At 60.5% G+C, this 57,671-nt stretch carries 48 protein-coding genes (1 of these 48 running past the window's edge); 26 read left to right on the top strand and 22 right to left on the bottom strand.

Annotated features, from left to right (window positions below; all coding sequences use genetic code 11):
* Nucleotides 1-37: the 3' portion of a right-handed parallel beta-helix repeat-containing protein gene (locus BV106_RS34300; protein ID WP_038172674.1), read on the top strand. 2,591 nt of this gene lie to the left of the window's left edge; 37 of the gene's 2,628 nt are visible here — the last part of the coding sequence; its start codon lies beyond the left edge, outside the window; its stop codon occupies nt 35-37.
* On the top strand, nt 30-959 hold the full coding sequence (locus BV106_RS34295) for a Gfo/Idh/MocA family oxidoreductase (protein WP_051946933.1): 930 nt from the start codon (nt 30-32) through the stop codon (nt 957-959). The genes BV106_RS34300 and BV106_RS34295 overlap by 8 nt, the downstream gene beginning before the upstream one ends.
* A gap of 1 nt (nt 960) precedes the next feature.
* On the opposite strand, the gene BV106_RS34290 is transcribed toward BV106_RS34295, so the two are convergent.
* From BV106_RS34290 to BV106_RS34280, 3 genes are read right to left on the bottom strand one after another with little or no spacing between them, the layout of a single operon-like run.
* Nucleotides 961-1,935, bottom strand: coding sequence for an ABC transporter permease (locus BV106_RS34290; RefSeq protein WP_038172673.1), 975 nt, complete (start codon nt 1,933-1,935; stop codon nt 961-963).
* Nucleotides 1,932-2,852: an ABC transporter permease gene (locus BV106_RS34285; protein WP_038172672.1), complete on the bottom strand. Its 921-nt coding sequence runs from the start codon at nt 2,850-2,852 to the stop codon at nt 1,932-1,934. The genes BV106_RS34290 and BV106_RS34285 overlap by 4 nt, the downstream gene beginning before the upstream one ends.
* On the bottom strand, nt 2,849-4,531 hold the full coding sequence (locus BV106_RS34280) for a peptide ABC transporter substrate-binding protein (protein WP_051946932.1): 1,683 nt from the start codon (nt 4,529-4,531) through the stop codon (nt 2,849-2,851). Before BV106_RS34280 ends, BV106_RS34285 begins: the two co-directional genes overlap by 4 nt.
* Before the next feature lie 211 nt (nt 4,532-4,742).
* Here BV106_RS34280 and BV106_RS34275 point away from each other — a divergent pair, with 211 nt between their 5' ends.
* The 6 genes from BV106_RS34275 to BV106_RS34250 are packed head-to-tail and all read left to right on the top strand — an operon-like array spanning nt 4,743 to nt 12,167.
* Nucleotides 4,743-5,990 carry an ABC transporter permease gene (locus BV106_RS34275; RefSeq protein ID WP_038172670.1) on the top strand — a complete coding sequence of 416 codons (1,248 nt, stop codon included), beginning with the start codon at nt 4,743-4,745 and terminating at the stop codon, nt 5,988-5,990.
* On the top strand, nt 5,987-7,585 hold the full coding sequence (locus BV106_RS36735; protein ID WP_081892564.1) for an ABC transporter permease subunit: 1,599 nt from the start codon (nt 5,987-5,989) through the stop codon (nt 7,583-7,585). Before BV106_RS34275 ends, BV106_RS36735 begins: the two co-directional genes overlap by 4 nt.
* An 8-nt stretch (nt 7,586-7,593) precedes the next feature.
* The gene (locus tag BV106_RS34265) at nt 7,594-9,513 is read left to right on the top strand and encodes an extracellular solute-binding protein (protein ID WP_265596373.1); all 1,920 of its coding nucleotides are present in this window, start codon (nt 7,594-7,596) and stop codon (nt 9,511-9,513) included.
* On the top strand, nt 9,510-10,496 hold the full coding sequence (locus BV106_RS34260) for an ABC transporter ATP-binding protein (protein WP_038172666.1): 987 nt from the start codon (nt 9,510-9,512) through the stop codon (nt 10,494-10,496). Before BV106_RS34265 ends, BV106_RS34260 begins: the two co-directional genes overlap by 4 nt.
* On the top strand, nt 10,493-11,464 hold the full coding sequence (locus tag BV106_RS34255; RefSeq protein ID WP_038172664.1) for an oligopeptide/dipeptide ABC transporter ATP-binding protein: 972 nt from the start codon (nt 10,493-10,495) through the stop codon (nt 11,462-11,464). Before BV106_RS34260 ends, BV106_RS34255 begins: the two co-directional genes overlap by 4 nt.
* A gap of 40 nt (nt 11,465-11,504) precedes the next feature.
* Nucleotides 11,505-12,167, top strand: coding sequence for a sulfite oxidase-like oxidoreductase (locus BV106_RS34250; protein ID WP_038172662.1), 663 nt, complete (start codon nt 11,505-11,507; stop codon nt 12,165-12,167).
* Between the two features lie 69 nt (nt 12,168-12,236).
* Here the strand turns inward: BV106_RS34250 and BV106_RS34245 are convergent, their stop codons facing one another.
* The 4 genes from BV106_RS34245 to BV106_RS34230 form a co-directional block, all read right to left on the bottom strand.
* Nucleotides 12,237-13,385, bottom strand: coding sequence for an acyltransferase (locus tag BV106_RS34245; RefSeq protein WP_081892562.1), 1,149 nt, complete (start codon nt 13,383-13,385; stop codon nt 12,237-12,239).
* A complete protein-coding gene (locus BV106_RS34240) occupies nt 13,382-14,020 on the bottom strand; it encodes a response regulator transcription factor (RefSeq protein WP_038172658.1) in 639 nt (212 codons plus the stop codon). Before BV106_RS34240 ends, BV106_RS34245 begins: the two co-directional genes overlap by 4 nt.
* A gap of 80 nt (nt 14,021-14,100) precedes the next feature.
* The gene (locus tag BV106_RS34235; RefSeq protein ID WP_038172656.1) at nt 14,101-16,041 is read right to left on the bottom strand and encodes a histidine kinase; all 1,941 of its coding nucleotides are present in this window, start codon (nt 16,039-16,041) and stop codon (nt 14,101-14,103) included.
* 156 nt (nt 16,042-16,197) lie between these two features.
* Nucleotides 16,198-17,715 (bottom strand): arylsulfatase, encoded by a 1,518-nt coding sequence (locus BV106_RS34230; RefSeq protein ID WP_038172654.1) that lies wholly within the window; start codon nt 17,713-17,715, stop codon nt 16,198-16,200.
* Between the two features lie 143 nt (nt 17,716-17,858).
* Here BV106_RS34230 and BV106_RS34225 point away from each other — a divergent pair, with 143 nt between their 5' ends.
* On the top strand, nt 17,859-19,997 hold the full coding sequence (locus BV106_RS34225; RefSeq protein ID WP_265596372.1) for an acetylxylan esterase: 2,139 nt from the start codon (nt 17,859-17,861) through the stop codon (nt 19,995-19,997).
* Nucleotides 19,998-20,018: 21 nt separating this feature from the next.
* Here BV106_RS34225 and BV106_RS34220 read toward each other — a convergent pair whose 3' ends face one another.
* Entirely contained in the window at nt 20,019-20,507 is a 489-nt protein-coding gene (locus BV106_RS34220) for a group III truncated hemoglobin (RefSeq protein ID WP_265596371.1), read from the bottom strand.
* A gap of 557 nt (nt 20,508-21,064) precedes the next feature.
* On the opposite strand from BV106_RS34220, the gene vccD reads away from it, so the two are divergent.
* From vccD to BV106_RS34195, 5 genes are all read left to right on the top strand, one after another.
* On the top strand, nt 21,065-21,712 hold the full coding sequence (vccD, locus tag BV106_RS34215; RefSeq protein WP_081892576.1) for a Verru_Chthon cassette protein D: 648 nt from the start codon (nt 21,065-21,067) through the stop codon (nt 21,710-21,712).
* A gap of 12 nt (nt 21,713-21,724) precedes the next feature.
* Complete coding sequence (vccB, locus tag BV106_RS34210) at nt 21,725-22,273, top strand: Verru_Chthon cassette protein B (protein WP_038172648.1); 549 nt, start codon at nt 21,725-21,727, stop codon at nt 22,271-22,273.
* Nucleotides 22,274-22,278: 5 nt separating this feature from the next.
* Nucleotides 22,279-23,301: a Verru_Chthon cassette protein C gene (gene vccC, locus BV106_RS34205; RefSeq protein WP_081892575.1), complete on the top strand. Its 1,023-nt coding sequence runs from the start codon at nt 22,279-22,281 to the stop codon at nt 23,299-23,301.
* Between the two features lie 36 nt (nt 23,302-23,337).
* On the top strand, nt 23,338-27,198 hold the full coding sequence (vccA, locus tag BV106_RS34200; protein WP_081892560.1) for a Verru_Chthon cassette protein A: 3,861 nt from the start codon (nt 23,338-23,340) through the stop codon (nt 27,196-27,198).
* 213 nt (nt 27,199-27,411) lie between these two features.
* Nucleotides 27,412-28,584, top strand: a complete 1,173-nt coding sequence (locus tag BV106_RS34195; protein WP_038172641.1) for a cysteine desulfurase family protein — start codon at nt 27,412-27,414, stop codon at nt 28,582-28,584.
* A 12-nt stretch (nt 28,585-28,596) separates the two neighbouring features.
* Here BV106_RS34195 and BV106_RS34190 read toward each other — a convergent pair whose 3' ends face one another.
* Together BV106_RS34190 and BV106_RS36730 are read right to left on the bottom strand one after the other, a co-directional pair.
* A complete protein-coding gene (locus BV106_RS34190) occupies nt 28,597-29,322 on the bottom strand; it encodes an N-acetylmuramoyl-L-alanine amidase (RefSeq protein ID WP_265596370.1) in 726 nt (241 codons plus the stop codon).
* An 84-nt stretch (nt 29,323-29,406) separates the two neighbouring features.
* On the bottom strand, nt 29,407-30,033 hold the full coding sequence (locus BV106_RS36730) for a DUF2062 domain-containing protein (RefSeq protein ID WP_051946925.1): 627 nt from the start codon (nt 30,031-30,033) through the stop codon (nt 29,407-29,409).
* Nucleotides 30,034-30,132: 99 nt separating this feature from the next.
* Between BV106_RS36730 and BV106_RS34180 the strand changes: the two genes are divergently transcribed.
* Nucleotides 30,133-30,471, top strand: a complete 339-nt coding sequence (locus tag BV106_RS34180) for a P-II family nitrogen regulator (protein WP_038172637.1) — start codon at nt 30,133-30,135, stop codon at nt 30,469-30,471.
* Between the two features lie 92 nt (nt 30,472-30,563).
* On the opposite strand, the gene BV106_RS34175 is transcribed toward BV106_RS34180, so the two are convergent.
* Entirely contained in the window at nt 30,564-31,349 is a 786-nt protein-coding gene (locus tag BV106_RS34175) for an undecaprenyl-diphosphate phosphatase (RefSeq protein WP_038172799.1), read from the bottom strand.
* A 197-nt stretch (nt 31,350-31,546) separates the two neighbouring features.
* On the opposite strand from BV106_RS34175, the gene BV106_RS36725 reads away from it, so the two are divergent.
* Nucleotides 31,547-32,572: a peptidoglycan DD-metalloendopeptidase family protein gene (locus BV106_RS36725; protein WP_051946923.1), complete on the top strand. Its 1,026-nt coding sequence runs from the start codon at nt 31,547-31,549 to the stop codon at nt 32,570-32,572.
* A 30-nt stretch (nt 32,573-32,602) separates the two neighbouring features.
* On the opposite strand, the gene BV106_RS34165 is transcribed toward BV106_RS36725, so the two are convergent.
* Complete coding sequence (locus BV106_RS34165) at nt 32,603-34,606, bottom strand: ATP-dependent DNA helicase (RefSeq protein ID WP_051946921.1); 2,004 nt, start codon at nt 34,604-34,606, stop codon at nt 32,603-32,605.
* A 113-nt stretch (nt 34,607-34,719) separates the two neighbouring features.
* Here BV106_RS34165 and BV106_RS34160 point away from each other — a divergent pair, with 113 nt between their 5' ends.
* The 3 genes from BV106_RS34160 (at nt 34,720) to BV106_RS34150 (ending at nt 38,146) form a co-directional block, all read left to right on the top strand.
* A complete protein-coding gene (locus tag BV106_RS34160; protein ID WP_038172634.1) occupies nt 34,720-36,450 on the top strand; it encodes an LptF/LptG family permease in 1,731 nt (576 codons plus the stop codon).
* Nucleotides 36,451-36,458: 8 nt separating this feature from the next.
* Entirely contained in the window at nt 36,459-37,385 is a 927-nt protein-coding gene (locus BV106_RS34155; protein WP_038172632.1) for a hypothetical protein, read from the top strand.
* Nucleotides 37,386-37,453: 68 nt separating this feature from the next.
* Nucleotides 37,454-38,146, top strand: a complete 693-nt coding sequence (locus tag BV106_RS34150) for a hypothetical protein (protein ID WP_038172629.1) — start codon at nt 37,454-37,456, stop codon at nt 38,144-38,146.
* 21 nt (nt 38,147-38,167) lie between these two features.
* Here the strand turns inward: BV106_RS34150 and BV106_RS34145 are convergent, their stop codons facing one another.
* Nucleotides 38,168-38,839: a hypothetical protein gene (locus tag BV106_RS34145; RefSeq protein ID WP_265596368.1), complete on the bottom strand. Its 672-nt coding sequence runs from the start codon at nt 38,837-38,839 to the stop codon at nt 38,168-38,170.
* A gap of 165 nt (nt 38,840-39,004) precedes the next feature.
* Here BV106_RS34145 and BV106_RS34140 point away from each other — a divergent pair, with 165 nt between their 5' ends.
* The 3 genes from BV106_RS34140 to BV106_RS34130 all read left to right on the top strand — a co-directional run bounded on the left by BV106_RS34140 (nt 39,005) and on the right by BV106_RS34130 (nt 41,418).
* A complete protein-coding gene (locus tag BV106_RS34140) occupies nt 39,005-39,952 on the top strand; it encodes an adenylate/guanylate cyclase domain-containing protein (protein ID WP_038172625.1) in 948 nt (315 codons plus the stop codon).
* Between the two features lie 48 nt (nt 39,953-40,000).
* Nucleotides 40,001-40,378 (top strand): glycine zipper domain-containing protein, encoded by a 378-nt coding sequence (locus BV106_RS34135; protein ID WP_038172623.1) that lies wholly within the window; start codon nt 40,001-40,003, stop codon nt 40,376-40,378.
* A gap of 98 nt (nt 40,379-40,476) precedes the next feature.
* Nucleotides 40,477-41,418 (top strand): hypothetical protein, encoded by a 942-nt coding sequence (locus tag BV106_RS34130; protein ID WP_265596367.1) that lies wholly within the window; start codon nt 40,477-40,479, stop codon nt 41,416-41,418.
* Nucleotides 41,419-41,486: 68 nt separating this feature from the next.
* Here BV106_RS34130 and BV106_RS34125 read toward each other — a convergent pair whose 3' ends face one another.
* Entirely contained in the window at nt 41,487-42,809 is a 1,323-nt protein-coding gene (locus BV106_RS34125) for a glucose-1-phosphate adenylyltransferase (RefSeq protein ID WP_081892558.1), read from the bottom strand.
* A gap of 53 nt (nt 42,810-42,862) precedes the next feature.
* Between BV106_RS34125 and BV106_RS34120 the strand changes: the two genes are divergently transcribed.
* Nucleotides 42,863-43,903, top strand: a complete 1,041-nt coding sequence (locus BV106_RS34120) for a c-type cytochrome domain-containing protein (RefSeq protein ID WP_038172619.1) — start codon at nt 42,863-42,865, stop codon at nt 43,901-43,903.
* A 489-nt stretch (nt 43,904-44,392) separates the two neighbouring features.
* Entirely contained in the window at nt 44,393-46,039 is a 1,647-nt protein-coding gene (locus BV106_RS34110) for an NfeD family protein (protein WP_038172615.1), read from the top strand.
* Nucleotides 46,040-46,665: 626 nt separating this feature from the next.
* Here the strand turns inward: BV106_RS34110 and BV106_RS34105 are convergent.
* The 4 genes from BV106_RS34105 to BV106_RS34090 are packed head-to-tail and all read right to left on the bottom strand — an operon-like array spanning nt 46,666 to nt 50,752.
* A complete protein-coding gene (locus BV106_RS34105; protein WP_038172613.1) occupies nt 46,666-47,673 on the bottom strand; it encodes a carbohydrate kinase family protein in 1,008 nt (335 codons plus the stop codon).
* A complete protein-coding gene (locus BV106_RS34100) occupies nt 47,670-48,803 on the bottom strand; it encodes a Gfo/Idh/MocA family oxidoreductase (protein ID WP_038172611.1) in 1,134 nt (377 codons plus the stop codon). The genes BV106_RS34105 and BV106_RS34100 overlap by 4 nt, the downstream gene beginning before the upstream one ends.
* A gap of 20 nt (nt 48,804-48,823) precedes the next feature.
* Nucleotides 48,824-49,651: an aldolase gene (locus BV106_RS34095; protein ID WP_038172608.1), complete on the bottom strand. Its 828-nt coding sequence runs from the start codon at nt 49,649-49,651 to the stop codon at nt 48,824-48,826.
* Nucleotides 49,652-49,708: 57 nt separating this feature from the next.
* On the bottom strand, nt 49,709-50,752 hold the full coding sequence (locus tag BV106_RS34090) for a TIM barrel protein (RefSeq protein ID WP_038172606.1): 1,044 nt from the start codon (nt 50,750-50,752) through the stop codon (nt 49,709-49,711).
* A 195-nt stretch (nt 50,753-50,947) separates the two neighbouring features.
* Between BV106_RS34090 and BV106_RS34085 the strand changes: the two genes are divergently transcribed.
* Nucleotides 50,948-51,838 (top strand): AraC family transcriptional regulator, encoded by an 891-nt coding sequence (locus tag BV106_RS34085; protein ID WP_038172603.1) that lies wholly within the window; start codon nt 50,948-50,950, stop codon nt 51,836-51,838.
* A gap of 162 nt (nt 51,839-52,000) precedes the next feature.
* On the opposite strand, the gene BV106_RS34080 is transcribed toward BV106_RS34085, so the two are convergent.
* The 4 genes from BV106_RS34080 to BV106_RS34065 all read right to left on the bottom strand — a co-directional run bounded on the left by BV106_RS34080 (nt 52,001) and on the right by BV106_RS34065 (nt 56,557).
* Complete coding sequence (locus BV106_RS34080; RefSeq protein WP_265596366.1) at nt 52,001-53,497, bottom strand: DNRLRE domain-containing protein; 1,497 nt, start codon at nt 53,495-53,497, stop codon at nt 52,001-52,003.
* Nucleotides 53,498-53,508: 11 nt separating this feature from the next.
* Nucleotides 53,509-54,051, bottom strand: a complete 543-nt coding sequence (locus BV106_RS34075) for a sigma-70 family RNA polymerase sigma factor (protein WP_038172599.1) — start codon at nt 54,049-54,051, stop codon at nt 53,509-53,511.
* Between the two features lie 421 nt (nt 54,052-54,472).
* Nucleotides 54,473-55,522 carry a TIGR02597 family protein gene (locus BV106_RS34070; RefSeq protein WP_038172596.1) on the bottom strand — a complete coding sequence of 350 codons (1,050 nt, stop codon included), beginning with the start codon at nt 55,520-55,522 and terminating at the stop codon, nt 54,473-54,475.
* 54 nt (nt 55,523-55,576) lie between these two features.
* Nucleotides 55,577-56,557: a hypothetical protein gene (locus BV106_RS34065; protein ID WP_038172594.1), complete on the bottom strand. Its 981-nt coding sequence runs from the start codon at nt 56,555-56,557 to the stop codon at nt 55,577-55,579.
* Nucleotides 56,558-56,708: 151 nt separating this feature from the next.
* Here BV106_RS34065 and BV106_RS34060 point away from each other — a divergent pair, with 151 nt between their 5' ends.
* Nucleotides 56,709-57,119: a c-type cytochrome domain-containing protein gene (locus tag BV106_RS34060; protein WP_038172592.1), complete on the top strand. Its 411-nt coding sequence runs from the start codon at nt 56,709-56,711 to the stop codon at nt 57,117-57,119.
* Nucleotides 57,120-57,671: the final 552 nt, after the last annotated feature.

The following is a 57,671-nucleotide window of genomic DNA, read 5'->3' as shown; positions in this document are numbered from 1 at the left end:
CTTCAGCCTGGACGATCTCGACATCCGCAATGAGTGACCCCCGCGAACTTCGCATCGGCATCATCGGTTGCGATACGTCGCACGCGATCGAGTTCACGGCCCGCCTGAATGACGCCGGGCACTCTGGTCATGTGGCCGGAGCCCGGGTGGTAGCGGCGCATCCCACCGTGAGCCCGGATATGCCCTGGAGCCAGACCCGGGCGGCTGGGTTCGTGGAGGAACTACAGACCCGCCATGGTGTGGAGATGGTCGGGAGCATTGAAGCCCTGCTGGAACGATGTGACGCGGTCCTGCTGTGCAGCCTGGATGGCCGGGCCCACCCCGAACAGGTGGCACCCGTGTTGCGGGCGGGATTGCCGGTGTTTCTGGACAAGCCCGTGGCCGGCAGTTTGGCGGAGGCGGAGCGCATCTATGAGCTCGCCGCGGAAACGGGCACGCCGCTCTTCAGCAGTTCCGCCTTGCGTTGGTATCCTGGCATCCAAGCTCTGGTCGAGACCGATGCAGGAGTTGTCCAGGGGGCGGTCTCCTATGGGCCGGCCCCGATCGAGCCCACCCATCCGGATCTGTTCTTTTACGGCATCCATCCCACCGAGGCGTTGTTCACGGTGCTGGGCAACGGTTGTCAGAGTGTGCAACGCACCACAACGCCGCATCTGTCCGTGGTGACCGGGTTGTGGAAGGATGAAAAGGTGGGCACTCTTCATGCGCTCCATCGCTGGCCCGCAGAGTACAAAGTGATCAAGTTCGGCGACGCGGCGGTGGTGGAGCAACAGGATGTCGGGGACTACACGCCGTTGCTGAAACGGATCGTCGCTTTCTTTGGATCAGGCGTGGCTCCAGTATCGCCTGCCGAGACGCTGGAGATCTACGCCTTCATGGCCGCCGCGGACGAGAGCAAGCGCCGCGGTGGTGCCCGGGTGGAGCTCAATGAAGTGCGCGGCGAGCACTGGTGGACCTAGGCTAGCGGATGCTTCGGGGATCCAGAGCGTCGCGCAGGCCATCCCCCACGAAGTTCAGTGAGAGCAGAGTCAGGGAGAAGAAGACACCGGGGAAGAGCAACAGCCAAGGGGCAGTGTCCATGCGTTGGGCACCGTCATTGATGAGCACACCCCAAGATGAAGCGGGGGGCTGAATGCCGAGACCTAGGAAACTCAGTGTTGCCTCCAGCAGCATCACCCCGGGCACCGTCAGACTGGCATACACAATCACCGGCCCAATGACATTTGGCAGCAGGTGCCGCAGAAGGATGCGACTGGTGCCCGCGCCATAGCTCCGGGCAGCGGTGACGAACTCTTGATTCTTCAGCGAGAGCACCTGACCGCGCACGACACGGGCCATGGTCAGCCACTCCACCGCACCGATGGCGGCGAACAGAAGGAGGAAGCTGGCATTGAAGCCGAGGTCCGTCGCAGCTCCTTTGAGCGCAGGGATCACGGAAAGCTTGTCCATGACCCAGGCCTCCGCGCCGACTAAAAATGGGTGGGTTCCCAGAACCGCGGTGAGGATGATGACGAAGTTGAGGAAGGGGAAGGCATAGAGAATGTCCACCACCCGCATCATGGCGGAGTCCGTGCGCCCTCCCACCAGGCCTGATACCATGCCGTAGATCACGCCAATCGCCACGGCGACGCCGGTCGCCACAAAGCCCACCAGCAATGTCACCCGGCCCCCATACATGGTGCGGGTCATCACATCGCGGCCCAGGGGGTCAGTGCCCATCCAGTGACTGGCACTGGGAGCGGCCGTCTTGTTGTTCAGATTCTGGTCGGTCTGCTTGTAGGGGGAGAAGGCTGGACCGACGATGCAAAAAGCAAAGAGCAGGGCCAGGAAAATGAGGCCGGTCACCGACCGCGCATTGCTGAACAGTCGTCGTCTGGCCGTGCGCCAGGGGGATTCGATGGAAGCCTTGGGAGGCGCGAGAGGAGCCAGGGTCATGACTTCAGTCCGATTCGCGGGTTGAGCGCTGCCTGGATGATGTCCACCAGCATGTTAAAGACGAGGATGAGGACGGCAAAGAGAAGAGTGATGCCGACAGCCAGGGTGTCGTCCCGGTTGATCGCAGAACTGATAAAGTGCTGTCCGAGACCCGGGATCTGAAAGACGGTCTCCGTCACCATGGAACCTGTGAGCAGACCCGCTGCGGTGGGACCGAGGAAATTCAGCAACGGAAGGCAGGCCAGCTTCAAGGCATGACGGATGACTACCACGGGTTCACTCGCTCCCTTGGCGCGGGCCGTGCGGATGAAGTCTTGAGCAAGCGTTTCGCGAAGTCCACCGCGGGTGAGCCGCGCCACATAGCCGCTGTAGATAAGACCCAAGGTGAGCGAGGGTAGCACCCAGTCTGCTGAATCGTGCCAGCCTGCCACATTGAACCAGCGCAAATAGAGCCCGAAGATCATGGCGATCAGGGGGCCGAGGACAAAGCTGGGGATACAAATTCCCAACGTGGCCGTGGCCGTTGCCCAGTGGTCGTCAAAAGTGTTGGGACGCAGGGCGGCGATCGCGCCCAGTGGAATGCCGATGGCCAAGGCGATAAGCAGTGCAGGAACCGCCAGGGCGACAGATACGGGAAAGGCTTGTGAGATCACTTCTCCCACGCCGCGGCCGGGTGACTTGACGCAGTCGGGCGGGTTGAAGGTGGCGAAGGCCTTAATGTGCAGCCACATCTGGACAAGCCAGGGCTTGTCGTAGCCGTAGTAGGACTCCAGAGTCTTGCGCACTTCTTCCGGCACATTGCGCTCCCCGTTGAAGGGACTGGTGGGCGAAAGCTTTTGCAGGACAAAGGTGATAACGAAGACCGCCAGGATCACGACGATGCCTTGCAGAAAGCGGCTGATGAGAAACCGGGTCATGCGATGTCAGGGGGCAGGGGGGCCACGGTTGCGGGTTGATTGAGGACGGAATGGTCCAGATACCAGCCCTTGTAGGCGCGGTGCTGCAGGACGCTCGGTACCCGGCCCTTGAGTTCCGGTCGCGAGGCATACACATGCACATACCAGTAAAAGGGGATAATGGGCATCTCATCCAGCAGGATGGATTCCGCCTGACCGAGTAGATTGAGGCGTTTCGTCGCGTCGGCCTCGCGGTTGGATTGGTTGATCAGATCGTCATACTGGGCATTGCTCCAGCCCGTTTCATTGTTGCCGTCACCCGTCTTCCACATCGACAGGAAAGTGAGGGGATCCGGATAGTCTCCACCCCAGGCGGCCCGGCAGACGGAGTAGTTCATCTGACGCTGGGATTCCAGATAGACCCCCCAGTCCTGATTGAAGATCCCGACATGGATGCCCAGATTCTTGCGCCACATTTCCTGAACGGCTTCAGCGATGACCCGGTGCGCCTCGTGGGTGTTGATGAGGATGTCGAACTTCGGGAACCCCTTGCCTCCCGGGTAGCCCGCCTCTGCCATCAGACGCTGCGCCTCGGCTGGGTCGAAACGGATGACCTTGGGCGCCTGTGGGTAGTCGAGGCTTTCAGGGTACGGTGTGAGACCTTGGGAGGGCTTCTGTCCTGCCCGGAGGATGTTGTTGATGATGCCGTCGCGATCAATGGCTAGGCTGAGGGCTTTGCGGACCCGCACGTCCTTCAGCATCTCCCGCGTAGTGTTGATGCGGTAGAAGTACACGCTCAGGATCGGCTCACTCGTGAGCACATCCTTGTGGTTTTTGGCATACTCCTGCACGAGAGGATTGGGCAGGGTGAAGGTCGAGTGGATCTGGCCGTCCCGGAAGGCCCGCTCCTCGGTGGTATCGCTGGCGATGGGCACGAAAACGATCTTCTTTATGCGGACGACGCCAGCGTCCCAATAGTAAGGGTTCTTTTCCACCGTCAGGGAGTGCGTGAACCGCCACTCCTTGAGGGCAAAGGGGCCATTTCCTACTAGGTTGCCCGCCTTCGTCCAACGGCTGGCCCGGTCCGTGGGGCTGCCGAATTTCTCGATGACATGGCGGGGCACGGGAAACCAGGAGTAGTGCTTCATCATGCCCAGCAGGTAGGGCATGGGGCCGACCAGCGTGAGCTGTAGCGTGTGGTCATCCAGGGCCTTCACTCCCACCTGGGTGAAGTCTTTCAGTGTGCCCTTGTTGAATTCCTCCGCATTCTTGATGGGGAAGAGCATGGACGCATACTGCGCCCCGAGGGCTGGCGTCAGGATGCGCTGGTACGACCAGACAAAGTCGTGGGCGGTGAGCGGGGTGCCATCGCTCCACTTGCCGTCAGGTCGGAGGTGGAAGGTCCAGTTGATGGAGTCCGCAGTTTCCCAAGAGGCAGCCGCGCCGGGGGCGGGCTTGTCGGGATTGGCCACATCCGGAGCCACCAGGCCCTCGAACAGGGCGGCGAAGACCATGTGCTCTGGTTGCCCAGTGGCCACGTGGATGTCCAGGGTGCTCAGTTCCGTGGCATTTCCCAGCAGGAGTGTGTCCTCCTTCGTGGCTTCGTTCACCCTCAGCGGCCTGTTCGACCGGATGATGTGAAAACACACCAGCCCGCCAGCGAGCGCAGCAAGTACCAGGAGGCGGGTGGTCCACTTCATGGGCGCGCATTCTAAGGGGCTTGGTCACCCAGTAAAGCCTGGACGTGAAAATGCGGAATTTTAGGCGGTTTTATGAAAGAAAACACGTCCCACCCCCGCGAGGGTGAACATCCTGGGACGGACAGATTTCTCAACCTTGATCCGGCGGATGTTGAAGATGAAAAACTTGTGCGGCCGTGCGTTCTGTACGAAGCGTTTTGATTGACTGAACATGAGGGACTATTTCATCCGCCGCCTTCTCCTCATCATCCCGACTTTGCTCGGGGCGACGCTCGCCGTGTTCTTCATCACCCGGATTGTTCCCGGGGGGCCTTTGGAAGCTCGAATGCGACAGGCGATGGCGATGGCCTCCGAGCGCAGCATGAAGGATGCGGGTGGATCCCTCAGCGAGGAGCAAAAGGAGCAGCTCGCCGCCTACTATGGCTTCGACAAGCCGTTCTTTGCTGCCTACTTGATCTGGCTGGGAGCCGCTCCCCAGGAGGTGGAAAAGCAGTACATCAAATTCGAAGAAGGGCAGAATGAGACCAAGGTCACCTTGAAGTCGCTTCTGCCGCGAGCCCAATGGACGGCCACGAATGCTTTCAAGGTATCTGAGGCCACAGTGGACCGGAAGGGGGCGTTGACGGGACCGGATGTGGTGGGCTGGAAGACCAAGGCTGAGCCCGAGAAGCAACGGGTCACCGTTTTCCGGACCAAGTTCAATGGCTTGCTTCAAGGGAATCTGGGCGTCTCCACCCGGTACAACGACCGGGTCTGGGACATGATCAAGGAGCGCATGCCAGTTTCGATCTTCTATGGGTTGATCACCTTCATCCTCACCTACGCTGTCTGTATTCCGCTGGGGGTGATCAAGGCGATCAAGCACCGCACGGTTCTGGACAACGCCACCTCAGTGGTCATCTTCGTTGGATATGCCGTTCCTGGGTTTGTCCTTGGGAGTCTCCTCGTGGTTTATCTAGCCGCCCGCATGGGCTGGTTCCCGACGGGAGGATTTGTCGGGGAAAACTTCAATCAACTGAGCCTGCCAGGAAAAGTGTGGGACCTGGTGCATCATGCCGTGCTGCCCCTGATCTGCTACATGGTCGGCGGATTTGCCTTCATGACCATGTTGGTGAAAAACAACCTCATGGACAACCTCGCGGCAGATTACGTGAGGACTGCCATTGCCAAAGGGGCAACTTTCCGTGGTGCCGTTCTGGGGCATGCCCTGAGGAACTCCCTCATCCCTCTGGCCACCACACTTGGACAGGTCGTCACGGTGTTTGTCGGGGGCTCCATCCTGATCGAGCGCATCTTCGACATCAATGGGTTTGGCATGTTGAGCATCCAGGCCATCACCGACCGGGACTATCCGCTGGTGATGGGCGTGTTGGTGGTTTCCGCCTTTCTCACCCTGCTTGGGAACATCCTTTCTGACTTCTTCGTGGCGCTGGCGGATCCGCGCATTCGTTTCCGATGAGTTTATCTCCACGCAAACTAGGTAGCGCCCTGCTGGGCTGGGCTTTGGGGTCGGCAGCCTTTCAATGGGCGGGCCTTCGGGTGCCCTTTTTTAAGCTTCCGCAACTCGCGGGGGAGGAACTCACGGAGGTGATCTTCTCCGTGGCCAGACTCTGTGGAGCCAAAGGGGAGTGGACGGCCAATCCCGTAGGGTTTGCCAGCGTGGTCTCATGGATCGTGCTCGCGCTCGTGACGGTCGTCAGCCTCTATTTCCTGATCTGGCATGCGCCACAATGGCAGTTCAATCCTCTGACCCGGAAGAAGATGAGCCGGTTCCGCTCGATCCGGCGGGGATATGTGGCCTGGCTTATCCTGCTCGCGCTCATCTTCGTGGCCTGCCTGGACAACCTGCTGGTGGGCAAGCGGGCTCTGATGGTGCACTACGACGGGAAGTACTATTTCCCGTTTGTCTCTCCGCTGATCCCTGGAAGCACTTTTGGTCTGCCCTATGACAGCGAGACGGAATACCGGACGCTCAAGAAAAAGCTCGCTGATGAGAAAGACGGATCCAACTGGGTGCTGATGCCTCCCGTGCCCTACGGGGCTCATCTGGATGCACCTGAGGTGGTGGAGGAACTGGAGGATCGTGGCGGGATTGTCTATCGCCCCGGTGCCGCCCAACCCTTTGATGGTCGCGCCTACAGCGTGTTTCCGTCCAAGCCCAGTCAGCCACGCCAAGAGTGGACCTATCGCAAGGGGCTTCGACACGGTGACATGCGGGGCTGGAATCCCGCAGGGGAGCAGGTGGAAAAGGGCAAGTTCGAGGAAGGGAAGCAGGCTTCCTACAGCGACTTCACCGATGGCAAGGCGGCCGAGCTGGAGGCTGGTTCCGGATTGCAAACCCAAGTCTTCCCGCCGATGGCACCCTCGCTACTGCACAAGCACTACCTGGGTACCAACACCAGCGGTGGGGATGTGCTGGCCTCACTCTTCGGTGGTCTTCAGCAATCGATCTATGTGGTGATCTTCTACCTCGTGATCACGGTGACCCTGGGGGTGGTGTTCGGGGGGCTCATGGGCTTCTTTGGCGGATGGATCGACCTCTTCGGGCAGCGGATCATCGAGATCTGGTCCACCATGCCCTTCCTCTTCATCGTGCTGATTGTGAGTTCGGTGATCCAGCCGCAGACCTCCATCCTTGTGCTCATCATCTGCCTCTTCTCCTGGGTGAGCCCCACGCTCTACATGCGTACCGCCACCTATCGCGAAAGAGAGCGTGACTACGTGGCCGCCACCCGGTTGCTCGGGGCGGGTACGGGTCGGATTCTGTTCAAGCACATCCTGCCGAACACCATCGCCGTCTTTGTCACCCTGGTGCCTTTCATGGTGCCGGACATCATCATTTCACTGGCTGGCCTCGACTTCCTGGGATTTGGGCTTCCGCCGGATCAGCCCAGCTGGGGGCGCCTCCTCCAGGAAGGGACGGAGAATTTCAACTATCCATGGATCGTGAGCTCAGCCTTCTGCGCACTGGTCTTCGTGCTCGTGCTGGTCACGTTTGTCGGGGAGGCCGTGCGTGAGGCCTTCGATCCCAAAAAATTCACCACCTATCAATGATGCCTGCGATGAGGAAAGCCCTATGGTGGGGCGTGTTGGCTGCCTCCCTTGCCATGGGAGGAATCTCCGCCCATGCGGAGGACGACCGTTTCCCCCCGTATGACAACACGGAAGAGGTCAAGGCATTCTGGAAGTCCAAACCGGACTTCTTCCAGTGGAAGACACCGGCGGACCTTCCAACTGACCTGAAATGGGAGAATGGCGGCGATCTGCCGGAGATGGGTGATCCTGCTGCCAAAAAGGGCGGGACATTCCATGACTATATTGAGTCATTTCCTGCAACCTTCCGGGTCAACGGGCCGGATGCCAATGGAACGTTCCGTAGCGAGCACCATGACAACATTCTGGTCACGCTGGTGCAGCGCCACTTGAATGTCGATGGCTGGGTGCCGGGACTGGCCGACGAGTGGGCCATTTCCCCGGACAAGAAGACGATCTACTACCGGCTCTGTCCCACCGCGACCTACTCGGATGGCGTGCCCGTGGAGGTGGAGGACTTCTTCATGACGTTCTTCATCATGCTGAGCCCTCACATCCAGGACCCTTGGTACAACGACTTCTATGCCAAAGAGTTCAAGGCGATCACGAAGTATGATGATCACACCTTCTCGATCACCATCCCGAACTTGAAGCCTGATCCGCTCTGGTATGCGGATCTCCCGCCGTCCCCACGGCATTTTTACAAGGAGTTCACCGACGACTATCCCGCCCGGTATCAGTGGAGAAAGTCACCCACCACGGGAGCTTACGACATCCTGCCAGACGGCATCAAGAAAGGGCGCTCGGTCACCCTCACCCGGGTGAAGAACTGGTGGGCCAAGGACCGGAAGAACTTCCGCTACCGGTTCAATCCTGACTTCCTTGAGTACAAGGTGGTGGCCAACATGGACAAGGCGTTCGAGATGTTCCGTCAGGGTCAGCTCGACTTCTACATCATGGGCCTGCCGCGCTACTGGTATGACAAGGCGGAGATCCCGGAGATCTACAATGGCTACATTGAGCGCGGGCTCTTCTACAGCGTCTATCCCCGCATCTCCCGGGGTATTTACCTGAACCAGAGCAAGCCACCTCTCGACAATCTCGACGTGCGCCTGGGCATCAACCATGCGCTCAACTTCAAGAAGGTCATTGAGATCGACTTTCGCGGCGACCCCAGTCGCATGAAAAGCACTTTCGCAGGATTTGGGCGCTACACCAATCCGGCTCTCAAGCCTAGGGAGTTTGATGTCGCCCTCGCAGAGGAACATTTCGTCAAGGCCGGGTTCACCAAACGGGGTGCGGATGGGATCCGGGTGAACGACAAGGGGCAGCGCCTGAGCCTGACCCTGTCATTGCCCAATATCGGGCCCATGGTGCAGATCGCCATGCGATTGAAGCAAGAAGCCTTGAAGACGGGATTGGACCTCGGTGTGGAGGCGCTCGACACCACCCAGCTTTATAAAAAGATCGACCAGAAGAATCATGAGATGTGTCTGGTGGGATGGTCCGCGCAGCCCCCTTATCCACGTTTCTGGGAGTACTATCATTCCGACAACGCCTGGAAGTTGCAGCCAGATGGCACCAAGAAAGTGGTGCCGGACACCAACAATGTGACGATGACGGCCGATCCGGAAATGGACCCATTGATCGACCAGCAACGTGTGGCACCCACTGAAGAAGAGATGCAGCGGCTCTGCTGGATCCTGGAGGAGATGGTGGAGGCCAAGGCGGTCTCGATTCCCGGATGGGAGTCTCCCTGGTATCGCTACGGCCACTGGCGCTGGGTGCGCTGGCCGAAGGACGGCAACCTCAAGAACAGCCAGCTCCCGCTCGACACGTATGTGCACTGGCTTGATGAAGACGTGAAGGACGAGACCCTGGAGGCGAAACGCTCCGGAAAGTCCTTTGGAGAGACGCTGCGCGTGTTTGACCAGTACAAAGATCAATGAGTGCCGCTGAGAACATTCTTGAAGTGAAGGATCTGGTCACGGTGTTTGACACCGATGCTGGCCGGGTGACTGCCGTGGACGGGGTGCGGTTTGAGGTCAAACGAGGCAAGACGCTGGGTCTGGTGGGGGAGTCAGGTTGTGGCAAGAGTGTCACGGCGTTTTCCATCAACCGTCTGCTTCCTCAACCCCATGGGAAGATTGCGGGAGGTTCCATCTCGTTTGAAGGGCGCAATCTCGCGGGACTGAGCGTGGAGGAGCTTCGCCAGTTCCGAGGGCGGGAGATCAGCATGATTTTCCAGGAACCCATGACGGCTCTGAATCCTGTGCAGACGGTGGGCAAACAACTGGCCGAGGCCATTCTGCTTCACCAGAAATGCAGCTCGCGAGAGATCCTGCAACGGTCGGTTGAGCTGCTCACGAAAGTCCGCATCCCCTCGCCGGAAGTGCGACTGCAGGAGTATCCGCATCAGCTCTCCGGCGGCATGCGGCAACGCGTGATGATCGCCATGGCGCTGGTGCACAAGCCCAAGCTTTTGATTGCTGACGAGCCCACCACCGCGCTGGATGTCACGGTGCAGGCTCAGATTCTGGACCTGATCAACAGTCTCCAGACGGAGATGGGCATGAGCGTGTTGTTGATCACCCATGATCTGGGAGTGATTGCTGAGACCTGTGATGAGGTGGTGGTGATGTACGCGGGTCGTGTTGTGGAGCGTGCGCCCGTGGCCGAGATCTTTTCCTCCCCGCGACACGCCTACACTCAGGGCCTGCTGCAGAGCATTCCCAAGATTGAATCTGTGCCCAAGTCGCGGCTCAAGGCGATTCCCGGCAGTGTGCCCGCTATCGAGACCCTGCTCCCGGGTTGTCGCTTCGCTGAGCGCTCGGGTCGGCCCCACCTGCCGGAGCACTTGAACCAGCGTCCGCCCTTCATCGAAATCTCTCCCCAGCACTGGGTGGAACAATGCCCCGTTTGCGTCGCATGAGCTTGCTGAACGTTGAAAATCTGAAGATGCATTTCCCTGTGCGCGGGGGGATCCTGATGCGTGCTTTGAAGACCTGCAAAGCTGTGGATGGTGTCTCGATCTCCGTTTCCGAAGGCGAGACACTCGGCCTGGTGGGGGAGTCTGGCTGTGGAAAGACGACGCTCGGCAAGGCCATCGTACGGCTCTACCAGCCCACGGACGGCAAGCTCCAGTTTGAAGGGCAGGACATCACGCGTGTCAGCCAGCGGGCGCTTCGTCCCATCCGCCGCGACATCCAGATGATCTTCCAGGACCCTGCGGAGTCACTGAATCCGAGGCTGACGGTGCGTGACATCCTCGAGGAACCTTTCCTCATTCAAAAGCAGGGCACGACGGCGGAACGCCGCCAGTGGGTGGGGGAACTGCTCGACAAGGTTGGGCTTGCCTCGACCGCTGCGGACCGTTTCCCTTTCGAGTTCTCCGGCGGCCAGCGGCAGCGCATCGGCATTGCCCGCGCCATCGCGCTCAAACCCAAGCTGATTGTCTGTGATGAGCCGGTGTCCGCGCTCGACGTCAGCGTGCAGAGCCAGGTGCTGAACCTGATGCTGGACCTCCAGCGGGAGATGGGATTGAGCTATCTTTTCATTGCTCACGGGCTCTCCGTCGTGAAGCACATGAGCGACCGTGTGGCGGTGATGTATCTGGGCAAGATCGTGGAGCTGGCTCCTTCTGAAGAGCTCTACCACAATCCGCGTCACGCCTATACTAAAGCGCTCCTGGATGCCATCCCGGTGCCAGATCCCTCGAAGCGCCGCCCCCGTCGGCTGCTCTCGGGAGACGTGCCTTCCCCCATCGATCCACCCAAGGGCTGCGCCTTTGGCCACCGCATGAAGCATCCCAAGTGGGAGCAGAGTGTGGGCATGGACCTCAAGCTGGAGGAGATCTCCCCCGGTCACTGGGTGCAGAAGTGCCCCTGCTGTGTGGACTAGTCTTTGTTGATTCCTCAATCCCTCACCCCGACCTCCCTGCATGGCTGCTGACTTCACCCAACGCAAAGAGGCCTGGGCGCGGAAAATGCAGGAGCGGGGTGCGTATCGCCTGGAGGAGCGCTCCACCGATCGCTTGCCACCGGGCCAGCACTTGGCCTCCGGGTTCCCCGTGCTGGATCTCGGCATCCATCCCAAGGTCAAGTTGGACGACTGGCAGCTGGAGATTGCCGGAGAGGTGGAGGTGCCCCTGAAGCTGTCTTGGGCCGACTTGATCGCCCTGCAACAGGATCAGCGCACCAGTGACTTCCACTGTGTCACGACCTGGAGCAAGTATGACTGCGCCTGGAGCGGCGTGCCGCTGATGGATCTCCTCGACCGGCTCCGCCCCCACGAAGACGCCCAGTTCGTGTTCTACACCAGCTATGACGGCTACACCACCAACACCCTGGTGGAGGACTGGACCCATGCGGATGCCCTGCTGGCCACGCATTTCGAGGGGAAACCCATCACGCTGGAACACGGTGCCCCGGCACGGATTGTCATCCCGCATCTCTATGCGTGGAAGAGCGCCAAGTTCGTGCGCAAGATCGAATTTCTCAGTGCGGAGCAGCTTGGGTACTGGGAAAAACGCGGCTACAGCAACACCGCCGATCCCTGGTTGGATGATCGGTTCGCGGAAACGACGAAGTCGTATCTTCCTTGAGGGGAGGAGGCGTTGCGCGAGTGGATTTAGACAGAATTTACGGAATTTACGGAATTAGGGTAAGGGCTTTCAGCGGGCTGAAGATCTGGATGCCTCCAGCCACGACTTCCGCCAGGAGAGAATGCGACGCTCCAGGGGGGCACCGAGAAGCCAGCACGCGATCAGAGGTGTGGCAATGAAGACCGGGCCGGAGATCCAGACGGGGCTGCCTGCGAGTACGGCCCCGGGTTTGAAGAGGATGTCGGTGAGACCGATGACTGGCTGGTGGAGGAGGTACAGAGGGTAACTCCAGATGCCGAGGGTGTGGGCCAGCTTCCTCCAACGAACTTCACGCAGCCAGGTCGCGTCCTGCAGGCGGGCAATCAGTATTGCAAAGCCGATGCCGGCGATCAACTCCAGACCGTGCAGGAGGAAGACACGACGGGAGTACATCCAGAACCCCGTGTAGAGGGCCAGATAGACCAGTGCCCCGAGGGCCAACACCAGATTGAATCCTCTGCCGGGCTTCCATGCCTGGCTGATTTGAGCCCAACGATCATAGAGGCCCACGCCGACCAGCCAGATGAGAAACCGGACGGTCACGGTCCATGATTCATTCAAGGGGCCATGTGGCTTACCGTTAGCTGCCCACCAAAAGACGAGACCGCCAGTGACGAGCAAAGTGAGGGTGACCGCGCTCAACCAGGCTCGTGCCGAGTGAAAGCGGCAGGCCATCAAGATCAGGGGCCACACCAGATAGTAGAGGCACTCGTTGGTGAGGCTCCATGAGGGGGCAAAGTGCTCTGTGTAGCCGAGGAACCCCTGGAGCATGAAGAAATAGCCTGTGACTCTGCTCCAACTGAAAAGATCCGGCTTGGGGTTGAGCCATTCCGCGAGAAGACAGGCAGCGATGCCTACGAGAAAAAGCGGGTAGATGCGGCTGAACCGGGCCCGCAGATAGTCACTGAAGCTCCACGTGCCCGTCTCCAGACTGCGACGGATGCTCATCTGAATGCAGAGACCGGAGATCACGAAGAAGCCCATGACCCATACCAGGCCCATACCCACCGAGGCCTGGAGCACACGGATCACGAAGGCGTCACTCGTGGCCCACTCACTGCGCAGCATCGTCTGGCGGAAGGCGTGGGAAAGCAGTACTAGCACGGCCAGGAGCCCTCTGAGCAGATCCAGACCTGCCGAGGTGCTCTCATCCAACTTCGGTGCGGTCGCTTGGGTCAAACCAGCCCCTCCTTCAACGCTTTGGCCACGGCTCCCGTACGGGTGTTCACCTCCAGCTTGCGATAGATGCCGCGCAGGTAGGTATCCACCGTGTGCAGGCTCAGGCCCAGCCGGTCAGCGATCTCCTTGCGGATGAACCCCTGCACCATCAGTTCCAGCGTTTCCCGCTCGCGTGTGCTCAGGCCATAGTCCGCATGCCGCGGGGCGAACCTGGAGAAGAGTTCCAGCACTTGATGGGCGATGCACGGCGTCATGGGCACGCCACCCTTCAGCGATTGCTGGATGCCGGTGATAATTTCCTCGATCGAAGAGTTCTTCAGGAGATAACCCTGGGCTCCGTTGCAGATGGCCTGGGTGATCTTGGCGGCGTCTTCAAACACGGTGAGCATGAGCACCCGGCAGTCGGGGGCACGGTCGCGCATGGCTGGCAGGAGATCAATGCCGCTGCCATCCGGCAACCCGGCATCCAAGAGGACGATCTGAGGCGGCAGGCGGTCCTGCATGGCCTGCATCAGGGCCCTGCCCGTGCCGAACTGCTCTTCACAGTTCAGCTCACCGGTCGCGGTCAGGGCACGGGCCACCGCGCCGCGATACACGGCATTGTCTTCAACGATCCAGACGCGGGGCAGGGACATGGGCGAAGGCTGGGACGGGAAGGGGGGATTTGCAACTCACGAGTGTCCGGGAGGTCTGCGGTCCCGGTTCCGCCACCGGCTCACACTGGCCAGGGCACCCGGATCTGGACTTCGCAGCCACCTTCCTCCGGAGAGATCAGCCGCACCTCCCCGCGCAGGGAGCGCGCCCGCTGCCGCATGTTGTCCAGCCCGTTGCCTGAGCTGGGAGTTTCACCTGCTTTTGGCAGCCCTTTGCCATCGTCCTTGATGCGTACCACCATGAGGCGGCCCTCTCGGCTAAAGGAAATCACCACATGCTTCGCTCCGCTGTGCCGGGTGATGTTTTGCAGGGCCTCCTTGAAGATGAGGAAGAGCTCTCGCTTGAACTCCAGTTCCAGTCGTGGAGGCAGGGCAGTCTCCGGAGGTTGGAACTGCACGTTCAAGCCTGGAAGCATGCGTCCGGCTGTCAATCGCAGGCCGCTGATGAGATCCCCGGGCATGCCCGGCTGCACCATCCACACGAGGTCGCGCATAGAGGCCGCCGTCTCATCCGCCACCCGGCAGACCTCTTCCAGGATCTGGCGGCGCAGAGGCGGGGAGGCTGTGTGGCTAGCCTCCCTGCTGAGCAGGGAAATGCCGGCCAGATTGCTGCCCACCTCGTCATGCAGATCACGGGCAATGCGTTGCTGCAGGGCGCGCAATTCCTTGCGGCGACGCAGTGAATTGCGGACCAGGGAGGTGGTGAGCAGGGTCAGCGTGAGCAGCACCAGGCCGATGCCACCCCGCAGGATGCCGCGCTTCCATTTGGATTCCCGTTGGGTGCGCTGATCTTTCAGGGACTTCAGTTCATGCTCCAGACGGGAGGATTGCTGGAGTTCCTGCACCCACTCTTGCAGCGGCAGGATCGGGTTGTCACTGGCGTCGCCATCCACGAGGTTCTCATTCGCCCAGGGTTTGTCGGGGTACACGCTGGTGGTGGTGACCATCGCCTGCCGGGCCACGTTGGCACCTGCGGAATAGACCTGCACTTCAGACAGGGCGAACGCGTGATCCGTAAAACGCTCCCACTGCTGGGTGGCGGTGATGCGCACCATGCGGGCCTGAATTCCATCGGCCGGCAACGTCACGGCATTCATGCCGGGGTTGGGCACATCATGCCCAGTGAAGTCTGCGATCGTGCGGGGCGCGATGAACGAGGGATCGTCAGCGCACTCCACCCGGTAGCGCACTGGAAAGCCAAAACCGAGCCAGTGGGGGTAGCCCTCCCACCGCATGGGAAACAACCGCACATCATCCAGAGGCATCACCTGGCCAAGGTCCAGCGTGATGGAGACTGGGGTGGTGGCCTCGGGGTAGGCCACGCTGTGCCACCCCTTGCGTGGCTTCGAGCCTGAGCCCACTGGAGCCCCCAGCACGCTCTCGCCATCGGTGAGATTCTGCAGAGACCAGACGGGAGGCGCCTCCCGGGAGGTGGGGGCGGTGACCCGACGTCCCGCGGCGAGATTTTCGTCGCCATGCAACACCATCACTTCCGCGAGTGCCAGGGAGGGCCAGTTGACCCGACCGTCTGATCCCACTCGGCCAGTGGGTCCGGTGGCGGTCACTCGCAGGTGCCGTCCCTGGGCGCCCTTTGCGTGAACCAGCAGCGGAGTGCGACCGGGATTGGGCAGGTCTTCCGTGAGGTCGGCCAGCACTTGCTCATTGGCCATGTCGGACGTCTCGGCCACGGTGACTCGAAACCGCCTGGGGAATCCGTACCCTGAAATGCCGCCCAGTTCCCGGGGGAGCACCACGGGAACCAGCACCACGGTGTCAAACTCCCGGTTTGAGCCCAGATCCACCTGCACCCAGATATCTCCCGCCCTTCCACTCTGGAGAATGCGGCTGTGATAGCCGAGGCGTTCCCCTGTTTGCTCCTCAGGGAGGCGGGCCAGCGTGGCGTGGCGGGCCTGCAGGAGCGTGATGTCCTCATTCAGATGCTTGAGCGTGCCATCCAGACGTGAAAGCCAGGCCCAGCTGGAGACCTCTGTCTTGGCGGACAAAGAAGGGCTTTGACTCTGGGCACAGACCGGAATCCTCCATGCGAGGCACCCAAGTGTGCAGGCAATGATCAGGAATCGGGGGGAACTCATTACGTTGCAGAACGTGCCTTGAGTGAATCACGTTCTGCAACCCTGAGGAAGAAAGAATTCTTCCCATCAGCTCCGGCTGCGGCCGGATTTCTGTATTTCCTCCAGCTTGGCTGCCATGGCTGCGGCCTTGTCGGGATGTTCGCTCAGGACGTTCACCTTCTCTCCCAGATCGCTGGAGAGATCGAACAACTGCCCCTTCTCATCTTTGCCTGATTCGACTCCGGTGTTCTGCTGCCGCTTCGGGCCCTTGCCCGGGGGGATGTATTTCCACGTACCGTGACGCAGGGAGAGCTGGCTCGCGTGCTCCACCAGGTACTCCCGGCCGGTCTTGGATTCGCCCAGCAGCGCTGGAAGGGTGTTGAGACTGTCGGGAGCCACGTCCGCAGGCAAGGTCTGGCCGGTGAGCGCGGCAAAGCTGGCCATGAAATCGATCTGGCACATGAGGGCGTTGGAAGTGCCGGGCTTGATGCGATCGGGCCAGCGGACGATGAAAGGCACGCGGGTGCCACCTTCGAAGTTGCTGTATTTGCCACCGCGCACAGGGCCGGCAGGGCTGTGGGCGCCCAGCTTGGTCACGGCTTCATCCTGATAGCCGTCATCCACTACGGGACCATTGTCGCTGGAGAAAATGATCAGCGTGTTTTCCGTCAGCTTCAGTCGCTCCAGCGTGGCGAGGACCTCGCCCACACACCAGTCGAGCTGTACGATGGCATCACCGCGGGGGCCCATCTCGGTCTTGCCCACAAACCGGGGGTGAGGCACCCGGGGTACATGGATGTCATGGGTGGGGAAGAAGAGGAAGAAGGGCTTCTCTTTGTTCTGCTCCACGAACGCCGTGGCCTTGCGCGTGATCGTGTCGGCAATGTCCTCGTCCACCCAGCGGGCTGCTTTGCCGCCGGTCATGTAGCCGATGCGGCTGATGCCGTTGACGATGGTCATGTCATGCCCATGGCTGGGCTTCATCTTCAACAGGTCGGGGTTCTCCCGGCCCGTGGGCTCGTCGCCGATCTTCTCGCCATAACGCACGGAGATGGGATCGGCGGGATCCAGGCCCACCACCCGATGATTCTCCACGAACACGCACGGGGTGCGGTCACCGGTGGCCGGAATGAGGAACGAGTAGTCGAACCCGATCTCAAGCGGCCCCGGTTTGATCTCGGCGTTCCAGTCCACCTTTTGCTCCGCGGCGCCAAGGCCGAGGTGCCACTTGCCGACGACACCCGTGGTGTAGCCTGCCTGCTTCAGCAGAGCGGGCAGGGTGAGGCGCCCTGGCTCGAAGATCAGGGCGGCATCACCCGGCAGGATGGCGGTGCCTTTTTTCCTCCAGGCATACTGGCCCGTGATCGTGGCGTAGCGCGTGGGGGTGCAGGTGGCAGAGGGGGAGTGGCCGTCAGTGAAGCGGAGGCCCTGCGCCGCCAGGCGGTCCAGATTGGGTGTGTTAACCCGGGTGGCCCCATAGCAACTCAGGTCTCCATACCCGACATCGTCGGCCAGGATGTAGATGATGTTGGGTTTTTCCGCAGCGGGCAGCGCGGCGGACAAGCCCAGCAGGGCAGCAGTCAAGAGGAGGTGGCGAACCGTCATAGGTATAGAATGTCTGACTGGAACGAAGTGTCACCCCTTCTGTTTCGGCAAAATGCACTGCATGGAATGTCGCGTTCCGGTACATTTGAGGCGGATGTGGCCGTGATCGCAAGACCCCGCCGGCTGGCGGCGATTGGTCAGACATGCGTTCACCCTCCTTCCTCTCGTGGAACTTGCTGATGGTAGCTGCGGCATGTGGCGTCCTGCTGAGCCCATCGTTGTCAGGCGCGGCGGATGAAAAGAAGGGAGAGGGCCACCAGGCGGCCTACTTTGAGCGACAGGTCTCGTTGATTGAGGATGCTTCAGCTGTTGCCCAAGTCAGGAAAGACACCTGGAACGCCTTCCGCGACCAGAGCCGGGCGGAACTGGCGGAGATGCTGGGGCTGGATCTGACCGCAGCGCGCACCGATCTAAAAGTTACGAAGACGGGTGAGTTCGAGCACGAGGGCGTTGTGGTGGAGAACCTGCACTACCAGTCCCGGCCTGGGCTGTACGTCACGGCGAACCTCTACCGGCCCAAGGTGGTGGAAAAACCTCTGCCCACCGTGCTTTACGTCTGCGGTCACTCCAGCATGACAAAGGATGGCGTGAGCTATGGCAACAAGTCCGGCTATGAGCACCACGGGGTCTGGTATGCGAAGCATGGGTTCGTCTGCCTCATTATCGATACCGTGCAATTGGGTGAAATCCCTGGCGAGCACCATGGCACTTATCGGTTGGGGAAATGGTGGTGGATGGCCCGAGGGTACACGCCGGCCGGGGTGGAGGCCTGGGCGGGCATCCGTGCGCTGGATTATCTGGAGACTCGCCCCGAGGTGGACAAGACCCGCTTTGGCGTGGCGGGGAGGAGCGGTGGCGGTGCTTATTCCTGGTTTGTGGCCGCCCTGGATGAGCGGATCAAGTGTGCGGTGCCCACGGCTGGCATCACCACCTTGCGAAACCACGTGGTGGACGGTTGTGTCGCCGGGCACTGCGACTGCATGTTTTTCGTGAACACTTTCCGGTGGGACTATGACCGTCTTGCCGCACTCGTCGCTCCGCGGGCCCTGCTGGTCACGAACACGGACAAGGACGGCATCTTCCCCATCGATGGCGTATTCAACATCTACCAGTCCACCCGCCGGGTTTACAAGGCCCTGGGGGCCGAGGGGAACATCGGTCTGCACATCGCAGAGGGGCCGCACAAAGACATGCAGCCGCTCAATACGGGTGAGTTTCACTGGATGATGCGTCATCTCCAGGGAGCGGGCCTGATGGACACCACAGATACCCCGGCCGTGAAAGGCATCCCCATGGAGAAGCTCCGCGTCTTCCAGGAACTGCCTGCCGATCAGATCAACACCCGCGTGGATGAGGTGTTCGTTCCTCTGGCAGGTGCGGTGGAAACGCCACAGGATCAGGCAGCCTGGGACAAAATGCGTGAGGGCTGGATGGAGGCCCTGCGGTCGAGGTGTTTTGGCGGCTGGAGCAGTCTGGGAGAGCCTGCGACAAAGCTCTCCGATCCTGTTGTCACCACGAACCGCGATGTCACGCTGACCGCCTGGAAGCTCGCTCCTTCATCTGATCGCGATCCAGAAGGGGGCGGGGATTTGTTTCTGCTCCACGGGGCCGCGTTCAAGCCCGAGGATCTGGAGCTGATGGTGCTGCACGCGCTGGATGACGAGGGCTGGCAGGAGGTGGGCAACACCTTTGGCGCAGCCTTCCCCGCCGTCGTGGGACAAAAGGTAGCAGCGAAGCCCGATGACAAAGCGTTTGCTGAGGAACGCGACATGCTCACCCATAGGAAGTGGGGCATGATCTACTTTTGCCCGCGCGGCGTGGGCCCGCGGGCATTGTCTCCTGACGTGAAGACACGCACTCATCAGCTTCGTCGCTACTACCTGCTGGGGCAGACCCTGGAAGGGCAGCAGGTCTGGGATGTCCGCTGCGCTATTCGGGGATTGCGGAGCGTGGACGCGCTCAAACAAGCGTCACTGTGGATCCAGGCCAGCCGCCATCAGGCCGGGAATGCGGTCTATGCCAGCCTCTTCGAAGATGGTATCACCCGTCTGGATCTGCATGAGGTTCCCACATCCCATCGGGACGGCCCGGTGTACCTGAATGTGTTGAAGTATCTGGACCTGCCCCAAGCGGCGGCCATGGCCGCCCAGCGCACCCGTGTGATCATCTACGCCGACGACAAGTCGCCATGGGAGTTCGCCCGGTCATTAAATGAGAAGTTCGCGTGGGATGCAGAGAAGAAAGCGGGCTTGCAGTTGCGGGATCTTCCTAAACCCCGGTGAACCGTTCTGGTGGAGGGTGGCTTATTGCCTCGATTCATTCGATTCAACATGTGATGGGGAGTTGTGCAGGTTCGCGCAGTGAGATGGGCCAGGCTTGGCAGCGTTGATGCGAGAGTGAATGACATTCGCCATGTCCTCGGCACAGCGTTTGATGTGCTCCGCATTTTCTCCAGCGAACAAGTCGTCCACTGTGCCCTGAAAGAGGGCCAACCACCGATCAAACTGCTCTCTGCCCATCGTCGTAAGCCCGGCCAGTTGCATGTGCGGCACCAGAGGGTTTCCGCGGAAGCCGCCTGTGCGAAACATCACCGTTTCCCAGAATGCGTACATCTTCGGCAAATGGGTTTCCCAGTCCACGTGCGCCACCCGGTCAAAAATGAAACCCAACAGGTCATCGTTGCGCACACGCTTGTAAAAAGCATTCACAAGCTTTTCGATTTCGGCGCGACCTGCCAGATCAGTTCTTGATGGTTCATTCATTGGATTAGGCTGCATCCCTTCCGCTGTCACACGGCGAGAGATCCTCCAATCAAGGGTACACAGCAATGCCTCGGCTGCCGCGCAACAATTGTTGAGAAATACACGCCGATTGTTGTTCGATCGAAGGCAGTACATTTTGAAAGTTCAACGTGTGCCCTCATTCGAAATCGGGAAGGGTAACCCTCTGCGCGCGAGACAAGTTTTCGCGGCGGGCGCCCGGATCTTCACCCCTGCTTGAGCGAACCAGGGCAGTTCTCATGCATCGACTACGGCGTATCTTTAGGTGGAATGAGGAATAACTTGCGATGATTGTTTCGACGTGAGTCACAATCAGGAGCATTTTGCATGGTGGATAAAGGATGCAACAATTGTGAATTGATAGGTTCACCTGGTTTTTAAGCAATTCACTTAATGCCATTTCGCAGGATGGAGGGCTTTCGCTAAGCAGGGAGTCCGATTATCTTTTCCCTTCGAAAGATAATATACAGTGTATTGACATTTTCTTGTGGTTTGATGAAATTTAGAGTGTTGGGTGCCAGTTGAAATGTGAGCGCAAAGCCGACTCTCAAACGATGGCTGAAGGATTCATGAAATCACAAACCTGGAACCACCGTGTCAACGCGTCCCGCCGGGCCTTCACGTTGATTGAGCTTTTGGTCGTGATCACCATCGCGGCCATTTTGCTGCTGTTTGCCGTGCCCGTGACCAACTCGGTGCTTACAGCGAACCAGATCACCACCGGCACCCAGATGGTGGTGGACGGACTCAGTCTGGCCCGCCAGACCGCCCTCACGCAGAATCGCGTGGTCGAGGTGCGGTTTTATGATTTCGCCAGCCTCGAAAGAGGGGATGCGACCACTACCGAGGTTTCAGCCTTTGAGGCTGTGATCTATGACGAGACCAACACCAAGTCCTCCCCCTTGGGGTCAGTGGAGCATCTTCCAGGAGGTGTGGTGGTCAGCAAGGACGAAAGTCTCTCCAGCCTCCTGAAAACAAGCCGGGAAAAGACCAACTGGACCACGGATGATCCCAAGCAAAGCCTGCCCCGAGGCATCGGCTCCAGCTACAAGACTTATGCCCTGCGCTTCCGTCCGGATGGGTCCACGGACCTGGGGGCGGGGAGCTGGTTTCTGACTCTGCATGGCAGCCGGGAAACAGGCAGCCCGCCTCCCAACCATGCCGCAGTGCAGATAGATCCTTACAACGGATCGTTGCGTCTCTACCGCCCCGGTTAACCCCCGTACATCATGAAAACCTCACGACCTCCCGCAGTCGCTACTGCCGGGCCGGGTGGCTTCTCCCTTGTTGAAGTCGCCATTGCTGCAGGCATCGCCTCCATCGGCATCATCATGCTCTTCGGTTTGCTCCCGTCGGGGCTCACGATGTTTCGTGACTCCATGACGGTCAGCGTCTCTTCACAGATAGCCCAGCGATTGATCCAGGAGGCGATGCAGACGGATTACGATGTTTTGGTGGGTGCCAGTGGCACCGGCACCACGCCGGTTGTGAAACCGTGGCGTTATTTCAATGATCAGGGGGTGGAGCAGCCCGTTCCACAGGATGCCATTTTTCATGTGCTCACCCGGGTGGTCCCCTCCAGCCAACTGCCCTCTGGAAACACCACCGGGGCCAATGCCTCCCTGGCCACCGTGACGGTGCAGGTGGTCACCAATCCCAACAATAGGAACATTGTTCTGCTGCCGGCCTCGGCCACGGATCCGCTTGCCCAGACGGTGGATCCGCAAGGCGGCCTGCCGTTCTACACCTACAACAGCCACGTGGCGCGGGCCCGATGATGATCATGAAAGCGCGTGCCTTCACCCTTATTGAACTGCTGGTTTCCATGACCATCGTCTCGATTCTTCTGATCGTGATGGTCACGATCACAGGACAGACCAGTGCCGTTTGGAGGGATACGACGGGGAAGTCCAATCAGTTCCGGGAGGCCCGCAATGCCTTCGAGGCGATCAGCCGCAATCTGGCCCAGGCCACGCTCAACACTTATTATGACTACTACGCGGCGGACGGCTCCTCCCGCAAGGCCTCGGACCCCGCCACCTTCGTGCCAGCCTCTTACGGCCGGCAGTCTGAGCTTCGGTTTCAGTCTGGCGAGGCCTCCACGCTGGTCGGAGGGGCGGTCGCCACTTTCCCGGGGCAGGCGCTTTTTTTCCAGGCCCCGCTGGGGTTCACGAAGGCTGCTGACAATGCAGGTCTGGAGAACCTGATCAACACGTGGGGATACTACCTCGAGTTCCGCGAGGATTCCGACCGGCCCGCCTACATGCCCGGGACGAAACGCCACCGCTTCCGGCTCATGGAGTTCATGGAGCCAACGGAGAGTCTTCAGGTGTACCAGCAGCCGAACCAGTGGCTCCAGACCGTTGCTGGCGGGGCCAACTCGCACGTCATCGCCAGCAACATCATCTGCCTGACATTTCTCCCCAAGCTTCCGTCCCAGGGCCCTGCCGGGGACTTGCGGGTGGATCCTGACGGCAACCGGCTTTCGCCTGCCTACGCCTATGATTCCACCACGGTGGGGCAGGCAGCGTCAGGTGCCGAGTTGAACAGCCGCCACCAGCTGCCTCCGGTGGTGGAGGTGATCATGGTCGCCATTGATGAGCCGTCTGCCGTTCGTCTGGAGCAAGGAGGCTCACCGCCTGATTTCGGGCTTGGCACCCTGTTCAAGGACGCGACGCCAGCCCGCCGCAAGAGCGATCTGCAAACCCTCGAGACCACACTGGCCAACATGAAGGTCAACTACCGGGTGTTTAGCACGGAAGTCAGCCTGCGAGGAGCCAGGTGGAGTCGTGAACAGGCCAACTAGGCCGCCAGTCTTGTCCCAACCATCCCTTCTAGTCCCATGCATTGGCCTCTTCCCTCTTCCCGAATCCTTTCCATCCTGCGGTACCGCAAAGGCATGGCGCTTGTGCTCGTGCTTAGTTTCCTCGTACTGCTCAGTGCCCTGATTCTGGCATTCTTCGGCAGTGTCACCACGGAGACCAAGGCGTCGCGTTTTGCTGACAGCGGGAGCAGGGGGAGGGAGCTGGCGGAGACCGCTACCAACATTGTGATGGCACAGATCCGGGAGGCTACCACGCGGGGCTCCAACATCGCCTGGGCCTCTCAACCGGGCATGATCCGGACCTATGGAGTTGCCAGTGGCACCAGCAGCGGGGCATCCAGCGCCCCTCTGGCCTACTACAAGCTCTATTCTGCGGAGCGCATGTCCTGGACTCCGGCCGACGGGGCGTTCTCTCCTGCCGCTGATGTGCCGGCGGATTGGCACACGCTGCCAGCTCTGTACACGGACCTCAACCTGCCGGTGAAGAGTCTGGCAGGTGCCCGGATCTACCCTATCATGGATCCGACCGCGGCCACGGTTGCCCCCGTGACACAAGGATTTGCCATCACGAGCGCTCCCGTGAAAGGCACCAATGCGGAAGACAATCCGGCTCCGATGCCCGTGAGGTGGCTTTATGTCCTGCAGGACGGCACACTCACCAGCCCCTCTGGCAGCGCTGCGTCGGAAGTGACGTGGGCTCCTGGAACCGCCAAGTCACCTTCCAAAACCAACCCGGTTGTGGGACGAGTGGCGTTCTGGACGGACGATGAATCCAGCAAGGTCAACATCAACACCGCCGCCGGTGACGAATGGGGCCTGGCGGCTACGGAACCGGGCTCCTACTGGGACGTGCCGCATCTTTTCACGGACTTCGAGAAGAACAAACTCGCACTGCGCCAGCCAGCGCAGCTGGAGTACCAGCGCTATCCAGGCCATCCCGCCACCACTTACCTCAGCGCGGTCATTCCCAGCCTCACGCGTGAACAGATTGGATTGATCGCGCCCCGGCTGCAGACCGGCGGGTCCAAGGGGGGCACGGTGTGGGCGCCGGGCAAGGTCCTGTTGGACACGGACCGGCTCTACGCCTCGGTGGATGAATTGATCTACAATCCAGACCGCACCACGCAGGCGGGTATGGACAAAGCGGTGGTGAAGCCGCTGCTGGAGCGCAGCCGGTTCTTCCTCACCGCCCACAGCCGGGCCCCGGAGGTGACCCTCTTCAATACCCCGAGGGTCTCGATCTGGCCCATTCACGACCTCACGAACACCGCGGCGGCCAAGTATCGCAGCCCTTTTGATGAGCTCATCGCCTTCTGCTCGCAATATCGGATTGCCGGTGTGACGAAGGAGTACTTCTTCAAGCGCAACGATCCCCTCTCTGTCACCTCGGATCTCGCCAATATTTCCAGGAACCAGGAGCTCTATACCTATCTTCAAAACCTGACCTCGCGGGAAATCCCCGGATTCGGCGGCAAGTTTGACCAGAAATACCCTCTGGATCGTGATCAGATCCTGACGGAGATCTTCGACTACATCCGTTCCACGAACCTCTTTGACGACAGCATTGAACCGCAATCGCTGCCTTGGAGTTATCCCACAAAAGGGAAGCAGTTCACGAAAGGACGCTCCGGGGAATCCAGCGGGGTCGCAGGTCATGGTCAGGCAGCTCCCATCTACCGTCCTGATCCCGCAAGTCCCGCGGATGTGACGAAGAGCACGATGGGCTTTGGACGCTTTGACACCATTTCCGAGGTGGGGCTGCATTTCATCTGCACCGCGGATGGCAGTGGTGACCCTGCGCAGTCGGATGCCACCAATGTGGCCAAAGTGGCGAGCAACAAGACGGCGAATCGCACGCTGGTGCAGCCTCTCGCGAACAGTGAGAAGCGGGTTGAGGCATTGTTGCTCCTCGAACTTTTCTCCGCAGCCCATGGCTGGACGGCCCTCTGCCGGGACATCCAGATTGAAGTCGTGGGGCTGAACCAGCTGTCGCTCAAAGGGGCGGCAGACGGGGCGGCCCAGCCGATGGGGTTTCCCGCCACGGCACGCATGCACATCACCCAGACCTCTGCGGGCACCATTCACGGTCGCGGCTGGGGCGGGCTGGGAGGCTTCCGCACGCACATGCGCGGCCGGGGTCTTCCCGCCCGGGGGAACATGGCCAAGGATGGAGCCTCGACGAACATGGACAACACCTATCCCTTCGTGAGCGCGCCGGTCACCATCAAACCGGGGGCGGCTGCCCGCATGTTCCTGGAGTCATCCGGGCCCATCACCATCAACATCTATGCCGGCGGCACCAGCACGGTGAATTCCACTCAGCTGGTTCAATCCCTGCACATGAACTTTACCGGGCACACTTCCGTCACGGAGTTCCCGGCTCCGCAGTTGGCCATTGACGGTGCCAGTTCCGGCCAGACGTGGATGCACACCAGCAACTCGGTGACTGAGGCTCGCAACTGGTGGACGTTCTCACGCGATGGAGCCATCACCGGAGCTCCGGCCCCCAACTACGGGCGCATCTACTACGTGGGTGAGGAGCCAGGGCGCAACACCAACCCGGCCGGAGGAGGGGAGGCGAGTGGCAACCCGATCCGCAAGTATGACACGGTGCGCACCCTGGTGCCTTTCCACGGTGACTATCGTCTGATCGCCGCCCAGCGTGATGTGCCGGAAGGCGTGTTCAAGCCGCACCAGTACTACAACGACACCTCCAAGCTGCTGGCCCATTCCATGACGGAGGTGTTGGGGGCAGACATGATCTATGGCGCCACCATGACCGGCAAGCTGGTGAAGACGGCGGCTTATGCCAGCAGCAGGCGTCCAGACGTGCCCTTCAGAGCTGATGCCGATGGCGGACCGTGGAGCAGTGACTCGGGGGACTTTGACAATGGTCTGGGGCCGGTGCCGGATGGCGCCTACATCAACAAGCCGGACGAGGGCAGCGCCTATGATGGGGCCGCGGATGCCATCCCGTATTTCTCCTACACAGAGCGGCATGAGACGGCGGGGCCTACCTTCTTCTCGCCCAACCGTCAGGTGATGTCCCCGGTGATGTTCGGCTCATTGCCCAGCCAGGTGAAGGCCAACGTCCCATGGCGTACGCTGCTCTTCCGTCCCAACACAGGAGTGGCGACGCATGTGGGGGCGCAGTCCCCCAAGGATCATCTTTTGCTCGACCTGTTCTGGATGCCGGTGGTGGAGCCCTACGCGATCAGTGAGCCCTTCTCCACTGCGGGCAAGATCAACATGAACTACCAGATCATGCCCTTCACCTACATCGAGCGCAGCACCGGGCTGAGAGCCCTGCTGCGCAGTGAGCGGGTGGCTGCTGTCCCCCTGGCAAACGCCAACAACTACAAGACCGGCACCGCCACCAACTTCCGTTTGGAAATTGATGCCGCCCAGACGCTGGAGCAGTTCAAAACCCGCTTCGCGGCGAACGATATCTTCAAGTCTCCCACCGAACTCTGTGATCTCTATCTGGTGCCGCAGGGGGCCACTTTGGCAAACATGGCCACGTACTGGAACACGACCAACACGCTCACCGGTGACAATATGAAAGAGCGCCCGTATGCGACGCTCTACCCTCGCCTCACGACCAAGTCGAACACCTACACCGTGCACTATCGCGTGCAGGCTCTCCGGCAGGCGGTGCGCAGTCGCGGCGACAGCCCGGACGCCTGGGCCAAGTGGAATGAAACCAACGACTTGGTGGTATCAGAAACGCGCGGATCCACGGTGTTGGAACGGTACATTGATCCCGAAGATTCCCGTCTCCAGGACTATGCCACCAAGTCCGCCTCCGCTTCCGACTACGTTCCGCTGGATACGTTGTATCGATTCCGGGTGATCCACAGCAAGAGGTTCCTGCCGTAGTCCGAGAAGAGGGGAATCACTATTGTAGCACGTGGGCGGCGCATGGAGAAAACGGTGTGACCACTAACTGAGCGGGCTCCATGATTGCTCCATGCGCACGCGGCGGGTCCGTTGTCCTCACGTCCGGTTCATCGCTGATTTCCAATACGATGTGACCCAACCGCCTCCGTATTTCACTTGCCCACATATCCTGCTCTGGGAGAAGATGGGCCTATGATTTATCTCGACTCGAATGCGACCACCCAGACTGATCCACGGGTGGTTGAGGCCATGATGCCGTTCTTGACGAAGCATTTTGCCAACCCTTCCTCCGGTCATGCAGGGGGACGGCTCGTTCACAAGGCTGTGGAACAAGCCAGGGAGCAGGTCGCCGCGTTGATTGATTGTGAACCCAATGAGCTGATCTTTACCAGTGGCGGCACCGAGGCCAACAATGCCGCTCTGGCATCGGCCCTGACCTTGCAGCAGCCGCGCAAGACGCACCTGATCATCTTCAAGACGGAGCATGCCTCCGTGCTGGAGTCGGCCCGTCGTTGGACGGAGGAGGGGCGTTCCGCCAGCTTCCTGGATGTGAGCCGGGAAGGGGTGCCCATGATTCGGGAGCTGAAAAGCTGTACGCGCTCCGGTCAGACCGCGCTGGTGAGCATGATGTGGGCGAACAACGAGACCGGCGTCATCGGCCCGATCGAGGAGTCGGCTGAACTGGTGCATTCCAACGGTGCCATGTTCCACAGCGATGCGGTGCAGGCGGTGGGCAAGATCCCGGTATCGGTCAAGAAAGTGCCGGTGGATTATCTCAGCCTCAGTGGGCACAAATTCCATGCGCCCAAGGGCATTGGAGCGCTCTTTATCAGCAAGCGGGTGCGCTTCCGCCCGTGGATGCTGGGCGGTGGTCAGGAGTTTGGGAGACGCTCTGGAACAGAGAATGTGCCTCATATTGTCGGGCTGGGGAAGGCGGCCGAACTGATGCTGGAGCATCTGCGGGACAATGGCCCGGCCAAGGTGGCTGCCATGCGGGATGCCTTTGAGCAGCGCATCCTGTCTGCAGTGCCGGGCACAGAAGTCAACGGGAGCCGGGAATTTCGCGTGCCCGGCACGTCGAGTCTTTACTTTGCCGGCCTGGACACTGCCGGGCTTTTGATCCTCCTCGATGAGCGAGGGGTCGCGTGCTCAGAAGGCTCAGCCTGTCACTCGGAGACGCTACGCCCCTCCCACGTGCTCTGTGCCATGGGTTTCACCGAAGAGCGCCTTCGCGGTACGCTGCGGTTCTCCTTCTCCCGCATGAACACGGAAGAAGAGGCTCTTATCGCGGCGGAGAAGGTGATCGAGTGCGTGGCGAAACTGAAAACGCTCAATGTCGAGGGGCTCGTCAAAATGAGCGCCTAACCCCCTGAGGGGCTAGATTCTAGGCACAGGGCCGGGGACGAGGCGAGAGTAGTGCGCCTCCACCCGGCTCAGGAACCAGCGCCAGTTCCGTCCCGGCCGACCATTGTCGAGCAGGAAGTGCGGGCAGTTCTTGTTGGGCGGGGTCAGCCCCTGCCGTGGCCAGTGGTAGTGGGGAACGACGTTCCGCAGGGGAATCTGGTGCTCCATCATGAGGAAGGCGGTCAGCTTGGCGGTGTTGTCGATCGTGCGGGCCAGATCATTGCCGCGGTGTTCGCACATCTCGATGCCGATGCTGTAGTTATTGCCTGGTCCATCAAAGTCTGCGTGCTCGCCTTGCTCATTGGTCGGCAGGTGCTGGATGGCCACGTTGTCCTGTACGGTGAAGTGCCAGGTCAGGAAACCGATGCGATTGCCCCCTCTGCGTTTCGGCGCGCGCAGGGCTCCTCTTTTAAGCGCCAGCGCGTGGTTGTAGGCGTTGCCCGTGTAGTTCTGCGTGGAGTGGATGGTGATGAATTGCGGATTCATCCGCCGGAAAGTTTTCCGGCCTGCCGTGCCTTTGGTGATCATGTCCTGCTGGAGCCGAACTTCCTGCAGCATCCCCACGGGCATCACTTTTCGCTCAACCGGCACCGGTCCCAGCCTTCCCTCCCAGCCAGTCACGCGGGGGCTGGTGCTCTCACAGCCCAGGAGGACGGCAATCAGCACCGCCAGACAGAGAAGAGGGGGAAGTAATCTCATGGAGTGTAATATCCATAGATGTAACGCATCCTCACCGCGTGACAAGGGGGGCTTATCACCGGAATTCAATGTAGGGGTGAGGTTTCACGACCGGCGGCCGCTCTGGCCACTGTCGGAATTGTCTGGCCCGCTGTCGTTTTCATCATCATCGTCCTTCACGCGACGGTGAGTCAGGGTGAGCAGCAGATCCCAAAGAACGAAGGCCACCGCATAGGCGGCGAAGCCTAGAACGACTCCCGCAACGGAGCCTCCGATATATAGTGAGGCGGCCCACGGCTTGAGTTGGGCAAAGAAGTTCCAGAATCCCGTCGCCTCATCCAGGATGCGCTTGAGGTCCTTCCAATCCAACGGCGGGGGATTGCCCAGATGAAGGGTGTGGCACAACCAGTTGCCGAACTCGATTTCCCACCAGGCAATGGGGGGCATGGTGACCGGATTGCTGATCCAGCAGGCCACGATGGCGATGGGGATGTTCACCCGGAACAAAGCCGCCAGCAGCGCTGCCAGCGGCATCTGACCGGGAATGATCAGCATGTTTACAAAAAGCCCAATCGCGAGGCCACCGGCAAAACTGTGCCGGGTGGGTTTCCACACTGTCTTGTCCAAAAAATGCAACGCGAACCATTTATGCAGCCGGCTTTGCTTGAGCTTCCGAGGGTGACGGAACCTCTTGTAAAGGCGCAGGACAAATCGTCGGTAATGCAGGTGCATGAAAGGGGTGCAGTGACGGAAGATGTCCGTAAAATCAATGATTCTTTTGGCTTGATTGCGGGGGGTGGACCCGCTTAAACCTCAACAACACTCACCGCCATGAAGAAAATCGAAGCCATCATCAAACCGCACAAATTTGAGGAAGTCCAGGAAGCGCTCCGCGAGGCGGGAGTGTTCGGGATGACCGTGACGGAGGTCAAGGGCTTCGGCAGACAGCGTGGTCATACAGAGATTTATCGCGGCAGCGAGTACACGGTGGATTTTGTTCCCAAGACAAAGATTGAGATCCTCACCACGGACGAGCAGCTTCCCGCCATCATCAAGACCATCACTGAATCCGCCAAAACTGGCAAGGTGGGTGACGGCAAGATCTTCATCTACGACATTGAAGACGTGCTGCGCATCCGGACCAACGAGCATGGTGTGGACGCCATCTGATTTGGCCCATCCGGTGCTGAGCCAGCATCCAACTTTCTCAGACGGCAGGCCCTCCAATTGGAGGGCCTGTTTTTTTTGGGCGGGGCAGGCGGTTAGCGTGCCAGCCAGAGCAGCAGCGCCGCACCGAGGGCGACCCGGTAGATGGCGAAGCCGTTGAACGTGTGGCTCTGCACGAAGCGGATCAACCAGCGCACCACCACAAAGGCGGAAACTGCGGCAGCCACGAAACCGAGGGCCACGTGGAACCAGTTGAGGGTGGCAAACTCGCCATCCTTGAAGGCTTTCAGGAGCTCGTATCCACCAGCGGCCAGAAGCGTGGGAACGCCGAGCAGGAAGGAGAATTCCGTGGCCACAGGACGGGAAAGCCCCATCAGGAGTGCGATCATGATCGTCGCGCCCGAGCGGGAAGCTCCAGGGAACACCATGGCGATCAACTGGCCGACGGCGACGCCGATGACAATCGGCCAGGTCAGTGAATCCGAGAGCACCCGGCGCTTACAAATGGCTTCGACGCCAAAAATGACAAAACCGCCGATCAGTGTGGCCCAAGCTACCGGACGGGCGTCTTCGGGAAGCTCCAGCCCCATCTTTTTCATCGCCATGCCTGCCACGCAGGTGATCAGGAACGCCGTGCCCAGCTTCATGAGTAGGTCGCGGTTTTCAGCCTTGCCCAAGCCAAAGGCCATGCCGCTGAACTTTTTCCAAAAGAGGGGGACCAGTGCGAGGGCCGCGCCGCTCTGAATCACAATGTTGAACAGTTCTGACTGCCGGGGGAGCCATCTCTGGGCGATCAACAGGTGACCGGTGGATGAAACTGGGATGAACTCCGTGAGCCCTTCAATGAGGCCGAGAATAATGACGGTGAGCCAGTCGGGCATGGTGCGTTTGGGGGATGAGCCCGGCATGATGGGGGAGGAACACGGATGCGCAAGCTTCAATCACGGCCTGCCGGTGAACTTGGCTTCATATGCAACTTGATCGTGGCAATCCTCCCAACCCCGGTTACCGTGTCGTCCCCCGCCAGACCCCCTGTCTCTTTTTCAACGCATTGATCCTTAAAACTGTCGCAAGCCGAATGCTCCGTCGTCCGACCCTCCTGCCGCTCCATAACCCGCCCCGTGGACCCGTATTGGGTTGGATCGCTGCCGTGGCCATGATGACGGTTTTCCTGGGGGCTGGGCCCGTCGCAGCGTTCGACACGGCTCGTTGCCAGCTGGCGGACGGATTCGATTTTCCCTGTGGCAAGCCCGAGGGGACGGGATACTACAAGGCTCGCGGATTCTGGCCCAACGGGCACTTGGGCGAAGACTGGAACGGCTCTGGCGGTGGCGACAGTGACCTCGGAGATCCGATTTACGCGATCGGGCGGGGCATTGTGGTGCAGTCAGAAGACATCAAGGTCGGCTGGGGGAACGTGGTCATCATCCGGCACGTTTTCCGGGAAGTGACGGGCAAGATCGAGATGGTGGACTCTCTCTACGGGCACCTTTTGGAACGGAAGGTGAAAGTGGGGCAGATGATCGAGAAGGGTCAGCTGGTGGGTACCATGGGGGGAAACAACGGGATGTACCCTGTGCACCTCCACCTGGAGGTGCGGAAGAATCTCGCCATCGGGATGAACCGCTCCAAGTTTGCGAAGGACTATTCCAACTACCACAGCCCCACGGCTTTCATCAACGCGCATCGCCAGCTGGCCTCGGACTTCAAAAAGTACGATGTGCCGATCAATACCTTTGCGGCATACGGGGGTGAGCTGACGGAGGCACAGGAGCGCGTTTCCGGCGCCACCTCGTCGGCGGCCAACACCGCCTCTGGTTCGGCGCCGTCCCGCGGATTCACCCGCACGGGTCGTGGGCTGACGATTCCTGTCATCAATGGTCCGGGAAGCGGTTATCCCGCGGCGGGCAAACCTGGGGCGGGATCGACCACTGCCTCTACCCCGCCTGCCCCTCTTCCCGGAACTCCGGGCCCTTCCACCATCCCCGGCAGCACTATTCCGACGCCTCCATCAGATCCGACTGCAGGTAAGAGCGACTTCTGGTCCCGGCTCAAATCCAAAATCGCCAATGGTGGCGTGACTACCGGCCTGGAGGAGAAGTAAGCCCCGACCCAGGCTGGGGCGACCGTCTGGTCAGGAGATAATTTCCACCGGACAGGGGGGCAGTGCCTTGAGAAAGGCCCGGCCGTAGGGCTTGGTGAGCACCCGGTTGTCCAGAATGGCGCAGATGCCCTGATCCTTTTTCGTGCGGATCAGGCGACCCACACCTTGGCGGAGCTTGAGGATGGCTTCTGGCACAGAGTATTCCGTGAAGGGATTGCCGCCACTCTCTTCGATGTGCTCCAGGCGGGCAGCCGTGAGGGGGTGATCCGGCACGGCGAAGGGAAGCTTGGTGATGATGACATTGCTGAGTGCCTCTCCCGGCACATCGACCCCGGTCCAGAAGCTCTCGGTACCGAAGAGGATGCTATGGGTGTCCCGGCGGAATTCGGCGAGCAACTGGTGACGGGGCAGATTGCGGCCCTGAACCAGCAGGGTCCAGCCGCGATCCTCACAGAACTCTTCCATTTGCTCCGCGATGCGCGTCATCTGGGTGTAGCTGGTGAAAAGCACGAAGGCCCGGCCTTGGGACAGATCCAGAAAGTGCTCGATCCATTTGGGAAGGGCGGCCTCGTGTTCTTTGGTGCCCGGCGCAGGCATGGATTTCACCAGGTAGAGCCGCATCTGTTTCTCGAAATCAAATGGACTCGCGATGTTCACGGCCACGGTGGAGGTGGCCCCGACGCGTTGACGGAAGTAGCTGAGGTCTTCCGCCTCACCCACTCCCAGGGTGGCGCTGGTCAGGATACAAGCCTTGTCGCCCTGGAAGAAAAGCTTGGAGAGCTGCGGGCTCACATCGATGGGGGCGCTGTGCAGGCTCACGGCACGGTTGTCGCCGCCGCTGCGCTCCACCCAGTACACGTGATCGTCCTCGGTCTGGTCGAGAAAGGCCGTCATCCCGGCCTGTACGGAGGCCAGCCTGCGGGTCAGGTCTTGGAATTCCAGGCGGGAGGTTTCGTTCTTGGCCGCATCTCCCGCTATTTTTGTCCGCTCGATGACCCGGTGCAGCGGGAGGGCGATGGTGTTGTCCACCAACCCCGTCTCCCTGACCCGGAACTCGCGGCTCTGCTGGTTCATGAAGTGAGAGGAACCTTCCACGGCACGGAAGAACATTTCCATGGCGTCCAGCGCTTCCGTCACCGCGCGACAGCCCACGGCATCTCCCTGGTGGGGGAACTGGCCCTTCTTGGTGCGCGGATTGAAGAGCCGTTGCAGTTCAAAGCGGATGCTGCTCTCAGACAGGTGGAGGCCGAAGGCCCTGGCGGCCACGTTTTCGATCGTGTGAGCTTCATCCACGATCAGGAAGTCCTTGGGGTACAGGAAGTTGGCGTCCTCGGGTAGCACATCCTCCGTGGAGGAGAGCAGCATGAAGAAGAGCGAGTGGTTCATCACCAGCACATCCGCCTCCGCCATGCGTTTCCGGACTGCCTGGTAGAAGCAGCGGGTCTGGCCGCAGCGACGGGGAGTGCAGATGTAGGACTCGCTGCAGATCTGGGACCAGACCTTGGGCGAGGGGGTGAAATCCAGGTCGCTCAGGCTCCCATCCAGTGTCTTCTGACTCCATTCCCAGATCAGCTTCAGTTCGGCTTGCTCGCTGGTGGTGAAAAGATCCGGCGTGCCCTGGAAGGCCCGTTCCAGGCGCTGGGGGCACAGGTAGTTCCCGCGGCCTTTGAGGAGTTCTGACTTGAAGGGGGTGCCGATGATTTTCTGCACGATCGGCAGATCCTTGTGAATGAGCTGCTCCTGGAGGTTGATCGTGTGGGTGGTGATGATGGCTTTACGCTTCTTTTCCATCGCGAACGTTACGGAGGGCAGGAGGTAGGCGAGGGATTTGCCGACGCCAGTGGCGGCCTCGATGACCACCGGGCGGGTCGTCTCGAGCGCTTTCCCAACTATTTTCGCCATGCGCTGCTGCTGCTTCCGGTACTCGAAGTCAGGCGACTTAGCCAGGATGCCGTCGGGCGAGAATGCCTGTGCCATACGCTCCGCCAGTGTGGGTTGGGCGGCGCTTTCGGCATCGGAGGCAATGTGAATCATGGAGGTCGTTTTGATACGTCTGGGCGGGCCGCTGTGCAAGGTGCAGACGGTGTTCGGGCATTTGCCCCTCCTTGACGAGGGGCGGTTTGTGTTGAAACCTCCCACCCCCAAGCATGACAAAGCAACTCCGGAAAGTGCTCACTCCCGTTTTAGACGGCTGCAACGCCATCTGGCGCTGGTTGCGGCACTCCCCGAATGCCGGCTGGCTCGCCCTGTTACTGGCAGTGATCGTCATGTTCATCTGCCAGATGGCCGGGTATCACCGCAACTACATGCCGGTGACGCCCTCCAACATCAATGAGCTGCCCAAGGGATGGGAGGCGCCGCCAGATGGAGCGTACTTCACCCTCTACATCCTCTCCTACATGCGCCTGTTTGTGCTGGTGGGCGGGGTGGCCTACCATGCCTTCATCCTGCGTGCCTATCCGGATGCCCGGAAGATGGTGATCCCAACCTGGATTGCCTGCGCCTATCTGGCCCTCTGGGCTCTGGTCAGCCAGCTCTATGACCGCTGGGAGACGCTCAGTGCCAGTTTCTCAGGGGAAGTCTTTTCCGTCACGGCCTTTGGAGTGCAGCTGTTGCTGATTCTGGGGCTGCTGTGCACACCGCCGCTGGTGCTCACGTACTATTCCCGGAGCAAGATCCTTGAGCGCTATGTGATGCGTTCCTTCCTCCAGCCGGTGATGTTCTGTTTCATCGCCTTCTGCACCCTCTGGATCGTGATGGACCTGCTGGACAACATGCAGGACTTCCAGGAGAACAAGATCTCCCGGACGCAGATCCTGATGTTCTACGTGAAGCTGATCCCGTTCATCTTCGTGACGGTGGCACCCATCACGCTGCTTCTCTCCACTCTGTACACTCTGGGGCGCATGTCCCGCACGAACGAGTTGATCTCCATGCTGGGCACCGGCAAGAGCATGTTCGATGTGCTCAAGCCCTTCTACGTGATCGCTTGCTGCGCCTCTCTGTTGGGAATGGCGGCCAACTACCACTGGGCTCCCGTTTCAGCGGGCAACAAGGAGAAGCTCCTGGAGAACGTGAAGGAGCGCATCGGGAAGAACTTCCTGGTGATGGGCTTGATGTACCGAAACCAGGAAGACCGACGGACATGGTTCGTGGGGCAGGTGCCGGAAGACTTGCGCGGAGACCGCATGCGCCGCATTGAAATTCGTCAGGAAGATGACCAAGGCCGTCTGGTGAAGGGCTGGTTTGCCAAGAGCGCCTTCTGGTGGCCGGACCGCAAGGTCTGGTCGTTCTACTCCGGCGTGGAAGTCACCTATAAGAACGGTCAGGTCGTGGCGATGCAGAACTTCGACACGGGGACCGGTCACCCGCGTATCGACTTCGAAGGCTGGACGGAAACGCCGTGGATCCTGCTCAGCGGCACCTTGGTGCCTGACTATCTCGGGGTGCCGGATCTGATTTCCTACATCCGCGGAAACTCTGCCTACGGGCAGCGGAAGCTGGCTCCGTACCTCACGCACCTTTTCTACCGCTTCACATTCCCCTGGCAGTGCATGGTGGTGGTGCTGTTTGCGGCCCCTCTTTCCGTCGTGTTCTCCAGGCGCGGTCTCGTGGGTGGTTTGTCGATGGCCGTGATCTTCTTCTTTGCGCTGATGTTCATGGACAACCTTTTCCTGAACCTGGGCAAGAGCAACATCATCCCCTCATACGTCTCCGTTTGGCTGCCGCACCTGCTGCTGGGGAGCATCGGTGTTTACCTGTTCAAGCTTCGGTCCCAGAACAAGGAACTGCCAAAATTGTCCTTCAAGACCCTCCGTGAGAAGCTGGCCGTGATCTGGCAGGCCCTTCGCTCACGCATCTTCGTCAAGACCGCCTAACCTCTGGGATGCAAGCCAACTGGAACATTAAATCACGAGCTCACGAATGCTCCCGCACCAATCGCCCGTTTGAAGAAGGGGAGAGGTTTTACACAGCCATTTATTTCGATACAGTCTCCGGTGAATTCCAGCGGCGGGATGTGGCAGAGTCAGCCTGGGCGGAGGAGCTTGCCGAGCGCAAGCCTTTCTCCTACTGGAAGGCTGAGTACGTCAGACCGGAGAGCCTGCGGCCGAAGGTGGAGATCACCAGCCGCGAGAGCGCTGAAGATCTCCTGAGACGGTTCGTCGAAGAGGATGAAGAACACACCGAACACGCCCGGTACATCCTGGCGTTGATGCTGGAGCGGAAGAAGCAGCTGGTGCCCAAGGAGACGAAGGAGACCGAGCACGGGAAGACGATCATCTACGAGCACCGCAAGAGCGGGGAAGTTTTCATCATCAAGGATCCTGAGCTTCGCCTGGACGAACTGGCGATGGTTCAGGATGAAGTGGCGATGCTTCTGGGCTTCGGTGGCCCAGCGGCTGAGGCGGCTGCTGCCGTAGGCATGCGGATCACGCCTGATGGCAAGGTCGAAAACCTGGAGAAGGGCAAGAAGGGTGGCAAAGCAGGCAAGGGGGCGAACGTTCCAGACCAAGCTGTCGCTGATGCCGCCCCTACTGCCGATGAAGCCCCTGTGGCAGAAGAGCCGGCAGCGTCTGTGACGGCAGAAGAAACCTCCGCAACGGAAGTTTCCGAGCCAACGGAGGCTGAGCTCGATGAAGCCTCGTCGCATGAGGCCCACGAAGAGGTTGTTGAAGAAGAGGCAGAGACAGATGAGTCCCTGACCTCTGAAGGGGAGGCTTCTGACGAAGAGGCCTTCGCTAACGAGGAGACTGAGCTTCCTGAGGATGATCAGGCCGCAGACGAGCCTGAAGCTCCTGAGCGCTCCGCCTGATCCAAAAAACCGCTGAAGTTGCGCACGGGAAGACCGTGGGCTGGTGGTTAAAATTTTTATACCTTCACATGATTTCCAGAAATCCTTTTGCCCAGGCTGCAGTGCTTTTTCTGAGTGCCGCGCTTTTTTGTTCCTGTGAGATGGAGGCGAAGGGGCGGGCAGCGTTGGACCGCGCAGGCAGCCCTCCCGCAGAGGACGCTGTGCCAGGCTATCAGGAGGTGAAGGTGGAGATACGGGAGGATGGCCTGGCCTACCTGCCTGCTGCTGAACTCCCCTTCACCGGGGATGCCGTAGAGCTTCACTATGACCGGACCCCGCCGCGGTTGGCCCGCCGTACGCCTTACGTCAAAGGTCGACGCCACGGCATGACGGTGAGCTTCACCAGCGGTGGCAAACTCCGTGAGGAGCGCACTTTTGAGCAGGGGCGTCCCGCCTTTTTGGTGGTGTACCACGGCAACGGCAAAAAGAAGTACCAATACGCCCTCAATGAGAAAGAGGTGGGGGAGGGGCCCATCTTGCGCTGGTATGACAACGGCGTGCTATGGTCTGAAGGGCAGCTCGATTCCGAAGGCCGCTTCCACGGCGAGGAGAAAGACTATGATCGCGAGGGCCGCCTGATGGGACACTACGTGAAGGAACATGGCCGGCTCAAGGAGATCCGCTTTGAGACGCCCGAGATGATGGCGGAGAGGCTCCATCAGGAATCCGGGAAGCCTTCGGCCGAGGTCATCGAGGCAGAAGCTTCTGCGCAGGGGCCCTAGACATGGCGTGGTGGCAGTCTGTCACGCCTTTGACCGTGGGCGGCTCCACCAGAAGACGGCGGCCAGACCAACCACCAGGACGGATGCGAGCATGAGACGCCATAGGGAGCCTGTGGCGTTTGGAAGGGCCGTCGATGTGACCGAGGCCGACTCGGGTGGGCTTGATGTTGTGACTGGCACGGAGAAGGCCCGGCTGCTTTCCCCAGGATAAACAGACTGGGGAACGACCTTGGGATTGCCCAGCTCAGAATTGAGCAGGATCACCGGCACGGCGGCGTTGCGGGCAAGCGTGACCTTGAACTCTTTGGCATCCGTCGGGAGATTCACCCTGCAACGGGCCAGCAGGTGCACTTCTGCCGTGGTGGCAGAGATCTCCGTGTTCAGCATGCTGTCGATGGCTTGCACCTCCCACGGAGGCTGGGAAGACGAGGAATTAAAAACGAACTGAAGCGTCCCAGCGAGGTACTGGCGCGCGCGGTCCAAGTTCTTAGCGCGCTCCGTCTCATCCTGATCCCGCCACCAGGATCCTGGCACCGGGGGAAGCGTCGAGGGGACTTCGTGAAGAAAGAGACGAGGATCGAGATTCACCTTCAGCTCGCAGGCGCGATCTGGGTGAAAAATGGCTTCCACGACGAGCGTGGGGATGGGATGGGCCTGAATACGGACCGCTGTCAGAATCAATGCCAAAGCCATCAGGGCCCACTGCCTACGAACCATCTGTGAACCTCCGAGAAGTTGTTGGAAATGCCAACTTGAAATCTTACGCGAGAGGGTGTCTGGAAGGGGCTGCCATCAAACTGATGAAAAAAAAGGAAGAGTTGACTTTCATGGGTCCATTCGGTTGAAAGGAGGTGACAAATGGGAGCCTACCTCAGAACCTTAACCAGCGGTGATACCTTTCCTCTGGAAGACTTTAACCTCATCGGACGCAGTGAGGAGGCAACCATCCGTCTGAATGATGCGGGCGTCTCGCGACAGCATGCCACCATTCGCCGCGAGGGCGTGCACTACTGGCTTGTGGACCTGGGCAGTGCGAACGGGAGCTACGTCAACGACGTGGCACTGACGACGGCCCGTGTGCTGCGCGACGGGGACCGGTTGCAGATCGGCGGGGCGGTGTTTCTTTTCGACCAGAGCGAGAGCTCATCCAACACCGATACTACTATGCTCGGCACCAAGACCCAGGTGCTGCGCCGCAATCCCGTGCCGGTGAAGACGACTTCCGCCACCCTGCTGGTGGGGGATCTCAAGGGGTTCACCCAGTTGAGTTCCCAGCTCAGTGCGACTGAGCTCGCTGAGCTGCTGCGTGAGTGGTACGCGGACTGCAACACGATCATGAAGCGCTATGGCGCAATGATCGACAAGTTCATCGGCGACTGTGTGTTTGCCTACTGGCCGGGGATTGAGGCCGACATCCGCCAGAAGGCGGTGGATTCAGCGCGAGCGCTGCGTGAGGTGGAGGTTGCGGTGACCACCCCGGTTCGCAAGCATTTGCGGGAGACCCGTGGCGTCGTGCTCGACTGTCGCATTGGTTTGCATTTGGGTCCCGTGGCTCTCGGCGCGATGGGTAAAGGCATCAACACCGCCCTTGGTGACGCGGTGAATCTTGCTTTCCGCATCGAAAGCCTGACCCGGCAGACGCGCCAACCCATCTTGGTGAGCAAGGCGTTCCTGGAGGGTTGGACAGAAGGACAGGAATGGTTTGAGCCTTGTGGGGCTTATGAAGTGAAGGGCCATCCGAACAAGGTGGAAGTATTCAGCCTTCGCAAGGAGGAGGCCGCCGCGGAGGCGCAGGCCTCGCCCTAAAGTTTTTTTGAATGTTCTCACGTGGTGTTCGTCGAACGACGGACACCCATGAAGATGCCCGCCGTTTGTAGTGTCGGAGCCCTCGCGGCTGCGTTCACCCTGAGTTCCTGCGTATCCTACTACCCGGGGCCTAACGAGCGCGTGGGTGGGGTGGCAGGTGCAGTCACTGGCGCTGCGGCGGGCGGCATCATTGGCCACCAGAGCGGCCGTGGTTTGGAAGGGGCAGCCATCGGTGGCGTGTTGGGGGCTCTGGCGGGCTCCCTGATCGGGAACTCGCAGGACCAGTATGCCTACGGCGACTATGGATATGGGCCCCCGCCACCTCCTCCGCCTCGCTACTATTCCTATTCCTACGACTACTGCCCTCCGCCGGTTGTTTATCGGCGCCGCTACGCGCCGCGCTACTACGGCGGGCATTGCTGGTGAGTTGATTGGGAGGCCGCTGAAGAGGAGAGCGGGCTTCCAGGCAAACCTCCTGTAACTTCGGGTTGCGAGCGGCGTTGGTAGGCGGCATGGCTTTCTCCATGGCGTATCGGCACACCTTCGCTTCCTTCGGCGGACTTTTCGCGGTGATCTTCGGTTTGACCCATTGCGGGCCGAAGCAGGAGCCGACCTTGCCGGACAAAACGGCATCCTCACTACCCGCGGCAACCCCTCCAGCAGGTGCGCCCGCCACTGCACCAGCTCCGACTCCACCGGCGGCCAAACTCAAGTTTGCCTGGACGGAGGAGTTGATGAACAAGGAGATCAAGTTCCACAACCCTGAGTACGAGGGCGGCGGACAGTTTCGCATTGAGGACGGGGAACCTCTCGCTGTGGGTCTGGATGGAGCCAAGGTGAGCAATTTGAAGTTTCTGGAAGGGCGTGCGCGATTGACCGCAGTGTACCTCAGTGACACGCAGGTGAGTGAACTGACGCCTTTAAAGGGGCTGCCGATCACGGAGCTCTACATCGAGCGCACGAAGGTGCGGGACCTGTCTCCGCTACGCGGCATGCCGTTGACGAAGCTGTATCTCACCGGAACTCCGGTGCAGGATCTGGGGCCTCTGGAAGGGCTGCCCCTGACGGACTTCAATGCCAAAGACTGTCCCATCTCCGACATTTCCGCACTGCGGAAAAGCCCGCTTTCGATGGTGTGGCTCAATGGATGTCCGCTGACCAACATTGCTCCCTTGAAAGGGCTGCCTCTGAAGAGCCTGACCTTGCACCTCACCCGGGTGGTGGACCTTGGCCCGCTCAAAGGTTCCTCTTTGGAGCGCCTGCACATTGGTGAAACCCCGGTGGAGGATCTGACCCCCCTTCAGGGCCTGCATCTCACGAGGTTGGTCTTCACTCCAGACCGTATCAAGACAGGCCTGGAGGTGGCCAAGGCTCTGCCGCTCGGGGAGATCGGCACCAAGTTTGCCGAAGAAGGCAACGATCTGAAGCCGCCGGCTGAATTTTGGGCGGCAAGGCCTGGGCCTTGATACGTGCGAGGTCGCACAAAAAAGGGGAGCCGGTACAACCCGGCTCCCCTTGGTGATTTAGAGTTGGATCAAATCCACATCCCTGCGGGAATGATGGCATCCTTGGGAATGACCACGATGCCGTCGCGGATGTAATAGAGACCTTCCGGATGGTCGAAGTTTTCCGGCTTGTCCTTGGGAGTGATGACCACACCATCTCCGATGTGGACGTTTTTGTCGATGATTGCCCGCTCGATCTTGCAGCGACGGCCAATGCCGGTGGCAGGGCGGTTGATGGGGCAGTTCACAGCGCCGGCGTAGTAGTCGGCTCCCATGATGATGCAGTCTTTGATGGAGGTCTCGGCCTCCACGACCGTCCGGACCCCGAGGATGCTGTTTTCGATCCGGGCTTCGGACAGAATGCAGCCGTCTGAGAGCAACGCACGGTGAATGCTGCCGCCGTTGATCTTGGTTGCGGGCAGGAAACGGGCGTGGGTGAAGATCGGTGCCTGCGAATCAAAGAAGTCGTACTGGGGGACCACCGAGCAGAGGTCCAGATTGGCTTCGAAGAAACTGCGAATGGTTCCGATGTCTTCCCAATACCCTTGGAAGGGATAGCTGAGGACCTTGTAGTCCTTGATCGCCTGCGGGATGATGTGCTTGCCGAAATCGACGAAGTCGTTGTCCAGAGCCGCAATCAGGGCCGCGCGGTTGAAGACGTAAATCCCCATGCTGGCTTCGTAGTAAGGCTGGTCTTCGCTCAGCTTCAGCTGCTGCACGATTTCAGCTGGCATGGCCAGGGACTGCAGCACTTCAGGATCCTTCGGTTTTTCAACAAAGTTCCGAATCCGGCCATCCGGGTCCGTCTGCATGATGCCGAAGGACTTGGCCTGCCGCTCATCCACGGGGATGGTGGCGATGGTGATGTCGGCATTGTTCTCCAGGTGACGGGTCAGGACTTTGCGGAAGTCCATGCGATACAACTGGTCACCGCTGAGGATGAGGAAGTACTCGTACTTGCCCTGGGTGAAGTTGCGCAGGTTTTGGCGGACGGCGTCTGCAGTGCCCTGATACCAGGCTTCGCCTTCTGGAGTTTGTTGTGCTGCCAGAATCTCCACAAAACCGTGGCTGAAAAGGTCGAACTTATAAGCCCGGCTGATGTGGCGGTTGAGGGAGGCGCTGTTGTACTGCGTCAGCACGTACACCTGGCGTACGCCGCTGTTGATGCAGTTGCTGATGGGGATGTCCACCAGGCGGTACTTGCCAGCAAGAGGGACGGCAGGCTTGGCCCGGTCCTTGGTTAGCGGGAAGAGTCGTGTACCGGCCCCCCCACCCATAATGATCCCCAACGTGTGACGATTCAGAAGGGCTTCAGTTTCGAAGCGATTCACGGAGGAAGCAGCGGCAGCCATGGAGGAATTTTCCTGAAACAAGGCAATGGGGCAAGCGTTTCCTTCGCCGCCCTATGACAAAGCTTCCTATAACCCGTCGGTCCATCGTGCTGTGGGTCGCTGCCACGCTCCCGGTGACGCTCTCTGCGAAGGTCGAATTCAAGTCGGAGATCCTTCCGATTTTGGAGACGAAATGTCTAAAGTGTCACAGCGCGCCGCATGAAGAGGCCGGCAAGCTGGTGAAACCGAAGGCGGAACTCCGTCTGGATGCCGCCTGGGCCATCCTGAAAGGCGGCGAGAGCAAACGCCCCGCACTCGTTCCCAAAGATGTTGCCAAGAGCTACCTTTATGAAGTGCTGACCTTGCCCAAGGATGATGACATGTTCATGCCCCCCAAGGGTGATCCTGTGACGGCGGATGAGATGGCCAAGATCAAGACCTGGATTGAAGAAGGGGGCGACTTTGGGGGATGGGAAGGCAATGTGGCCGGCAAGCCCGTCGATCCTGCTGCAGCCAAGGTGGTGCAGAAAGAAAGGGAGCACGATGTTCTCTACAAGGCGCTCGCGGAAGGTCTGCAACCTGCCAGTACCGAGGCACTGAAGAAAGCCAAAGATGCCGGTGCCCAAGTGAGCCCGCTCATGGTGAACAGCCCGCTCCTGCGGGTGGACTTCCTCACCGGAGTGAGCCGTTGTGATGACGCCAGCATTCAGAACCTGCTGGTGCTGAAAGAAAATGTGGTGCACCTGGACCTCGCTCGCACGGCGGTCACGGATGCAGGATTGAAAGCGGTGGTGCAGTTCCCCCGTCTGACCCGCCTGGATCTGCGCAAGACCAAAGTGACCGACAAAGGCGTAGAGCAACTGAGCGCCCTTAAGCATCTCACCTACGTGAACCTCTACGGCACCGAGGTGACCGATGCGAGCCTGGCAACACTGGCAGGCATCAAGACCCTGCGGAACATCTACCTCTGGGAAACCAAAGCGACTGATGCTGGAGTGGCCAAACTCAAAGCGGCGCTGCCTCAGGCAGAGATTGTTCACAACGTCGTCATCGCCGCTCCTGAAGGGGCTGCACAAGAAGACAACCAGGGCAAACGCAAGAAGAACAACAAGTAGTCCTGCGGCGGCGCATCGACGTCAGGTTGGCGGAATGCTGGACTTGAGTGTGAAGGTGACGCATGTCTTCGTGACAGAAGCTCCACGCCAACGGTGTGATACAAGATAGCCCGGGGTCAGACCGCGAAGCGGTCGCCACCCCGGGTATTCATGGGATAGCGATGGAACTCCAAGGGAGTTCTACAGACGGTTCAGATCAGCTGAAGACGACCGTCTTGCTTGCGGTGGACATCAGGGATGCGGCCACGGTTTGTAGAACTCACTTCGGAGTTCTGATCCAACTGCCTACATACCCAGGGTGGCGGCTCGTGCCTCGCCTGACCCTGGGCTACTTTGTGTGACGCCCTTGGCGTCAGAGCACTCGCATGTGACAACGGGGGCACCCCTTAACCCCGACGCGTCTGCGCGGCGGCGGCGGTGTGACGTGATGAGGGGTTGTGTTTCGACGGAGTTGCAGGATCGTATCTCGTATCCGTCGAAGCTTCCTCTATGAAAACCCGCCGCCAACTCCCCATCTTCCCGGCAGCTTTTTTTGCGATCCTGGCCACGATTGGCACCCTTCTGGTCGCCGGGCAGGAGGTGCCGCCCGCTCCGGCACCGGTGCCAGCAGCACCAGCTTCGACTGAGGCGAAGAATGAAGCTCCGAAGGAGTCTGCCAAACCTGCGGAACCAGTCGATGGCAAGAAAACCGAAGCGGCTGACTCACCGCCCGCCGCCACGGAGGCTGCCAAGCCTTTGCCCAAGATGCAGGACTTTGTGTTGCCTCCCCGCATCAAGCCTCCAGCAACTAAAACAGGCGAGTACACGGGCAAGGTGGTGGTCATTCCTATTGGTGAAGAGGATCTGATCAGCCCGGCGCGGTTCGAGTACATGTCCCGCACCATGAAGCGGGCGACGGATGAAGGTGCCGAGGCGGTGGTGTTTGATCTGGACACTCCCGGAGGCCTGGCGTGGCACACCACCACCGTGGTCATGAAAGACCTTCAGGAATTGACGCCTCGCAGCGTGGCGTTTGTGAATCCCCGTGCGCTTTCTGCCGGGGCCATCATCGCGATGGCCACGGACGCTGTGTATATGAGCCCCGCGAGCAGCATCGGCGCAGCAACTCCGGTCTCAGGCGGCGGCGAGAAAATGGACGATGCGGAGCGTGCCAAGATGAACTCCGCCTTCATGGCCATGGCGCGCACCGCCGTGAAGAGCAAGGGGCACAATCCAGAGATCATCGAGGCCATGATCGACAAGGATGTGGGTTTGAAGGTTTCCGGTGTGGAGATCTGCCCGAAGGGACGCATCCTCACGCTGGACCAGCAGGAAGCCACCAAGACCTACGACGGGAAGCCGCTCCTGGCCAAGGCCATTGTGCGCAACCTGGATGAGTTGGTGAAGCAGGAAGGCTTCAAAGGCCCGATCATCAAGGCCGAGCCCAAAGGGTTTGAGCTGGTGGCCATCCTGATCACGAAGTACGCCGCCATCCTGCTCCTCGTGGGAATCGCCGGCGGCTATCTGGAAATGCAGCATCCTGGGTTTGGCATTCCAGGAATTATTTCCGCGACCGCATTTGGCTTGTTCTTCTTTGGGCACTATGTGGCGGGCAGCCTGGTGGGATACGAGACGGTCTTCATCTTCTTTATCGGTGTGCTCTTCCTGATCGTGGAGCTGTTCGTCTTTCCCGGGCACCTCATGTTTGGATTGGTGGGATTGGTCCTGGTGATTGGATCCATCATCTACACGATGTCCGGCTGGGATGTGAATGTGCCCGAGGGCGGCACCTTCCCGGTGCGGTTCGAGGACTATGTCGTGGCCCTGCGCAATCTGGGCCTGGCCTTCACCGGAGCGCTGGCCTTGATCATCATCTTCATGCGCTACTTCCCGTCCGCAGGTCCGTTCCAGAGGCTGATCCTGCAGGCGGCCGTGGGTGGCGAGCAGGATTCCATTGAAGGCCATGGCCAGAGCCGCGCCTCCACGGTGCCGGTGGGAGCCTCCGGCACCACCCGCAGCGCCATGCGTCCGTATGGGCATGTGGACTTTGGTGAAACCACGATCGAAGCGATGGTGGAAGGGGACTACATCGCCCCTGGAACGCCTGTGAAGGTGAAGTCCGTGACGGGCACCCGGATCATTGTCCAGAAGGCGTGAGGGGGATTTTCGAATTTGGATCTGTGATTTCTGAATGGTCGGGCATCCGGCCATTCGGGCTTCAAGAATGATCTGTTCGAAGTTGATCCCTGTAGGGGATGCGGAGCACAGCCCACCGTTGACGAGCTTCAAGCGAGTCTACGGTGGGTGTGATGAGAGAAGCTTTCAACGCTGAAAGCGTTGTGTAGATGCTGGGGCTCCCAAAGTGTTTGGCGGGTGCCAGGGGTGGGCAACGCGATGGGCCTACCACTCCGTGGTAGATGGCAAGCGGGAAATGACCGTGGGCAGTCCTCGCTGAGCTCGGCCGGCCCATGGCTATTCATGGCGAACCCTCCGGGTTCCTGGCATGGGTGTCAGGGGCAGCATGACGGTGGTGCATGCAATTGCAGATGTCGTTCCATTTTCGGCAATCGCTGCGTGCATTCCTGAACCCGGAGGGTTCGCCATGAGTAGCCACGGGTGAAACGAGCGTAGCGAGTGCAACCCATGGAAACGTCCGGGGGCTTTCTACCGCGGAGCGGTAGGCCTGAAGTTGCAAACAACCCCCGACATAAGACCACGGAGACGTGTGCTTGGACCTTCAGATGGCTCCCGACGGCCAAATGCCATTCCAATGCCACCCCGGTCTATTTCCTAAACCCGAACTCAGCGGCCAGGGCCAGGCACTCGGACACCGGGCGTAGCCCAGCGGAAGGTGTGGGATCGGCCAGCGATGCCGCTGCGGTGCAGACGGCCAGTTGCAGGCGCTCGGCCAGGGAAAGCTGCTCATGCAGCCCGTAGAGCAGACCGGCGGCAAAGGCATCGCCAGCACCGGTGGCTCCCTTGCTGTAGCCCGCAGGGATGAGCAGAGAGGGCTGGTGAAGCTTTTCCCCGGCGACGGTGACCGAGGCGCATCCATGCTCCGTATGAACGGTCACCGATTGACGCACGCCCAGGCCCAGAAGGTCCGAGGCAGCACTCAGCAGCGCCTCCGGCTGATCCGCTGGAATGCTCCGGTGCAGGACGCGGGCGGCCTCCACTTCATTGAGCATGAGGTGATGGGTGTAGGGCAGGGCGCTCAGGGCAATTTCCCTGAACTGAGGATGCTCCGTGCTGACCATGTCCACGCTGGTCTCGAGGCCGGCGGCCACGGCTTTCTCCAGCAGGTGGGAGGCGTGCGTGCGGCCATCCGGGGCAAAGGAATCCAGGGTGTCCAGCAGCATCAGGTAGCCTAGATGAAAGATTCGGGCAGAGCTGTTGCGGAAGTCCACATGCGCTACATTGAAGAGGGCATTGGCCCCGCGCTGGTGGAAGAACGTGCGCCGTCCCGTGCCAGCCACGGTCATGGCATCGGTGTAGGAAGTGGCGCGCTCCTTCGTAGCGTGGAGCTGGTCGGTGTTGATACCATGAACCCGGCAGTCCTCGCGGATCCAGCGTCCGTTGTCGTCCTCGCCCACCATGCCGGCGGCGGCCAGGGGGAAGGTGGCCCCCATGGCGGCAAGGTCCTTGAGCACGTTGTACGGACCACCGCCATTGGCCTGGGTCTGGCCCAGGATGCTGGCGAGCATGTCCTGATCCGGATAGGCGTCGATGATCTTCACGTGGTCCACAATGAAGTTCCCGCCCGCCAGCAGGCCGCTGCGTGAGGAACTCATGACAGACCGGGGATAGGGACGACGGTGCTGGTGCGCTGGGATTCCAGGGCGGCGGCAAAGATCTCGTGCGTGGCCACGGCTTCCTCCGGCGTAGCGCAGCCAAACCGGCCTTCAAGCAGGCCTTCCCGCTCCATGAGATAGGCGGCCCACATCTGCTGGATGACGTCGGGGAAGCCGGGCTCAAAGATGCCACCGGTGACGGCCTTGAAGGGCGTGCCGAAGCCGAGTTCGGTCTTCTTCCACCACTGCTCCTTGCCCCGCTCAAAGACCCAGAGGGTCTTGGGCTCGGCCGTGCTGAAGCGGACGCCGCCCTCGGTGCCCAGTATTTCAATGAACCAGGTGTTCGTCGCCCCTGGGGCGAGACGCTTCATCTCCAGGCGCAGCGGCACTTCGTTTTCGCCAATCGTGGTCCAGGTGTGAAGCAGGGCGTTGTCCCAAGTGTCGCAGACAGCAAGTCCTCCCTTGCCATCAGGGCGTTGGGGGTAGCCCTTTTGCAATTGGGCAAAGATGCGGGTGGGATTCCAGCCGAGGCGCAGCGGCAGGTGGCAGGCATGCATGCCCAGATCGTTGAGAGCGCCGCCTTCGCCGCAGAACTGGTTCATGCGCTTCCAGTTGGCTGCCTTGTTCGGATCCAGGTCGCTGCTGTGATGAAAGCCGGAAACGACTTCAAGCACACGGCCCAAGGTGCCGCTGCCCGCCAGACTGAGTGCCCGTTGGGCACCGGGGAAGAAGGGCATCTCGGAGCTGCAACGGACAAAGCGGCCGCTCGTGCGAACGCCTTCCAGAATGCGCTTGGCGGAAGCGAGATCGATGCCGAAGGGTTTCTCGGCAAAGAGGTCCTTCCCGGCGGCCAGCACATCGAGATAGATGGGTTCGTGGAGATGATGCGGCACGGCCACATAGACGACATCCACGTCAGGGCTCGCGAGCAGCTCCTTGTAGTCCCCTGTGCGCAGCGTGCAGGAGGGGATGATGTCAAACCAGGACAGCGTGGCCGGATTGAGGTCCGCCACGGCGGTGAGCACGGGGCGTACGCTCACGTCCGTGAGGGCACACCAGCGCGCGAAGGCGCTGGCCATTTCCCGGCCCATGAGGCCGCCGCCAATGATGCCAATTCTGATGTCTTTCATGCGGTGCAGCGGGCGGGGCGTTAGATCTTGGCCAGGGCTTCGTCAACACTGGCCCCATCATGCACCATGGCCATGAGGGCCTGGGTGATGCCTTTGGGATTCGGGTGCTGGATCACATTGCGACCATATACAATGCCGGATGCCCCTTGCTCAAGGAGGCCCTGCGTGCGCACGAGGATGTCGCGGTCACTCACGCGGCCGCCGCCACGCACCAGCACGGGGATGCCGCCCGCGGTCTCCACCACCTTGTGGTACACGCTCACATCGTCGGTGGGGTCCGCTTTGATGATGTCTGCTCCGAGTTCAACGGCCTGGCGCACCAGGTACATGATCTGCGTGAGGTCGCCGTCCACCATGTAGCCGCCGGCCACGGAGTTGGGCTGGAATACGAGCGGCTCCACCATCATGGGGATGCCGTAGTAGTCCGCCTGGGGCTTGAGGCGCAGGATGTTCTCCACGCACTCGGCATGCACTTCCGGGGCACCGGGGATCTGGAAGAGGTTCACGCAGACGCAGGCTGCATCATAACGCACGGCCTGGAGCATGGTTTCCTCAATCATCAGACTGAACCGGGTCTCGGGCAGCTCTTTGCCGTAGATGTTGGCCACATCTGTGCGCAGCACGAGGGAGGGCTTGTGGCGGCCGGGGATCTCCTGCAGGTGGCGGGCCTGCCCCAGCGTGAGCTGGATCGCATCCGGCGCTGCATCCACGAGGGTCTTCACCACCGTGCGCATGTCTTCAATGCCCTGAAGGAAGCCGGGCTGGTTGAAAAAGCCGTGATCCACGGCGACATCGAAACAGCGGTTGGACTTGGCGTTGAAGAGGCGATTGAGGCGGTATTGTTTCATGGAGCAGGTTGGGAAAACGGAAGGGGGCTTTGGACGGGACAGGCGGTGGCTCTGGTCTTACTTGATACCCATGAGGTGCTTCAAGATGTAAAGTTCCAGGGCCTCATAATCACGGCCGTCGCGGTATTGTTGGACGAGGCCGTTGTCGAGTGAGCGGACCTTGTCCACCAGGTGGAGGAAGATCTCGCGGCTGTTCTTAAGGTGGTCGGTCACCGGGCAGCCGCGCTGGGTGCGGATGGCCTTCACATCCAGGCCGATAAATTCGCCGCGCTGACCGTAGCCAGCCTCCTCCAGCACGCGCACTTGGTTGAACGCAGCGCGCAGGTTGGCCCCACCGAAGTTCTTGTCCTGGTCGTACTTGAGACCGTTCTGGTCGTTCAGGTGCACGCTGGCCAGCTTGTCGTGGGAGAGGGCGAAAGCCATCTCATCGCTGGGGTCCAGACCCGCCAGGAGGGCATGGGCGCTCTCGATCAGGCCCTTGACCCGCTTCGGATCGCTGGAGGCATAGGAAAGCGCAACGGCATGGCCGATGGTGGGGACATAAGCCTGGTCCGTGGGCTCATTCGGCTTGGGCTCGATCCAGATCTCGATTTCCTTGTCGTAGTCCAGCATGGCGTTCACCGTCTCCAGCAGGCGCTGGTAGGCCAGGCGGGCGTCCTTGGACTCGCGGATGTAGGAGCCCTCACGAGCGAGCCAGAGGACGACCGCCTTGCAATCAATGGCCCGGGCGATGTCGATGCACTTCTTCGTGCGGTCCCAGGCATAGGCGCGGTCGCTGGCGCTGTTGGACGTGTAGGCCCCATCGGTGGTTTGTTCCGCGAACCAAAGGCGGGGCGCGACAAACTCCGGGGTCAGCCCCTGGTTGGCCAGGATGGTCTTCACCTCAGCCGCCTTGGCAGAGATCTGGTCCGGGCTCAGGCTGTCCATTCCCGGGACCACGTCGTCATCGTGGAACTGCACCCCTTCAAAACCCAGCGGGCGGTAGAGGGCGTATTTTTCCTCGTGCGGGAAGGGGCTGCGGACATCAACGCCAAAGGGGTCCGAACCTTCGCTGATGTTCCAAGGGCCGAAGGAGAAGCGGTACTGGGTGGGATTGCTCATGCCGGGAGGATGGCCGGGTCTGGAGGCGGGCGCTACGCTCCCAGACTCAGGGGCTGCGACTATTGTCTCAATTTTCCTGCTGTACACCGTCATTCACGGATGGAAGTGACATGAAACGGTGGAATTGTGACGGGTGGGGGCTGTCTATGGGAGGCTCCGCCCCGCTCCGCCCAGTTTCTGCTTTCCTCACCCATTATGCAGGCCCTCCGAGAGAAAATCGACTTCCCGCCCGGCCAGTCCTTCCGGGTCATCCGCTGGTCGCGGAACCTCAGGGAGGTGGAGTGCGTGCTGGCCCCGGGCAAGGCGCAAAAGATCGCGGGCGAAGGCACGCACTGGCACTACCACACGGAGATGGAGCTGACCCTCTTCACCAGCGGGGCAGGGATGCGTTTTGTCGGGGATCACATCGGCGGTTTCGCCGGAGGGGATCTGGTGTTGCTGGGGGGAAAGCTGCCGCACTACTGGCACACGAAGGAGGCCTCGTCGGGCGTCTCGGTGCAGTGGCACTTCCCGGAGAGTCACCCGTTCTGGGCGTTTCCTGAAACCCTCAAGCTGGCCGGGCTGTTCAAGAAAGCTGGTCGCGGGCTCCGCTTCAGTGGGCGCAGCGCTGGAGCGGCGGCCGTACTGTTACAGGAACTCACGACCGCCGATGGCGTGGAACGGCTGGCGCTGTTGTTGAAGTTGCTGGCGCTCCTTTCACGAGCCCCGGAGCAGGACCGGACCTTTCTTTCTGTGCGTTCTTTTGCCCTGCCGATGGAGTCGCACTATCAACAGGCCATCCGCGATGCGGTCCGTCATCTGATTGCCAACTTCCGCCAGGAGGTGCGACTGGAAGAGGTGCTGGAGCTGACCAATCTGAGCCGGCCCACCTTTGCCCGGCAGTTCAAGAAGCACTCCGGCCGGACCTTCAGTGAGTTCCTGAACCGCCTGCGCCTTCAGGCCGCCTGCCGCGAGCTGGTAGAGAGTGATCGCAGCGTGCTGGAGATCTCCGGCGAATGCGGGTTCTCGCAGATCTCGTTCTTCAACCGGATCTTCAAGCGGGTGTACAAGTGCAGCCCCACGGAGTGGCGGAAGAGGAGGAAGTAGGGGAGGCCAGTGCGTCAGTGGGCAGTGCGTCAGTGCGACAAGGTGTTGGGGGTGAGTTGTTGGGAGGCGATGATTTCGGCTTGCGGGGGTGCTCGGTGCAGTCGCCAAGCGGCGACGTGGGGCAAGCGGGGCACTCGCTCTACAACTCAGGTGACTTGGGCGCTACTCCACATCCTTCACCTTCACCCGCAGGAGGGGCGGGGTGTTGCTGCCGCTTTCTTTGGTGGCAAAGGCGTGAGCCATGCCGTCGCGGGCGGACTCGTCCGTTTCACGGCAGATGATGAAGGTCACCAGTCCATTCGTATCGCTCTGCAGGAACTTCACGAGCGCCTCGCCCTTGATGGAGCGGGTTCCGCGGCTGACCCCCTGGGCGATCTGGAAGCGCCCGAGCAGGCTGGATTTTTTCAGATCCGGGAGATGGTGTTGATCTTCCGCGGTGGAGACATTGTGGGCGGGGGCTTCCTTCCACGTAAGCGAGTTCTCGTTCCAGTTGTCCTCCGACTCATCGGTGAGCCCGTACACGGCGAAGGTGCTGTCCGGCACCAGGCTGGCGAAGCCGAGGTCGCTGGGTTCGATACTCAACACCAACTCGGCATCTTCCTTGAGGTCATCCTTGAACTTGCCGAGGTCGAAGCACACGTAGCCTTTCCGATCCAGCTCCGGGGAGAAGCTGCTGCGCTTCACGCGGAAGTACGGGTCCTTGCCGAAATTCTTCGATTTAGGGTTGCCCTGGATGTAGGTGTCCTTGCCACGGCCGTAGGCGGTGGAAACGATCTGCCAGCCACCACCCGCATCCAAAATGATGTTGGGCTGCCAGCGACGAGACTCCAGCTCCACAGTGGAGGGGTTGGGAGTAGGCGTGAGCTGGCTGCGGCGGATGCCGGTGTCCACGCTCTGGCCGCCGCGCAATTGCTTCGCTTCGCCAGTGGCTTTGGGGTTCACTTCCACCAGGCCGTCCAGCACCTTTACCAGGTACTTGCCGTCCTCGCCGGCGCTGACGCCGAAACGGGTGCCGTAGTCCACCACCTTGGCATCGGGCGTGTCCACCACGAAGCCGATGGCACTGGGGGGCACATCGGCCATGAGGGTGCCTCTGACCAAGCGGCACGCCTTGGCGTCCACGATCTCCAGCGTGGCCGGGGCCTCCATGACGATTTCGGCACCGCTGTCGAACTTGAGCGTGGCCAGGCCCTCGGCGAGTTCGAGGGTGCCGGCGGCTACGCGAGATCCTTCGGCCGTGGGCAGGGTGCTGCCGGCCCATTTGCAATCGCGGGCCTTGATGACCGTAGCCACGGTCAGGCTGGGCGTCTCACCGGGGCGCGGGGTGAGCTGCCAGTTCCAGACGGCTCCCACGACGCCGAGCACGGCGATGCCTGCGGCCGCCGCGAGCGCGGAAGGCAGCCAGGGGGTACGGGAGACGATGCTCCGGACGGGGGAGGTCCTGGTGGCTGCTGGGGGGGATTCACCCGCGAGTTGCTTGAGCAGATGGGTGTCAAACTTCAGCTCCGCATGCTGTTGAAGGGCTGCGGCGAACAAGCGTCGTGCTTCCGCATCAGTGCGCAGTCGCACGTTGAGTTCCTCTTTCTCCACGGGCGTCAGACTGGCGTTCAGGCTTCTTTCGCAGAGCTCGAGAAGGTGCCAGCGTTCGGAGTCGGTCATCGGTTGATCATTCATGGGGCTACCCCCTCGTTGGCATGTGGTTGCATCTGCCGGGCCACACAGTCCAGCAGGGCCATACGCACCCGGCTCAGGGCACGGTACACGGCACCCGGGGTGCTTTGGATGCGACTGGCCACCTGATCCACCTCCAGATCCTCATAGTAGCGGAGCAGGATGAGCTGTCGGTGTTCCTTGGGCAGCTTGTGCAGGCAGGCCTGCAGGGCTTCACGACGGTGATCTCCACCATCGGTGGCCAGCTTCTCCACCTCGTGGCCGATGGCCTCCAGGACGTCATCTTCCAGCGGGAGGTGCTCTTTCTTCTTTTCCCGCCGGTAGGTCAGGATCTGGTGAAAGGCCACCTTCCGGGCCCATGCGAGGAAATTCGTGCCCAGTTCAAACTGGGAGAAACTCCGCCACATGACCATTTTGGTCTGCTGCAGAATGTCGTCCGCATCTGCCGCCAGAGGCACCAGACTGTACACATACACCCCCAGCGCACGATCGTGCTGGGTGAGCAGGGTGAGAAATTCGGTCGTGCGGTCGGCGGACTCCATGCGGATCCAGGGAGGTGAAAGGGGCGATGTCTGGGAAGACTATCACCTGAACTAGGTCGCGAGGAGGGGGAAGTTGGACAGAAAAGTTGAGACGCGTTGCTGGTTGAGACGCTGCCGCCTGGGCGGCTGCTGGTTGAGACGGCTTCGCCTGGTTGAGACGCTACGCTGGGATGGGGAGTAGCGGTAGCGCAGATTGGCATCGGAATGGGTTGGTCGGAGGAGTGGGAGAATGCGTGTTCCCAGACCAAGGCACGGAGTGGTGAGGCCTTGCAAAAGGAGGCGGGGGTTCCCAGCCCCGCACGGGCGAATGTCCATACAGCAGCTCCCAAGGAGCGGCGGTTTGTGCCTTAAGCACAACCGCCGAGCGTGGCCGGAGGATCACTGCGGGACCTCGACGATCAACGTCATTGCACTCCACCACTCAAAGCCCGCCGTACACTGCGGGATCGGGCACAATTTTCATCGTCGCCGTGGCGGGATCGCGGCGCTCGATCACGATGCCGGTGCCCAGGGGGATGGTGCCGCGATCGGTGTTGTCTCCGCCCACCAGTTTCCAGCCTGCCGTGAGGGGCGGGGCCTCTGGGGTGTAGTAGTACTTCTTGTAACCGGTGGTCGTGGTATTGGGGATCCAGACTAGATCGGCGGTGGTGCTGTCGCCCTGGCGCACCTGATCTTGCAGCGTGCTGTTGGCCAGGGTGACGCTCACTGGTTGGTTCACGCTCACAGAATTCTGCCCGGGCTGGACGACATAATGCGTGGGACGTGTCCGGAGTTCACCCGCAAAGGTGAGGTTCAGATTCGTCAGCCAGCGGCGGGTGATGGTGATGGCATCGACATGATACACCGGGGTGGCGGAGGCATCGGCGGTGCCTGTGGCGGCGTTGCGCCAGCCCGCCGGACTGGAGGTGCTGTAATAAATGGTCTGCGTGCCGCCCTGGCCATCGGGGATGACAATGGTATCCGCACTGCTGGCGCTATTGCCTGTGCGGAGCCCAGCCGAGTTGGTGGCTCCAAAGAGGCTGGCGATCGTGTGCAGCGGCCGGATGGCATAGGTGTCGCCTGCCGCGCTGTAGAGGGAGAGGTCATCCTCCGTGGTGACCGAGTTTGCCGCGAAGCCTGTCACGCTGGAGGCCATGCCCTGGTGGGCACCGCTGGTGATCTCCACCCAGTACTCCGTGCCTGCTGTGAGTGCGGTGGTGAAGTCCACGTCCGTGTCCGTCAGGGTGTTGGCGGCGGTACTTTCCAGATGGCCCGCGACGGCCGTGGGTCGCACAAAGCTGACGCCCAGAAGCCGGGAGGACAGCGCCCGGACCGTCACCTTGTGAAAGCCGGCCAGATTGGACTGGGCAGTGGTCACCTCCTGCGCCTGAGCCCGGGCTCCGGGGAAGATCGGGAGCAGGCAAGTTATGAGGGCCATGCCCATGACGGTGGGGACAACGGGGCGGGAGGACACAAGGCTCAGGGATTTCATGAGGGCGGTGGTTGGAGGTTGTGCGGGGTGGAAGACGGAAGGAAGCTGAATTTCCTAGAGCCCGCCGTAGAGGGCGGCGTTGGGAGGGATTTGCAGGTTGGTGGCGGCATCCCGTCGCTCAATGATGATGCCCGGCGTAAGTGCGACGGTGCCTCTATCGGCGTTGTTTCCGCTAACTAGGCGCCAGACACCGGCATTGCAGTAGTACTTCTTGTAGCCTGTGGCGCTGTTGGGGATCCATACCAGGTCTCCCGTGGTGCTGTCGCCCTGCTTCACCTGCGTTTGCAGAGTGCTGTTCCCCAGCGTGGAGCCCACCGGGTAGTTCACGTTCACATAGTTCAGCCCCGGCAGAATCCCGTAGTAGGTAGGGTTCTTGCGGAGTGACCCGGCGAAGACGAGTTTCAGGTTGGAATTGGCGTTGCGGGTGATGTTGAGCGCGTCCACGTGATAAACCGGGAGGTTCGACGCGTCGTCCGTGCCCGTGGTGCTGGTGCGCCACCCTGCAGGAGCGGTGTTGTTGTAGTACACCACGGCCAGGCCACCCTGCCCATCCGGCACCTCCACCCTGTCGGCGTTGGTCGCACTGGTTCCCGCGCGAAGGCCCGCGGAGTTGGTGGTGCCGAACAGGCTCGCGATGGTGTGGGCGGGGCGCACGGCATAGGTGTCCCCGGCACTGATGAAAGCGGACAGGTCATCCTCTGTGACCAACCCATGCTGCGTGAAGGAACTCACGATGCTGGCCAGGCCCTTGTTGCCCCCGCTGGTGATCTCCACCCAGTATGCCACACCGGGAGACAACGTGGCCGTGAAGTCGGCATCTGTGTCTTCCAGGGTGTTCGCACTGGTGGTCTCCAGATGACCCGCTGCCACTGAGGGGCGGACGAAGCTCGTTCCCACCACCTTTGAGGAGTTCGACCTGACCGTGATTTGGTAATGCCCTGCCAAATCGCTTGAGGCGGTTTCAGTCGTTTGCCCCCACGCTCCTGGGACGAAGGGGAGGACACTTGCGACGAGGAGGAGAGGGTGGAATTTCATGGAAATTCCCCGAGTATTAGCAGCCCTCAAAGAAACTGTCGAGACGGCTCAAATTATGTCGAATTGACATCAATTGCGTTACGGAGGATGATCAGTCTGAGCTTGTTGCGACACGAGTTTCAATCTCACAATCACACGCCTCTTTCCACCCATGTTGCGGCACTTTGTTCACCCACGGTTCCTGATATCTCGCGGTCGTGCCGCAGGGGTTGTGCATGCTTTCACCCTGCTGATCCTGGCATTGGGCCCGGGTCTTGTGCATGCCTCGAACCCTGAGGAAGATCCGGTGTATGTGAAAAAGGTCCGCCCGCTGCTGGATACCCACTGCGTGAAATGCCACGGACCGGAAAAGCAGAAGGCCAACCTCCGGCTGGACACGCTCAAAGCCATGATGGAAGGCGGCGACAGCGGGCCTGCTGTGGTGCCAGGGGATGTGGAAGGATCGAACCTGATCGCCGCCATCTGCTACGAAGACGCCGACCTCCAGATGCCACCTGACGGGAAGCTCGACGAGGAGCAGATCGAGATGCTGAAGAAGTGGGTGGGGGCGATGGGAGGGTAGGGTTCTTGGTTCTTGGTTCTTGGTTCTTGGTTCTTGGTTCTTGGTTCTTGGTTCTTGGTTCTTGGTTCTTGGTTCTTGGTTCTTGGTTCTTGGTTCTTGGTTCTTGGTTCTTGGTTCTTGGTTCTTGGTTCTTGGTTCTTGGTTCTTGGTTCTTGGTTCTTGGTTCTTGGTTCTTGGTTCCCTTGCGCGCGTTATCTCATGAACCCGAAGGGTTCGCCATGAGTAGCCATGGGCCGGCCGAGCGGAGCGAGGACTACCCATGGAAGACTGGCCTGGGAATTCTACCGCGGAGCGGTAGTCCTAGAGCGGCCAAACGACGGAGGGGATGCATCGCGGGATTGGCGTCTGGGGTGCGCAATACGATGGGCCTACCGCTCCGCGGTAGAAGGTGAACCGTTGCCAACCACGGGTAGCCCTCGCTCCACTCGGTCGACCCGTGGCTACGCATGGTGAACCCTCCGGGTTCCATCGGCTCTTGGTTCTCGTAGGTTCGAGGTAACCTTAACGGCTTGCAAATCGGTAAACTGTTGAAGCGCCGTCTCGCTATGCCGC

This window comes from Verrucomicrobium sp. BvORR106 (assembly GCF_000739655.1).
In the GTDB taxonomy this organism is placed as follows: Bacteria; Verrucomicrobiota; Verrucomicrobiia; order Verrucomicrobiales; family Verrucomicrobiaceae; genus Verrucomicrobium.
The sequence above is the reverse complement of the archived record's forward strand: the minus strand, read 5'-3'. Positions and strand labels throughout refer to the sequence as shown.

Excerpts from the sequence above, each read along its gene's own strand:
- BV106_RS34295 (WP_051946933.1), top strand. The coding sequence starts at position 30 with ATGAGTGACCCCCGCGAACTTCGCATCGGCATCATCGGTTGCGATACG.
- BV106_RS34290 (WP_038172673.1), bottom strand. The coding sequence starts at position 1,935 with ATGACCCTGGCTCCTCTCGCGCCTCCCAAGGCTTCCATCGAATCCCCC.
- BV106_RS34285 (WP_038172672.1), bottom strand. The coding sequence starts at position 2,852 with ATGACCCGGTTTCTCATCAGCCGCTTTCTGCAAGGCATCGTCGTGATC.
- BV106_RS34280 (WP_051946932.1), bottom strand. The coding sequence starts at position 4,531 with ATGAAGTGGACCACCCGCCTCCTGGTACTTGCTGCGCTCGCTGGCGGG.
- BV106_RS34275 (WP_038172670.1), top strand. The coding sequence starts at position 4,743 with ATGAGGGACTATTTCATCCGCCGCCTTCTCCTCATCATCCCGACTTTG.
- BV106_RS36735 (WP_081892564.1), top strand. The coding sequence starts at position 5,987 with ATGAGTTTATCTCCACGCAAACTAGGTAGCGCCCTGCTGGGCTGGGCT.
- BV106_RS34265 (WP_265596373.1), top strand. The coding sequence starts at position 7,594 with ATGAGGAAAGCCCTATGGTGGGGCGTGTTGGCTGCCTCCCTTGCCATG.
- BV106_RS34260 (WP_038172666.1), top strand. The coding sequence starts at position 9,510 with ATGAGTGCCGCTGAGAACATTCTTGAAGTGAAGGATCTGGTCACGGTG.
- BV106_RS34255 (WP_038172664.1), top strand. The coding sequence starts at position 10,493 with ATGAGCTTGCTGAACGTTGAAAATCTGAAGATGCATTTCCCTGTGCGC.
- BV106_RS34250 (WP_038172662.1), top strand. The coding sequence starts at position 11,505 with ATGGCTGCTGACTTCACCCAACGCAAAGAGGCCTGGGCGCGGAAAATG.
- BV106_RS34240 (WP_038172658.1), bottom strand. The coding sequence starts at position 14,020 with ATGTCCCTGCCCCGCGTCTGGATCGTTGAAGACAATGCCGTGTATCGC.
- BV106_RS34230 (WP_038172654.1), bottom strand. The coding sequence starts at position 17,715 with ATGACGGTTCGCCACCTCCTCTTGACTGCTGCCCTGCTGGGCTTGTCC.
- BV106_RS34225 (WP_265596372.1), top strand. The coding sequence starts at position 17,859 with ATGCGTTCACCCTCCTTCCTCTCGTGGAACTTGCTGATGGTAGCTGCG.
- vccD (WP_081892576.1), top strand. The coding sequence starts at position 21,065 with ATGAAATCACAAACCTGGAACCACCGTGTCAACGCGTCCCGCCGGGCC.
- vccB (WP_038172648.1), top strand. The coding sequence starts at position 21,725 with ATGAAAACCTCACGACCTCCCGCAGTCGCTACTGCCGGGCCGGGTGGC.
- vccC (WP_081892575.1), top strand. The coding sequence starts at position 22,279 with ATGAAAGCGCGTGCCTTCACCCTTATTGAACTGCTGGTTTCCATGACC.
- vccA (WP_081892560.1), top strand. The coding sequence starts at position 23,338 with ATGCATTGGCCTCTTCCCTCTTCCCGAATCCTTTCCATCCTGCGGTAC.
- BV106_RS34195 (WP_038172641.1), top strand. The coding sequence starts at position 27,412 with ATGATTTATCTCGACTCGAATGCGACCACCCAGACTGATCCACGGGTG.
- BV106_RS34190 (WP_265596370.1), bottom strand. The coding sequence starts at position 29,322 with ATGAGATTACTTCCCCCTCTTCTCTGTCTGGCGGTGCTGATTGCCGTC.
- BV106_RS36730 (WP_051946925.1), bottom strand. The coding sequence starts at position 30,033 with ATGCACCTGCATTACCGACGATTTGTCCTGCGCCTTTACAAGAGGTTC.
- BV106_RS34180 (WP_038172637.1), top strand. The coding sequence starts at position 30,133 with ATGAAGAAAATCGAAGCCATCATCAAACCGCACAAATTTGAGGAAGTC.
- BV106_RS34175 (WP_038172799.1), bottom strand. The coding sequence starts at position 31,349 with ATGCCCGACTGGCTCACCGTCATTATTCTCGGCCTCATTGAAGGGCTC.
- BV106_RS36725 (WP_051946923.1), top strand. The coding sequence starts at position 31,547 with ATGCTCCGTCGTCCGACCCTCCTGCCGCTCCATAACCCGCCCCGTGGA.
- BV106_RS34165 (WP_051946921.1), bottom strand. The coding sequence starts at position 34,606 with ATGATTCACATTGCCTCCGATGCCGAAAGCGCCGCCCAACCCACACTG.
- BV106_RS34160 (WP_038172634.1), top strand. The coding sequence starts at position 34,720 with ATGACAAAGCAACTCCGGAAAGTGCTCACTCCCGTTTTAGACGGCTGC.
- BV106_RS34155 (WP_038172632.1), top strand. The coding sequence starts at position 36,459 with ATGCAAGCCAACTGGAACATTAAATCACGAGCTCACGAATGCTCCCGC.
- BV106_RS34150 (WP_038172629.1), top strand. The coding sequence starts at position 37,454 with ATGATTTCCAGAAATCCTTTTGCCCAGGCTGCAGTGCTTTTTCTGAGT.
- BV106_RS34145 (WP_265596368.1), bottom strand. The coding sequence starts at position 38,839 with ATGGCTTTGGCATTGATTCTGACAGCGGTCCGTATTCAGGCCCATCCC.
- BV106_RS34140 (WP_038172625.1), top strand. The coding sequence starts at position 39,005 with ATGGGAGCCTACCTCAGAACCTTAACCAGCGGTGATACCTTTCCTCTG.
- BV106_RS34135 (WP_038172623.1), top strand. The coding sequence starts at position 40,001 with ATGAAGATGCCCGCCGTTTGTAGTGTCGGAGCCCTCGCGGCTGCGTTC.
- BV106_RS34130 (WP_265596367.1), top strand. The coding sequence starts at position 40,477 with ATGGCGTATCGGCACACCTTCGCTTCCTTCGGCGGACTTTTCGCGGTG.
- BV106_RS34125 (WP_081892558.1), bottom strand. The coding sequence starts at position 42,809 with ATGGCTGCCGCTGCTTCCTCCGTGAATCGCTTCGAAACTGAAGCCCTT.
- BV106_RS34120 (WP_038172619.1), top strand. The coding sequence starts at position 42,863 with ATGACAAAGCTTCCTATAACCCGTCGGTCCATCGTGCTGTGGGTCGCT.
- BV106_RS34110 (WP_038172615.1), top strand. The coding sequence starts at position 44,393 with ATGAAAACCCGCCGCCAACTCCCCATCTTCCCGGCAGCTTTTTTTGCG.
- BV106_RS34105 (WP_038172613.1), bottom strand. The coding sequence starts at position 47,673 with ATGAGTTCCTCACGCAGCGGCCTGCTGGCGGGCGGGAACTTCATTGTG.
- BV106_RS34100 (WP_038172611.1), bottom strand. The coding sequence starts at position 48,803 with ATGAAAGACATCAGAATTGGCATCATTGGCGGCGGCCTCATGGGCCGG.
- BV106_RS34095 (WP_038172608.1), bottom strand. The coding sequence starts at position 49,651 with ATGAAACAATACCGCCTCAATCGCCTCTTCAACGCCAAGTCCAACCGC.
- BV106_RS34090 (WP_038172606.1), bottom strand. The coding sequence starts at position 50,752 with ATGAGCAATCCCACCCAGTACCGCTTCTCCTTCGGCCCTTGGAACATC.
- BV106_RS34085 (WP_038172603.1), top strand. The coding sequence starts at position 50,948 with ATGCAGGCCCTCCGAGAGAAAATCGACTTCCCGCCCGGCCAGTCCTTC.
- BV106_RS34080 (WP_265596366.1), bottom strand. The coding sequence starts at position 53,497 with ATGACCGACTCCGAACGCTGGCACCTTCTCGAGCTCTGCGAAAGAAGC.
- BV106_RS34075 (WP_038172599.1), bottom strand. The coding sequence starts at position 54,051 with ATGGAGTCCGCCGACCGCACGACCGAATTTCTCACCCTGCTCACCCAG.
- BV106_RS34070 (WP_038172596.1), bottom strand. The coding sequence starts at position 55,522 with ATGAAATCCCTGAGCCTTGTGTCCTCCCGCCCCGTTGTCCCCACCGTC.
- BV106_RS34065 (WP_038172594.1), bottom strand. The coding sequence starts at position 56,557 with ATGAAATTCCACCCTCTCCTCCTCGTCGCAAGTGTCCTCCCCTTCGTC.
- BV106_RS34060 (WP_038172592.1), top strand. The coding sequence starts at position 56,709 with ATGTTGCGGCACTTTGTTCACCCACGGTTCCTGATATCTCGCGGTCGT.